The following is a 56,536-nucleotide window of genomic DNA, read 5'->3' on the forward strand; positions in this document are numbered from 1 at the left end:
GAAACAGGGCGAAACCGCGCGGAACAGCCTGTACCCGACGCATCGCCTGTTCTGGGAACAGCGACACCAGGGGCGCCGGGGCCCGCGGGCGGGGGGCGACGCCACGAGAACAGGCGATGCACCGGAAACAGCGCGAAACCGCGCGGAACAGCCTGTACCCGACGCATCGCCTGTTCTGGGAACAGCGACACCAGGGGCGCCGGGGCCCGCGGGCGGGCGCAGGCGCCACGAGAACAGGCGATGCACCGGAAACAGGGCGAAACCGCGCGGAACAGCCTGTACCCGACGCATCGCCTGTTCTGGGAACAGCGGGCCCGAGTTCAGTGCTGGGCGACGACCGCGAGGATGCCGTCGCCGTAGGCCTCGCGCTTCTTGGCTCCGATGCCGGTGATGCCATCGAGGTCGCCCATCGAGCCGGGCCGCTCGGCGGCGATCGCGCGCAGAGTGGCGTCGCCGAAGACGATGTACGCCGGCACGCCCTGCTCGCGCGCCTGCTCGGCGCGCCACGCGCGCAGCGCCTCGAACAGATCGCGGTCGCCGGCGGCGACGTCGTCGGCACTGGACTTGCGCGGGCGCGATCCGCCACCCCCGCCGGAGCGGCCGAGGGCATCGCGGCGCAGGGGTACCGGCGTCTCTCCGCGCAGCACGCCACCCGAGGCCTCGCTGAGCGCGAGGGTGCCATAGTCGCCCTGGGCGACGATGATGCCGCGCGCGAGGAGCTGACGGATGACACTGCGCCAGTCCTGATCGGACAGATCGGCGCCGAGTCCGTACGTGGAGAGTCGATCGTGGCCCTGCTGAGCGATGCGCTCGGTCTTGGCGCCGCGCAGGATGTCGATCAGGTGGCCGGCGCCGAAGGCCTGCCCGCGCTCGCGCTGCAACCGGACGATCGTGGACAGCAGCTTCTGCGCCGCCACCAGGCCGTCCCACGTGTCGGGCGGCGTCAGGCACGTGTCGCAGTTGCCGCACGGCTCGGACGGTTCACCGAAGTACGACAACAGGTTCTGGCGGCGGCATCCGACCGTCTCGCACAGGGCGAGCATGGCGTCGAGGTGCTGCCCGAGACGCATCTTGTAGGAACGGTCGCCGGGAGACTGGTCGATCATGCGGCGCTGCTGCACGACGTCGCCGAGGCCGTACGCCATCCACACCACCGAGGGGTCGCCGTCACGGCCCGCGCGACCCGTCTCCTGGTAGTAGCCCTCGACCGACTTGGGCAAGTCGATGTGAGCGACGAAGCGGACGTCGGGCTTGTCGATGCCCATGCCGAAGGCGATCGTGGCAACCATGATCACCCCGTCGTCGCGGAGGAAGCGCGACTGGTTCGCCGCGCGCACCGAGGCGTCGAGGCCCGCGTGGTACGGCAGGGCGTCGAGTCCCTGCGCGGCGAGGTACGCCGCGGTCTGCTCGACGCTCTTGCGGCTCAGGGCATACACGATGCCCGCCGACCCCTCGGGCTGCGAGCGGATGAACGACACGAGCTGGCGGCGGGGGTCGACCTTCGCGTCGACGCGGTACTGGATGTTGGGCCGGTCGAAGCTCGCGACGAACGTGCGGGCGTCGCGGAGGCGCAGGCGCTCGACGATCTCGCGGGCGGTCTCGGGGGTGGCGGTCGCCGTGAGAGCCATGCGCGGGACACCGGGGAACCGCTCGGCGAGGTCACCCAGGGCGAGGTAGTCCGGCCGGAAGTCGTGGCCCCACTGCGACACGCAGTGGGCTTCGTCGATCGCGATGACGCTGAGCTGTCCGCGCGACAGGAGCGCCAGGGTCTGCGCTCCATTGAGCCGCTCGGGAGCGACGTACAGCAGGTCGAGGTCGCCGGCGAGGTACGCCTGCTCGACGGCCTGGCGTTCCGCGGGCGCCTGGGTCGAGTTGAGGTAGGCCGCTCGCACGCCGTTGGCCACGAGTGCGTCGACCTGGTCGTGCATGAGGGCGATGAGGGGGCTCACCACCAGACCGGTGCCCGGGCGCACGAGCGCCGGCACCTGGTAGGTGACGCTCTTGCCACCACCGGTGGGCATGAGCACGACGGCGTCGCCACCGCCGACCACGTGCTGCACGATCTCGGCCTGGTCGCCGCGGAAGGCGTCGTAGCCGTAGACCTCGTGCAGCACCTCGCGCGGATCGCGCCCGGTGAAATCGCGCACGTCGGGCAGTTCGCGCGCGGTTCCGGTCACCACCGCGGCTCGCGCGAACGGGGAGGTCGTGGCATCCATCGGCGGGGGCGGAGCGTCGGGGTCGTCGGGCGGGGCGAACAGATCGGGATCCCAGTCCGCCCCCGCGTACGGATCGTCGTATCCGTCGAACGCCTCGGGAGGCGCATCCGCGTACGGCTCGGGGGCGGCGCCGGGGAAAGTCACCCCACCACGGTAACCCGGGGCACGGACACGCATCCGGCGAGCGGCTCTGTTCGGGGGAGGAATCGTCAGGAATCGGGGGTGTGGAGGATCAGTGCAACGCGCGGGTCAGCGGCGTCGGCGGGAGGTCGGATGCCTCGAGCTCGACACGTCGCGCGGTGCAGCCGACGCAGCGGACGTACCGCACCCGCCCTTCGCTCGTCGCGTGCACCGAGTCGGTGATCCACGCGTGTTCGTGGACGGGGGCGACGGGCAGGGCGAGGGTGTCGGCGGCGGTCATGAGGCCAGCGTGCTGTAATGCCGTTATGCACCTCAACCCTTACGGGGAGTACGCCGTGCTGCTGGCGGCGTCGCTCGCGAACGACTGGCCCGCCGACCGCGCGGGCATCGAGGAGCGCACGCGCGAGCTCGGCATGACGATGGCGTTCCCGGTGGGATCCGACGACCACGCGCGCACGCGCGACGTGATCGACCGGTGGCTGCGGGTCGTCGATGAGCCCGACCCCGCGGCGCGCGCGGCGCTGCTGAACCTCGAGATGGCCGGGGCGGCGGCGTATCCGCGACTCACCGACCACGACGGCGAGGGCTGGCACCTCCACTACCGCGACACCGATGACGCACTCCCCCGAGTGCTGGCGGCGGTGATCTCGGTGGGCACCGCGCTGCACCTCGTCACCCGCGGCACCCACCGCCTGGGCCGGTGCGGCGCCGCCCCCTGCGACCGCGTCGTCGTCGACGTCACCCGCAACGGCCGCCAGCGCTACTGCTCGGTGCGCTGCGCGAACCGCGCCGCCGTGCGCCGGCACCGCGCGCGCGGCTGAACCACCGACCCCGAACCACCAACGCCCACCGGCGCTGGCACAGCGTGCCGCGCGGCACCGGGGATGGCGGAACACGGCGGTCCCTGCGAACGTTGACCCGATCGACCGAAACCGGAGGCGACATGACCGACGCAGTAACCGTGACCCGCAACGACGACGACCGCCGCTACGAAGTGCACATCGACGGTGCGCTCGGCGGATTCCTGGAGTTCCGCCCCGCAGGGGAGGGACGGGTCGTCCTGCCCCACACGGAGGTGGACCCCGCGTTCAAAGGCAAGGGTCTGGGCTCGACCCTCGCGAGCGAGGCGCTGTCCGACCTCGCCCGCCGCGGCGACGCCGTGATCCCCTCGTGCCCGTTCGTCGCGCACTACCTGCAGGACCACGACGTCCCCGGCCTCGTCATCGACTGGCCGAACCGCGACGACGCGGCCGACTCGGCCGATCCGAGCGAACCGGCATGACCCGGTTGGACGTCGCCCCGCCGGCATCCGAGGGTCCCGTCGAGTGCGACGGGCCGCGCGCTCTCGTGGTCGAGGCCCGCGAGGTGCCCCTCGGCGGCGTCCGAGGCATGGAGGTGCACCGCACCCTCCCGCACCGTGCGCTGCCGATGGTGGGGGCGTGGTGCTTCCTCGACCGCTTCGGCCCGCAGGAGACGCTCATGCGCGTCGAGCCGCACCCGCACATCGGACTCCAGACGGTGACCTGGCCGATCGTCGGCGAAGTGCGCCATCGGGATGCCGTGGGCAGCGACGTCGTGGTCCGGCCCGGGGCACTCAACCTGATGACGAGTGGCGAAGGCATCGCGCACTCGGAGTACTCGGTCGGCGACGACCCGATCCCCCTCGATGCGCTCCAGCTCTGGGTCGCGCTGCCGGAAGACCGCCGCCACGGCGCGCCGGCGTTCGAGCGGCATGAGAACCTGCCCGTGCTCGACCTCGGCGACGGTGCGGACGCCGTCGTCGTCATGGGCTCGCTCGGCGCGGTGGATTCACCGGCGACCGTGCACACCCCGATCGTGGGCGCCGAGGTGCGCCTCCCGCCCGGGGTCACCGTCCGCGTCCCTCTGCGCCGCGACTGGGAATATGCCCTCTACGGCATGATCGGCTCCGCGGAGGTCGAGACGGGGGTGGATGCCGTCGACGCCGACGCCGCGCGACGCACCTCGCCCCTGCCGAGCATGGGAGGAACGGCATCCGTCGACGGCTCCCGACTGCTGTACCTCGGGACCGGGCGCGATCATGTGGAGATCAGCTCCGCGGAGGGGGCGCGGGTGTTCCTGCTCGGCGGGGAGCCGTTCGAAGCGGACATCGTGATGTGGTGGAACTTCGTGGGCCGCTCGCACGACGAGATCGTCGAGGCGCGCGAGGCGTGGGAGGCCCAGGCCCCGCGCTTCGGCGCAGTCATCGACCACGGCCCCGAGCGCATCCCCGCGCCGCCCCTCCCCGCGGTCCGCCTGACGCCGCGACGGCGCCGCGTCTAGTCCGGGCCGCGTGTCCCGGGCCGCTCCTCCCCGGTCCGTGCATCCCGCGAGACTGCATCCGCCTGACATCTCCCCTGCAGCGTGCAGTGGGTTTGTCACGCAGTTGCAGTCTCGGCGTCGACCACCCCGAACCCCGCCCGCGCGCACGCCACGCGCCCCCGCGCCCGCACACCCCCGCACCCCCGCACACGCCCACCCCGCACACGCAACCGCGGCGCCCGAGCCGGAGCCCGGACGCCGCGGTCGGCAGGAGGATCAGCGCAGCACGATGAACGCGCTGTACGCCTTCGAGTCGTCGACGGTGTCACTGCCGGCGTACTCGGCCTCGATGATCCGCAGGCCCCGCGTCTGCGGGTCGAGCGTGATCGTGGCGCGGCCGTCCTCGAGGGTCGCCGTGTACGGCTTCCCGGCGACGGTCACCGTCGCCTCACCCGTGGCCGCGGGGCCGCCCGAGGGGCGCACCTTCACGGTCAGGGTGTAGGTGTCGGACGTCCGACCGACCCACGGGCTGACCGTCACGGTCGTCCGCGAGGATGCCACGACGGGCACGCCCGCACTGTCGGCGGTGCCGGTGAGCCCGGTGCTCGCGGCCGTCGCGGTGACCCGCACCGACAGCACCGTGCCGACGTCGGCGCGCTGCACCTTATACGTCGACGAGGTCGCGCCCTCGATCGGCTCACCCCCGCGCAGCCACTGGAACGCCGTGGTGACCTCGGCGGGGTTCCATGTGCCCGCTGTCGCGGTGAGGGTGCGGCCGACCTTCGCCGTGCCGGTCACGGTCGGCGCATCCACGACGACCGGCGCGGCCTGGCCCGAGTCGACCGTGAGCACCGTCTGCACCGCGGACTCGCCGTACTGCACGACGCCGAGGTAGCGCGTCTCGGGCGCGAGGCCCTGCCACGACAGCTCGTACGTCGTCGCCACGCCCTGCTCTGCGGGGATCGGGTTCGGCGTCGCCGTGAGCTGTCCCTCGCCGCCGGGCTGCACGTTCACGTAGGTCATGTCCCACGTGAACGGTGCCGTGAACGAGTAGATGTTCGCCTCGACGAGGTACGTGCCCGGGGTCGGGTTCGACAGCGACACCCGTTCGTCGGCCGAGGCCGTCGCCGAGGTGAACCGCTCGTAGTACCGCAGGTCGTCGGCGCTCACGACGCGCGAGACGAACAGGTCGAGGTCACTGCCGGTGTCGTCCGAGGAGTCGAGGTCGAAGCGCGAGAGGGTCGTCCCCTCGGGCACGTCCACGATCCACCGGACGTAGCCGTCCGCGTCACCCGAGTCCTGGTTGCCCGAGTGACCCTCGACGGGGTTGTCGGTGTCGACCAGCAGGGTCTCGGCCGCCAGCCCCGACACCGTCAGCGGCAGCTCACCGCTGACGCCCGGCAGAATCTCCACGCCCGTGGAGCCCGACAGGCCGGTGCCCGCGACCTCGGCCGGAGCCTCGGCGGTCGTCGGGCGCACGGCGATCGGCGAGCGCACCTGCGTGTCGCCGCTCGTCCACGTGAGGAAGCCGGTCGTCCACTCCTCGGCCGGGGCCGTGGTGCGGGCGAACGTCACCGTGAACTCCTGCGACTCTCCGGCGGCGCCGAAGGTCAGCGTCGACGGTTCGACCGTGGCATCCAGCCCCGGCACGTCGATGGATGCCACGAAGGCCCCTGCCTGCGTAGAGGTCACCGTGCGCGTGACCGTCTGCGGCTTGGCGAGCGACCCGATCGAGATCGACGCGAGGTTGAGGTCGCTGCCGTCGATCGGCTCGACACCGAAGTCCTCGAGGCCCTTGCCCTGCAGGAAGGCCGCCCAGTCGGCGGGGCCGTTGAGGTACAGCAGACCCGGGTCGAAGTACTTCGTCGGGTCCACGTGACCGGCACCCTGCGCGAACGGATCCTGCGCGGGAGCGCCGTCGACGTCGACCGTGTCGTATGCCGTGGTCATCATGGCCGACTTCACCTCGGCGGGCGTGGCGAGCGGCCGCTCCCCCAGGTAGAGCGCGGCGAGACCGGCGACGTGCGGCGACGACATCGAGGTCCCCGAGAGGAACTCGAACGTCGGAGCTGCGCCCTCGGCGTTCGCGGCGGCGGCGAGGATCGCCACACCGGGAGCCGAGACGTCGGGCTTCAGCACGTCGCTGCCGTCGGCGAGCATCGGTCCGCGGCTCGAGAATCCGGCCACCTGCGGCGTCGGGGTCTCTTCGCCCGTGATGTTCTCGCCCACAAGGGTGGCCGTGGCATCCGGGGTCTCCTGCACGTAGGCGAGCAGGTCGTCGCGGTAGCGCGCGTCGATGTGGACGGTGGGCACCGAGTGGAAGTCGTTGTCGACCGACGCCGGTGTGACGTTGACGAGGATCATGCCCACGCCGCCCGCGTCCTTCACGGCTTGCGACTTCTCGATGCGGGCGTTCTGCCCGCGGTCGCACACGACGATCTTGCCGTCGGCCTGCGCGGCGTCGAGCGAGCCGAGCAGACACAGTGCCGCGTTCGCCGGGTCGGTCCCGGACGCGGCGATGTCGCCGGCGTAGACGACGGGGGCGGTGACCTCTTCGCCGGCGGGGACCGAGACCGAGGCCCCGGCCGCCTGGAACCCGTTCGGCAGCGTCACGGTGCCCTCGTACGTGGGAATCGTGGATGCCGCGACGGTGGTGTACCAGGGCGAGGCGTGGTCGGCGGTCGAGGCGTCCGGGCCGGAGTTTCCGGCCGAGGCGGCGACGAAGATGCCCGCCGCGGCGGCGTTGAAGAACGCCGCGTCCTCGAGGGCGAGGGTGGTCGTGGCCGAGCCGCCGCCGATGGAGTAGTTGATGACGTCGACGCCGTCGGCCACGGCGGCGTTGATCGCGCCGAGCAGGTCGCTCAGCGCGCAGACGTCGTCGGTGGTGACGAGCGGGTCGGGGCCGGAGTAGCACGCCTTGTAGGCGGCGACCTTCGCCGCCGGGGCGACACCCGAGATCGCGCCGAAGTCGATGCCCTCGACGCTGGCCTCGACGCCGTTGTTGCCGGCTGCGGTGCTGGCGGTGTGCGAGCCGTGCGCGTCTCCGTCGCGGGGCGACCGGTAGTCGGCCTCGAAGGTGAAGCCGGTGGCCGCGGCGCCCTGGTCGAAGTAGCGCGCACCGACGAGCTTGGTGGAATAGTCGTCCACCGACCACCCGTTGCCTGTCGCCACTCGCGGCGAGCGGAAGTCGGTGCCGTCGGCCTTGCGGTACACGACGTCATTGCCGTCGAGGTAGGGCTCGTCGCCCGGCGTCGTGCCGAGCGGGTCACCGGCGAACGACGGGTTCTCCGGGGCGATGCCGGTGTCGATCACACCGACCACGACGCCCGCACCGGCGGACTCGATGCCGCCGACCTTCTGCCAGACACCGCCGTCGCCCTCGAGCCCGAGGAACTCGGTCGACGGGACGGCCGCGGGGTGGCGGATCTCGTCCGGAACGACCTTCTGCACACCCTTGGTGGCGGCGAGCTTGGCGGCCTGGTTGGGATCCATCGCGGCGCTGAAGCCGTTGACGGCGAGCGTGTACGAGTAGTCGGCGTCGACTCCGGCCTCGGCGGCGACGTCCTGCTGACGCTGCTCGAGGAAAGCGGAGTATTCACGGACCGCGTCGGAGTCGGTGTCCAACCGCGCGTCGTCGGACTTCGTGGCATCCAGGCCCGCCTCACCGCCGCCATAGGTGGCGACGGGGGCTTCGTCGAGCACGACGATGTAGCGGCCCGTGGAGGATTCGATGGGTGTGGGGGATGTCACCCCCTCGCCCACTTCGGCGGCCTGCACGGAAGTTACTCCGGCAGCGGTGAAAAGCCCGGCCAACGCGATGACCGCGGCCGAACGCAGGGTACGACCCATAGTGCGCTCCAAACGGGGGGATGAATTGAGCGATCTGCGCGGCATCTGTGGCGCGCGTTGCCCAAACATAACTCACGGCCAATTCATCACCAACGGTTTCTTTTGGACGGCGTCCGTCAATCGGATGCCGCGACGCCGATACGCTGATCCCGTGTCGACCTCGCGTCTTTCCACCCGGGTCCTTCTCGTGTGCGCCGCGATCGGCGTGGGAACCGGCATCCTGGGCGGGGCGGCCGGCTGGCTGACCCTCGTGGTGTTGGCGACCGCGCCGTGGGCGTACGGCCTCGTGCTCGGGTCGCACGTGCTGCCCGGGATCATCGCGCAGCAGGTGGTGCGTCGACCCTGGGTCGCGCTGCTGACCCACGTTCTCGCGGCTCTCGTGGCCAGTGCGATGGCGCCGCAGTGGACCTTCCGGTTCCTCGGCACGGCGATCCTGTTCGGCGGCATCCAGGAGGGCGTCGCCGCTCTCACCCGCTACCGCGTGTGGGCGACGGCGCGCTTCTTCGTCTCCGCGGTGATCATCGGGCTGATCGTCGCGGTCGCGGTGTGGTTTGCCGCCGACATCGGCGCCCTCGCGCCGTGGGCGCGGATCACGTACCTCATCGTCGGCGTGCTGGGCCCGGTCGTGTGGACCGCCGTGGGCCTCGTGATCGGATCGGGCCTGCGCGGCGCCGGCGTCGCGCGCGGGTTGTCGCGGCGCTAGGCGACCCGCACGCGCCGGGGGTGCACCGCGAGCCGCGCCCAGGCCCGGGCGAGCACGGCGGCCACCGCACCGACGACCGCCCACGTCGCGAACGACCCGAGCCACCCGGTCACGAAGAAGCCGAGCAACAGCGCGGCCACGACGAGCACCCCGATCGCCAGCGCGGTCACCACGGCGAGCAGCACGGCCCGAACCGGATGCCACGCCAACGCCCGCAGGCCGCTCCACGCCGTGGCATCCGGGTTTCCCGCCGGTGAGACGATCACGACCGCGACGATCAGCGAGGGCACCAGGGTCGCCGACGACGCGACCGCGAGCGCGCCCACGACGACGAGCCCGACCACCACGGCCGCGAGCGCCCGGAGCACTCGCGGGCGGCGCGGGCCCGCAGCGCCGACCAGGACGACGAGCGCCGTGGCGGCTGCGACGAGGGCCGCGACCGAAACGGCCAGCAGACCGAGGAAGACGAGGGATGCCGCGGGCGTCAGCCCCGGGATCACGCACAGCGCCTGCACGACGGCGTTCCCGAGCACGACGGCCGTGATGAGGAGCGCGCGCCTCACGGGGCGACCCCCGCGGCCTGGTCGATCACGGCGCTGACGCTGCCGGTGAAGATCGCCTCGGAGCCGACGACGACGGTGAAGCTGTCGGGGTCGTCGGCCGGCGAGGTGGCCGTGATGTCGTCACCGCTGGCCGTGGTTCCCGCGCACGAGACCGCCCCCTCGTCGGCGGTGCACGTCGGCACCGCCTCGAGCGCGATGCCCTTCTGCTGCAGCACGTCGATGGTGGCAAAACGCACCTCGGTGAGGTGGTTGCCGCCCACGGGGGCGATCGCAGCGACCTGGGAGCAGCCGGTCAGCGCGATGACCGCCACCAGCGGCAGCGCGAACAGAGACCGCCTCACAGCCCCCGCTCCTTCTCGTACGCGAGGATCCGCGCGCGCTCGGTGACGTGCTGCGCCTCGAGCTGCGCGTCGGTGATCACCGAGAGGTCGAACGGCGCCGGCAGCAGCAGCTCGGTGTTGCGGTCCAGCGGCGAGCCGCGGCGCATGAGCGGCGTCTCGGCCCAGTCGTTGGCGGCGAGCTCGCGGCTCCGGGAGGCCAGGTCGGCGACGGAGCCCGAATGTCCCGGCACCGCGGGCGAGGCGTGGTCGAGGACCGTCGTGAAGAGCGAGAGCGTGCCGTCGCGGTTGTCGACGATCTCCACGACCTGCTGCTGCTGGGGGAAGTCGATGCACGACGCCGTCGTGATCTCCCAGAAGCCGCTCTTCTCGTTCGTATGCGCGAGGATCTGGTTCAAGTGCGTGTGGCCGTTGAGCCACCCGACGACGACGGGGAACTCCAGCAGCATCGCCACGAACTCGTCGGCCCCGTAGAGCTTCTCGTCCACCCCCGGTCGGGTCGCGCGGTTCTCGAGCGTGAGGCTGTTGTGGTGGCTGAAGATCAGCGCCAGCACCTGGTCGCGCTGCGCGATCTCGAGCTGCGCGCGCAGCCACCGTATCTGCGACTCGGGCACCGCACCGTCGGGTCCGGCGACGGCGTTGCACGTGTCGAGTCCGAACGCCCGGATGCGCGGGCTCAGGTCGGCCTGCCACCACGTCTCGCCCGAGGCGAGGTTGTGCGCGGTGAAGCCGTGGCCGACGGGTCCGGGCGTGGGCTCCGTCCGGAAGTGCTCGGCCATGAAGTCCCGCTGCTCGAACAGGTAGCGCTCGGGGTTGGCCGTGACCTCCTTGAACCCCGGACCCCCGGATGCCAGCCCCAACGCGGCCAGCGTCTGCGCGAGCACGCTCGTACCCGCGGCCCAGCCTTCGAGGGCCGTGGATGCCGTGGCATCCAGGGTGTACGACTTCCGGGCACCCACGGCGAGCGCGCGCAGCTGCGGGCTGATGTCGAACGTTCCGAGCAGGAGCGTGTCGTGGTTGCCGTACACGGCGTACCAGGGCGCGGGGAGGCCCACGGATGTCACAGGCTGTGCGATCGCCTGTGCGAGGAGGTCGGGCAGGCGCGGGAAGCCGTAGTCGCCGAAGTCGCCGCCGCTCGGGTCGCCGGGGCGGTACGCCCACGTCGCCTCGCTCCAGGCCTGGACGCCCTGCCACGTCGGCCCGCTCGTGGCGGGGTCGACGGCGAGGCCGTCCATGAGGTCGATGTACCAGCGGAGCTCGAGGTGCGAGTGCATGTCGGCGCTGTCGCCGGTGACGATCGCCGCGCTCATCGGCGCGCCCGTGAGAGGGCTGTACCGCGCGTCCGAGAAGGCCTGCACCATCGCTGCCGTCGCATGGGGGCTCAGCGGATCCTGCGGGTGGAAGGCCGAGCCCCACGCCGAGTGGTCCTGCACGATCATCGGCTCGATGCGTCCCGGCGACTGCGCCTCGATGACGTGCAGATCGGACAGGTGGCCGAGGTACAGCAGCGAGCGGCGAGCCGTGGTGCGCGCGGGCGACGGGGAGCGTCGCAGCACGTCGATGCGCGGGACGTACGGCTCCCCCGGCCCGGTGGTGAGCGTGCGGTACTTGCCCGACAGAATCGCGCCTTGCCGGATGGTCTGGAGCAGCGTCGACGGGATGTCGGTCGACGTCGTCGCGGCGCGCGCGAGCTGCGGCGCGAGGAAGTCGAACCCGAGCCCCGTCGCGGCGGCAGCGGCGGCGGTGGCGTGCAGGAACTGACGGCGGGAGAGACCGGTCACGAGATCGTCCGTTCGGGCGGAGGAACCTCGAATGTACCGTTTACGCAATCGGGGCGTCCAGAGCGCGGCCGCCCGTGAGGGGCGGAGGGCGAGGGAGGGGCGGAGGAGCCGCGGCGGCGACCCCGGTCCTCCAATCTGCCCAGGCCCTCCCTCTCGCACATGCGCGGGTCGGGATGCCGTCACCTCGACGTCGAGACGCCGCCCGGCGGCCCTCGTGATGCCCCAGAAAGATCCTTGTTTTAGAAACACCGCATGGCGGTCATGAGCCCCACAGCAACAAAGCTCGGAGGGAAATACTGGATGGACTGCGTTCTCCGCACAACTCTCTTGGCCGTCCTTTTCAACAACTCGAGGCGCTCTGAATGTAGTAGATCGGCGTTTGACTTGCCACCGAACTGGAGTTCCACGCTCTCGCGATCTGATTCACGCCGGCTGACACATTCACGTCGAGCGTGCCCCATCCTGCGTAGTATCTGAATGCTTGGCCGTCGCTGCGAGCAGCGACAAGCGCTCTCCCATTGTCGTAGAGCCGCACAATGTCGTGGTTTTGAGCAGAGCCGAGACCGCCTGTGCCCGCCTCGTTCATAATCACGCCCGACTTCAGCCACCACCCCCCACCAACAGTGCCTAGGGGTCCAGAACCGGGAAGAAATCCGCCCTTTCCAGGGCCGAGATCTGCTCCGGTGCCCATCAACCACCAGACGCCCCCCTTTCGCTCCCACGCATCGCCGTTGGCTTTGATCGCGGCGAGACCGCTGTCGTTGACATTCTCTCCCCTCCCGGTGAATACGTATCGGAAGTTCACATTTTCGGACGTATTCAAATCGAACGGCACAGAATCGCCGTATAGCACGCCAGCCTTTATCCACACGACAACTTCCGCGCTCGCAGTGAGGCATGCGATCTGCCCTTGACCAGAGAATCCCCCGCTGCCGAGGAATGACCACCCGTCAGTCTTCGCCCACTTCCACACATCGCCATTTGCTTTTACCGCTGCCGCTGTGCCCGCGCCCGCTGCAACCCGCACGAACCCGCTGTTGACGCCTAAAGGGAGCGTGGCCGCGGATGCCCCGAGGTAGAGCACTCCGCCCGATGTCCAGATTGCCTTCTGGACATCGCTGTCAACGATGTACGCGGCCTGATTGGCGCCCGTATCAACTCCCGACGCCACCTGCGTCCATGCGCCGCTGTTGTAGCAGACCCAGAGTTCTCCGGACGCCTTCACACCCAACACACTGTTCCAGTTCGCGTACACGCGAACGAAGTCAGAGTTGATCGCCGCAGGAACCGACAGATCCGGCGCAGCGAACCCGAAGTATTGCATCGAGCCCCTGCTGACCACCGCAAGGTCGGTCGCGGTTGTGACGGTCGATGACCCGGACCCGTAGGTCGCGGCGATCGTGCCTAGCTTCGGCCCCGCGATGATCTGGCCAGCCGGTACGGTCACGTCGCCGTTCGAATCGGTGAGGAAGCTGCCACTTCCACTTGCCCAAGACCAGCCGGCCGGAAGCGACAACTGGACCAATGCCCCGACATTGGAGGCACCGCTCAGACGGAGAACGAGGGCGCTGTCGGTGGGGCTGCACGCGGGCGTGTCGAACGGCACCTGCGTGAATGCGAGTTGGTTGCCCGATGCCGCGTACGCAGGACTTGCGGTTGCGAGAGCTACGGCCGGAATCGTCCAGGCCGCGCCCTGAATGATCGTTCGACGCGGAATCAGTCCCGCGTCATGTCCAGCGCGGGGGGGGGGGGGGGGGACGCTAGTTGGTCGAATCCCGTCACGTTCTCGGAGTCGTTGCTGGCGATCACGGCATGTCCTTGTCGTTGGGTGCGGCTGACAGCGCCTCGTGCAAGGCGCCGACGTCGGTCGATAACGACGGGCTCGGGGTAGCCCGCGGTGCATGTTCCTTGCTAGTGACCGCCTTCACGGGGCCGCCACCGATATCGCCCCCATTCGCCCTAGTCGCGCTGCGTTTTCACGAAGGCCACGCCCCTCGGTTCGATATCGAGACGTCGAACGCTCGGGTAAGGCCCACCTAAATAGACTGGAGTCCTCGCCGACAGGACAGCCGTGACCGCCCACCCGCACCCGACCGCCGCGGCGCCCCGCACGGGCGTCGACGCCCTCCTGCGCCTGCGGAACGTCGCGATCACGCACCTCGACGCCGACCGCGCCACCCCCGCCGATGTGAGCCTCGACGTGCACCCCGGTGAGGTCGTCCTCGTGCTCGGTCCGAGCGGTTCCGGCAAATCCACGCTCGGCCTGGCGATGAACGGGCTCATCCCCCACGCGGTTCCCGCGGAGGTGTCGGGGACGGTGACCGTCGGCGGACGGGATGCCGCGACCTCACCGGTCGCCGAGCTCGCGCAGACGGTCGCGATGGTGTTCCAGGACCCCGACGCGCAGCTCATCACCGGCAGCGTGCTCGACGAGGTGTGCTTCGGGCCCGAGAACCTGCGGCTCCCCGTCGCCGACATGCTCGCCCGGGCCGAGGCGGCGCTGCGCCGCGTCGGGCTCTGGGAGCGGCGCGGCGACTCCCCCGACGTCCTCTCGGGCGGCGGGCGGCAGCGCCTGGCGATAGCGACCGCCCTGGCGATGGGCGCTCCGCTCCTCGTCCTCGACGAGCCGACCGCGACCCTCGATCCCACCGGGGTCGACGACGTCTACGCCGCGCTCCGCGACGTCGTCGCCGTGGGCGACCGTGCCATCGTGCTGATCGAGCACGACCTGGATGCCGCGATGGTACTGGTCGACCGGGTCGTCGCGCTCGACTCCGCGGGGCGAGTGGTCGCCGACGGCGACGTCGACGCGGTGCTGCGCGATCGTGCCGAGGACCTCCACGCGCTCGGCGTGTGGCTGCCGACCGCGACGCTCGCGGCCCTGCGTCTGCGCCGCGCGGGATACGCGATCCACCCGCTGCCGCTGACCCCGGGCGAGCTGCGCGCCGCCCTCGAGGCCACGGCGCGGTCCGCTGTGGCATCCGCCCCTCCGCACTCGTCGCCGCCCGTGAACCGCGAGACGCTCGTGCGGGTGCGCGACCTGCGCGTCGCGCGCGGACGCACGCCGGTGCTGCACGGGATCGATCTCGACATCGCGGCGGGCGAGTTCGTCGCCGTCGTCGGGGCCAACGGCTCGGGCAAGACGACCCTCGTGCAGGCTCTCGCGGGCGTGCGGCGCCCGCCGCGGGGCGCGGTGCGCATCGACGGGATCGATGTGCGGAGGGCGTCGCCGCGCGACCTCGCCCGCCGCGTGGGCTTCGTCTTCCAGAACCCCGAGCACCAGTTCGTCGCGACCACGGTGTTCGACGAGATCGCGCACGGACTGCGGCGTCAGGGTCTCCGCGACGACGAGGTGCGACGGAAGACCGACGAGGTCCTGACGCGCTTCGCCCTCGCGGACAAGGCTGAAGTTCACCCGTTCCTGCTCTCGGGCGGGCAGAAGCGGCGCCTGTCGGTCGGCACCGCGCTCGTCGGCGGCGCCCGCGTGCTGGTGCTCGACGAGCCGACGTTCGGTCAGGACCGCGCCCGCGCCGACGAACTCCTTTCGCTCCTCGATGATCTGCGCGCGGAGGGCACGACGATCATCGTCGTCACCCACGACATGCAGCTCGTCGCGGAGCACGCCGATCGCATGCTCGTGATGGATGCCGGACGCCTCGCCGCCGACGGCCCCGCCGACGAGGTGTTCGCCGACGTCGCCCTTCTCGCCCGCACGGGCTTGCACGCACCGCCCCTGCGTGCCGCGCTCGCCGGGCTCGAACGGCATCCGGAACTCGCCGGCATCCGGCGGATGCGCGACCTGCCCGGGAGCGACCGGTGACCGTCCTGGCGGCGGCCCCCGTCGCACGCGGGGCGTTCCTCGGGGGGCTGAACCCGCTCGCGAAGATCGTGGCGGCGCTGCCGGCGATACTCGCCCTCGTCTTCGTCCGCGACCTCGTCACACCGGTGGCGTTCCTCGTGCTCGCCTACGCGGTGCTGCTCGTCGGTGCGCGTCTGACACCGCGTGTACTCGTGCTCCTCGGGGTTGTCGTGCCGGCGTCGGTGGTCGTGGTGGGGATCGGCTTCGCGCTGTGGATCGACCCGGAACGGACGGATGCCACGACCGCGGTGCTGCGCATCGGCGACTGGGCCCTCACCGACGAGGCGCTCACCATCGGCCTCGCGACCGGTCTGCGGCTGGCCGCGATCATGACGCTGGCGTTCATCGGCGGCCTCACCACCGCGGGCACCGACCTCGTGCGCGCGCTCGTGCAGCACCTGCGGGTGCCGTACCGCGTCGGCTACGCCGCGCTCGCGGCGATCCGGTTCGTGCCCCGCTTCGGACACGAACTCGACGTCATCCGCCAGGCGCACCGCGTGCGCGGAGCCCGCGACGGCTGGTTCTCGGCCCCCGCGCGCTGGCTCGGCTACGTCGTGCCGCTACTGGCCGGGGCCATCCGCCACGCGGAGCGCGTCGCCCTCGCCATGGATGCCCGCGCCTTCGGCGCCCACCCAGACCGCACCGAGCGGCACCTCGTGCCGTGGCGCCGCCGCGACACCGTGTTCGTGCTGACGTTCTGGGTCGTGTCGGCGGCGGTGTTCGTGGGGGTGTGACAGGCGGACGCTCAGAACCGCGCCGAGAAACCGCCGTCGGTGTGGAGGAGCTGGCCGCTGATCCAGCGGCCCTCCTCGGACAGCAGGAACGACGTGATCGCGGCGATGTCCTTCGGCGTACCGGAGCGGCCGAGCGGGTGCATCGCGGTCAGTTCCGTCCGCGTGCGATCGTCCATCCAACCGGTGTCGATCGGCCCCGGGTTCACGACGTTCGCCGAGATCCCCCGCGGGCCGAGCTCACGCGCCGCAGAGATGACGATGCGGTCCAGCGCGCCCTTCGATGCTCCGTACGGGAGGTTCCCGGTGGTGTGATCGCTCGTGAACGCCACGATCGCCCCGCCCACGGCGTCGGCCTGACGGGCGAACGCCGCGATCATCAGCAGCATCGCGCGCGCGTTCACGGCGACGTGGGCGTCGAAGCTCTCGGCGGTCGTGTCCAGGATGCCGGACTCCACGTCGTGCGCGTGGCTCAGGACGAGCGCCGACAGCGTGCCGCGCTCGCGAGCGACCCGCTCGATGAGCTGAGTCGGCGCGACCGGATCGGACAGGTCGCACGGGAAATCGCCGGCGTCCAGGTCGCTCACGACGACGTCCCAGCCGTCGGCGATGAGCCGCGGAACGATGCCGGCGGCGATGCTGTCGGCGCGCGCGGCACCGGTGACGAGGGCGAGGGGCATGCGCTCGATCGTAACGGCCCGCCGGATTCCGGCATCCCTCCAAGCCTCAATACGTCGGCGCCGCGGGGAGCCCGAAGAACTCCTCGAGCGTCGTGTATCCGCCGTCGTGGTAGGCCTTGGCGAGCTCGGGGCCGATGTAGCGCAGGTGCCAGGGCTCGGGCTCGTAACCGGTGACGTCGATACGGCCGTCGACGTAGCGGGTGATGAAGCCGTACTCCCACGCGTGGTCGCGGACCCACGCCCCCTGGGTCGACCCGCCGACGTCGTCGAGCGTGCCGCACGACCGACTGCAGGGAACGATGTCGACCGCGAGCCCGGACTGATGCTCGCTGAACCCGGCGCGCGCGCTCTCCTTGTCCGCCTCCGCGACGCCGCCGACGGCGACCCGCGCCGCGTACGTCTTCTGCTGCGTCTCGTACGAGCGGAACGCGCTGAGATAGCCGATCTCGCCGGCACCGGCATCCTCGGCCGCCTGCACCAGCTTCGACAGGGCGTCCGCGGCCCGTTGCCGCAGCGCCGAATCCTCGAGCGCCCGCACACCGTTCGGCATCACGAGGTCGTTCGGGCGGTAGTCCACCGGGTCGTAGGGGCGTTGCTTGTTGACGACGACCCACTGGCGATCAGCATCCGAGAGCGAGATGCACGGAGCGATCCCGGATGCCACGGCGGCACGGAACGCCTCCCCACCGCCGATCGCGGCGATCGTCGCGCCGTCATCGCCCGACGCGAGTGCGGCGGTGACGGCGGGGTCGTCGCACGGCGACTTCGGCGCCGGGGACTCGACGAGGATCGGGACGGGAAGCCCCTCGGCCGGCACCGCGGGGGGACCGGCCATCGCCGCCGCCACCGCGGGATCGGGGGCGTCGACTCCCTGTCGCGAACCGGCGATCGCCATCCCGATCGCGACCGCACAGGCGACCACGACGATGACACCCAGGGCGAGGGCCGCCAGCCGACGGCGCACGAGGATCGGGCGCTTCTGCCACCAAGCGAGGAACGACAGCGGCGGCGAGTCCGCCTGTGCGCGCTGCTGCCGACGCTCACGGCGCAGGGTCGGGGCGGTGTCTCCCTCAGAGGCCGGGGCCGCGGGCTGCGGCGGAAGAGTGAGCGCCGCCGTCGCCCGTCGCTCGGCCTCCGCGCGCGCGGCGCGGCGGGGAGAGAGCTCGGGATCGGGCGACATCACTCGACCCATTCTCACCCGCGTACCTGTGCGGTGCGAATGGGGCGAGGTTTCGCCGATCCTCCATTTCGAATGTCATCGGTATCCGCTTGCTCTTTGTTCGTATCTCTGTTCCCATAGAGCGATGAGGTGGCAGGGACAGAAGCTCGGCGTCGACGACACGGCCGCGCTGCCCGGCATGGAGCGCATGGACGGGCTCGTGCGCTCGGTCACCACCCCGGAGTTCGCGGGCATGACGTTCCACGAGGTGGTGGCGAAGACCGCGCTCAACCGCGTTCCGGGTGCCTCGGCGATGCCGTTCGACTGGACCGTGAACCCGTACCGGGGATGCAGTCATTCGTGTGCCTACTGCTTCGCTCGCAAGACGCACGAGTACCTCGACCTCGACTCGGGTGCCGACTTCGACTCGCAGATCGTAGTCAAGGTCAACGTCGCCGACGTGCTGCGCGGCGAGCTGCGCCGCGGGTCGTGGGCGCGGGAGCCTGTGATGCTCGGGACGAATACCGACCCGTACCAGCGCGCCGAGGGGCGCTACCGACTGATGCCGGACATCATCGGCGCGCTCACCGAGAGCCGCACGCCGTTCTCGATCCTGACCAAGGGCACGCTGCTGCGGCGCGACCTCCCGCTGCTCGCGGACGCCGCGAAAGAGGTCCGTGTGACACTCGCGATGTCGATCGCGGTGTTCGACGACACGTTGCAGCGGTCGCTTGAGCCCGGGACGCCCACCGCGGAAGCGCGCCTCGACACCGTCCGTGCCGCCACCGACGCGGGGTTCCGCGTGACCGTCTTCCTCATGCCGATCCTTCCGCACCTGACCGACTCGGTCGCCGCGCTCGATCACGCCCTCGGGCGTATCCGCGCCGCCGGCGCCGCGCGGGTCGTCTACGGCGCGCTGCACCTGCGGCCCGGCGCCAAGGAGTGGTTCCTGCAGTGGCTCGAACGCGAGCATCCGGAACTCGTGTCGTCCTACCGCGGCCTGTACCCCGGGGTGTCGGTCCAGGCGCCGCAGGCGTACCGGCGGTGGCTGGGCAAGCGCGTGCAGCCGCTGCTGCGGATGCACCGCCTCGACGGGTGGGACGAGGACGACCACCCGCGCGGCCGCCCTCAGCCCGGACTCGCCAGCCGCACCGCGACCGCGCCGCGGCTCGGCCCCGTGCGGACCACCGGGTCCACGGCATCCGCTCGCCCCTCCGTCGCCCCCGCGAGTGAACCCACCCTGTTCTGAGAACGCGAACGCCCCGCCCGCACGCGGCGGACGGGGCGTTCAACGGGACGTCAGGACGTGACGTTCGAGACCTGACGACCCGCCAGCTCCTCGAGGACGTCGTCGCCGAGCTGCGTCTCCTCGAACGGCGCCGCGATTTCGGCACGCTCGAGCATCTCGGTCATGCGACGACGACGCTGACGCGTGATCAGCGTGACGACCGTCCCCCGGCGACCGGCGCGGCCCGTGCGACCGGAGCGGTGCAGGTACGTCTTGTACTCGTCGGGGGCGTCGGCCTGGATGACCAGGTCGATGTCGTCGACGTGGATGCCGCGCGCGGCGACGTCCGTGGCGACGAGCACGTTGACGCGGCCCGAGGTGAGCTTCTCGAGGTTGCGGGTGCGCTTCTGCTGGTTGAGGTCACCGTGGAGGGCGACGGCGGCGATACCGGCCTCGTCGAACTGCTCGGCGAGCATCTCGGCGTACGCGCGGGTGCGGGCGAACACGAGGGTCTTGCCCTCGCGGTCGACGAGCGAGCCGAGGATGTCGGCCTTGTCGCGGTGCTCGATCACGAGCACGCGGTGCTCGATGGTGCCCGAGTCCTGGTCTTCACCGGCGACCTCGTAGACGGCCGGCTCGACGAGGAACTCGTCGACGAGGGCCGCGACCTCGCGGTCGAGGGTGGCCGAGAAGAGGAGCTTCTGGCTGCCCTCGGCGGTCGCGCGGAGGATCCGCTGCACGGGCTCGAGGAAGCCGAGCTCGCACATGTGGTCGGCCTCGTCGAGAACCGCGATGCTGACGTCGGACAGGTCGAGCTTGCCCTGGTTGAGCAGATCCTCGATGCGACCCGGGGTGCCGATGACGATGTCGACGCCCTTCTTCAGCGCACCGACCTGACGCGCCTGCGGCACACCGCCGTAGACCTGCGTCGTGAACAGACCGACGCTGCGCGCGATGGTCTGCACGGTGCGGTCGATCTGCAGCGCGAGCTCGCGCGTGGGGGCGAGGATCAGGGCCTTCGGCGAGCGGCCGAACTCCCGACGCTGTCCGGCCTGAGCACGCAGAATGCTCTCGACCAGCGGGGCGCCGAACGCGATGGTCTTGCCGGAGCCGGTACGGCCGCGGGCGAGGACGTCGCGGCCCTCGAGGATCGGGGCGACCGTCGCCGCCTGGATCGGGAAGGGGGTCGCAGCCCCGAGACCGGCGAGCGCGCGGACGATGTTGTCGCCCAGGCCCAGCTCGGCGAAGCCGGCACCGGTCACGGTCCCGGCATCCACGGCCTCCGCCTGAAGACGCTCGTGCACGACGTCGACGCGCTGCTCGTGCTCGGCCGAGCGCTTCGGGGTGGCGTTCCAGTCGGCGCGGTTCGGACCGTCGGTGCGACGGGGACGGTCGTCCCGGCGCGGCCGGTCGTCGAAGGAGCGGGCCGGACGGTCGCTACGGTCGAACGAACGCGCGGGACGGTCGTCGAAGGAGCGGGCGGGGCGCTCGTTGCGGTCGAAGGAGCGGGCCGGACGGTCGTCACGCACGGGGCGGTCGCTCCGGTCGAACGAACGCGCGGGCCGGTCGTTCCGGTCGAACGAACGCGCGGGGCGATCGTTGCGGTCGAAGGAGCGGGCGGGACGATCGTCGCGCGCCGGACGATCGAACGAACGAGCGGGACGATCGTTCCGATCGAACGAACGCGCCTGGCGGTCGTTGCGATCGAACGACCGAGCCGGGCGGTCGTTGCGATCGAACGAACGCGCCGGACGGTCGTTCCGATCGAACGAACGAGCGGGGCGGTCGTCACGTGCCGGACGATCGCTCCGGTCGAAGGACCGAGCAGGGCGGTCGTTCCGGTCGAAGGAACGAGCGGGACGCTCGTCACGGTCGAAGGACCGCGCGGGACGCTCGTTCCGGTCGAACGAACGTGCCGGACGGTCATCGCGCGCGGGGCGGTCGTTCCGGTCGAACGAACGCGCGGGGCGCTCGTCGCGGCCGCGGGGCGCGGCATCCCGCTCGGGACGGGAGTAACGGTCGTCGCCACGCGCCTGGCTGCGGATGCCGTGAGCCTCGTCGCGGCCGACGCGGTCATTCGCGGTCCAGCGGCGCTTCACGGGAGCGGCGTCGGCCTCGGGGGCGCGGTAACCGCGGTGGCTGGGGCTCTTGCTGCCGGGCTTGGCGGCATCGGCACCGTCGGGGCGGCGCTTGCGGTCCTGGAACGAGGTCTTCGCGCCGTAGCGCGGCTCGAAGTTCTTCGCGGCGCGACCGCCGGCGGGCTTCTTGTTCTTGGGCATGGGGTGTCCTTCTGGGTTCTGTTTGCGCGAAACAGCGGCACCGCGCACGGCGGTGCGAACCCGGACATCCGTCGGCCGGGGGCCATTCACTAGTGATGGTCGAGACGCGATCGCGTTCTCTCCATCGGCCCCTTGGACTCACAAACCCATCCGCACACGGTGCGGTGTCCAGAGCCGACCTGTCAACGTTACAGGTCGCCCCTGTGAATGGCATCCATGTCTCCATCGTCGAGGCTCGTCCCACTTGTTGCCGCCTCGGCGGCGCTCAGACGGCAAGAAGTGGGACACGCTCCGTCATAAGTGAGACGAGGCTCTCCGGGAGCGACGGAACCGAGGCGACCGCTCGTCGCAGCCCGCGCGCGACACACCTCCCTGCGCGACACCCCTCCCTCCACGAAGATGGACGCATGGCAGACACCGACGCCCACCCCATCACGGTGGCGATCGAGCGGCGCATCGACCCGACGCGCACCGCCGAAGCGACCTCCTGGATGCAGGCCGGCACCGACCTCGCGACCGCTTTCCCGGGCTTCCTCGGCTCGGGGTGGGTGCGCGCGGGCGAAGACAGCGATCTCTGGTACATGCTGTACCGCTTCCGCGACATCACCACCCTCGAGGAGTGGGAGACGTCATCGCAGCGGCAGTGGTGGCTCGATTCGGGCCGCCCCTTCGCCCGCGAGGAGCGGGTCGAGCGTCGCACGGGCATCGAGGGATGGTTCGACGCCGCGTTCGGTTCCGTCCTCACCCCCACGGATGCCACGACCTCGCCGGTCCAGCAACCGGTGCCGCCCGCGCCGCCGCGGTGGAAGCAGGCCGTGACGATCTGGGTGGGTTTCTTCCCCACCAATCTCCTGGCCAGTTGGCTGCTCGGGTTCGTGCCGGGGTTCGCCGAGATCCCGCTGCCGCTGCGCGTGCTGGCCACCACACTGCTGCTCACCCCGGTGATGACCTACGCGGTGCTTCCCTGGGTGACGCGTGTCCTGCGACCCTGGTTGCAAGCCCCGCCCCGCTCTCGAAAGGCCACGTCATGACCGCCGACCCCACCGGCCACCGCTTCCGCCTTCGCGGCCCGCACTCCACCGCCGAGATCGCCCAGGTGGGCGCGGCGCTGCGCGCCCTGACGGTCGACGGCGTCGACCTCGTGCCGCGCTACGCGGACGACGTGCCCACGCCCGCGGCATCCGGGGTCGTTCTCGTGCCGTGGCCGAATCGCATCCGTGACGGCAAGTACTCCTTCGGCGGAGTGGAGCGGCAGCTCTCGATCAGCGAGCCCGCACTCGGCAACGCCAGTCACGGGCTGCTGCGCTTCGGGGCGTACACCGCCCTCGAGACCTCCGACGAGCGCGTCGTGCTCGGGGCCGACGTCGTGCCGCAGACGGGGTATCTCTTCCACTTGCGCACGCGCGTGACCTTCACGCTCCTCGCTGACGGCCTGCACGTGGTCCACGACATCGAGAACGTCGGCGCCGAGACCGCGCCGGTGGCGCTCGGCGTCCACCCCTACCTGCAGATCGGCGGGGTCCCCACGGTCGATCTGGTCATCCGCTCGAGCGGGACGTCGACCCTCGTGCTCGATGAGCGCAAGCTTCCGATCGACGAGGTGCCCGTCGACGACGCCACCGACCTGCGGACGGGTCGACGCCTCGGCGACGTGGCCCTCGACAACGCCTATCGCGGTTTGGAGCGGGATGCCGAGGGTCGGGCGCGCCACACGCTCACCGCTCCCGACGGTCGGCGTGTCGAACTGTGGCAGGACGCCGGATTCGAGTGGGCGCAGGTCTTCACGACCGACCGCTATCCCGGGAATCCGCTGGCCGTGGCCATCGAACCCATGACCGCCCCGGCGAACGCGTTCGCGACCGGAGTCGGTCTCCTCTCGCTCGAACCGGGCGAAGAAATTCGTCGCGAATGGGGCATCACATACCGCGGATGAGCATTTTGTCCCCCAAATGGGGGACAAGGAATTCCGCTTACGATCTGGGGAATTCGCAGGCAAGACCTTTCCTATGAGGGCGCCCGGAAAGTTATCCTTCCCTTGACGGATTCCGTCGCCGCCGGGGAGACCGAGGACCATCGTTCCCTCGGCTCAAACCCGAATGAGCCGACGGGGGCTGGGTGTTCCGCGGTGTGGGGGGACGCCCGATCCGTCCATGACGAAAGTGCCCGAGATGAGCATCGCGGTCCGTCCCGCCGTCCCTTCTGCCTTCTTCCCCGCCCTCGGGCGACGCGTCCTGCGTCGTGTCGACGACATCCCCACCATGCACCTCGCCGGGCTCGTGCTCGTCGTGCTGGTGGGCGGCATCCTCGCCTCGATCCTCACGACGAGCGACCCGCTGTGGTGGCAGCTGCACTTCAGCCAGCTGGGCACGTTCGGCGACCTCTCGGCGGCGTTCTTCAACACCACGCTCAAGGTCGGCGGGTCACTCGTCGTCGTCTTCGCCGTGCGGGTGCGCCGTGATCTGCGCCGCCTCGGACGCCGGGCCGGTCGCCGCGGTGCCGCGACGGCGTCGGCGCTGTTCCTGACGGTGATCGGCGTGAATCTCGCGCTGGTCGGGTGCGTCCCCCTCAACACCGACAAGGATCTGCACGACAAGGTCGCCGGGATGATGGTGCTCGGCTTCGCCGCGCTGCTGCTCACCTCGCCGTTCCTGCTGCACCGGCTGCCGAAGCGCCTGGTCCTGACGACCTCGCTCGTCTTCGTCTTCCTCTTCGCCGGCGCGTGGCTCTTCGTCACCGCGACGATCAACCTCGCGCTGTTCGAGGTCATCGCCTTCAGCGCGATGTTCGCGTGGTCGGGCGTCTTCACGCAGTGCCTCGCCGGCTCCGCGGCACGTCGGGAGCCCGCCGTCGAGACCACGCAGCAGGAGCGGGTGCCCTCCCGGGTCCGCACCGCCGTCGCGGCGGCCTTCGCCTCGCGCCCGGCCGCGCCCCTCACCGCCCTCACCCGCCGCACCGTCATGTCTGGCACGGCGGCCCTCGACACCCGTCCGGCGCGCCGCTCGCGTGTCTGCGTCGTGCGGCGCCGGCCGGTCCTCGTCAGTGGCGCTCGCGCAGCTCTCGTCGGCTCAGCGGGTGCTCGTCCGTCGTCGGCTCCTGCTCGCCCCTCGTCGACTCCGCCTCGCCTGCGTCGGCCGTCGACCGCGCCGCGCGTCGGGCGATCCGCCGCTCCCGCGCTCCCTCGACGAGGTTGTACAGCGTCGGCAGCACGAGGAGTGTCAGGAACGTCGACGACACGAGCCCGCCGATCACCACGACGGCCAGCGGCTGCGAGATGAACCCACCGTGTCCGGTGATGCCCAGCGCCATCGGCACGAGCGCGAAGATCGCGGCGAGCGCGGTCATGAGGATCGGGCGGAGTCGCCGTGAACCGCCGACGATCGTGGCCTCGAACACACTGAGCCCCCGCGCGCGGTACTGATTCACCAGGTCGATCAGGACGATGGCGTTCGTGACGACGATGCCCACGAGCATCAGGGCGCCGATCATGCCGGCGACACCGAGCGGCACCCCGGTCACCAGCAGCATGAGGATGGCTCCGGTGGCCGCGAACGGCACCGAGACGAGCAGCTCGAGGGGCTGCCGCAGCGACTTGAAGGTCGCCACCATCACCACGTACACGATGAGGATCGCCGCCAGGAGCGCCAGACCGAGCTGACTGAAGGCGTCCTGCTGATCGGTCACGACCCCGCCGAGTTCTGCGGTCGCCCCGTCGGGCAGCGACACGTCGGCGAGAGCCTCGCGCACACTCGTCGAGGAGCTGCCGAGGTCGTCCGTGGTCGGTGTGACGGTGACCGTGGCGGTGCGCAGGCCCCGCGCGGTCGTGATGCTCGGGGGCGTCTGGCTCGTCTCGACCGTCGCGATCTCGTCGAGGCGCACGGTGCCGCGCGCCGTCGGGATCTCCAGCGCCCGCAGCGTGTCGATCGTCGTGGGCGGGTTGTCCGAGGCGATGTACACGCTGAGACCGCGCCCGTCGATCTCGACCGTGCCCGCCTGACGCGGCTGCATCGCACCCGACACCAGCGCGCCCACCGTGCGCTCCGACAGGCCGCGCTCGGCGGCGGCATCCCGATCGACCCGCACCGAGACGAACGGCAGCGAGGCCGACAGGCTGCTGGAGACCTGGCCGATGCCGTCGCGGCCCTGGAGTCCCGAGACCACCGCGTCGGCGGCCTGTTGCAGCGCCTGCCCGTCGGCCGCGGTGACGTCGACGGTGATGTCGGTGGACCCGAAGCCGCTGCCCTGGGCGCTCACCTCGATCTCGCCGGCATCGGTGATGTCGGACACGGCGGTGCGCACTCGCTCGCGCAGGTCGACCTGGTCGACACCGGCCTCGGAGGTGATGGAGTACGTGATGCCCGAACCACCGCCGGAGAACGCGTCACGCAGGGCTGAGCCGCTGGAGCCGATCGAGGTCTGCACCGTCTCGACGCCCGGCACGTCGCGCAACACGGTCTCCACGCGCTGCGCGGCGGCGTCCTCGGCGGTGAGGCTCGGAGCGGAACCGATCTTCTGGGTCACGGTGAAGGTGTTCTGGCCCGAGTCGCCGAGGAAGTCGGTCTTGAGCAGGGGAACGGATGCCACTGTCCCGGCCAGGACGAGCACGGCCAGGCCGAGGGTGACCCACGAGTGCCGCAGCGTCCAGCTCAGCACGGGCACGTACGCCTTCTGCAGGCGCGAGGGCGGGGCGCTCGGCGACTCCGGATCGACGGGGTTGCCCTCGGCATCCCGGATCACCTTGCCGGGTTTGAGGAACCACGACGCCAGCACGGGCACGATCGTGAGCGAGACCAGCAGCGAGGCGGCCATCGCGATCGTGACGGTGAGCGAGAACGGCCGGAAGAGCTCTCCGGTGACATCGCCGACGAAAGCGATGGGGAGGAACACCGCGACCGAGGTGATCGTGGATGCCGTGATGGCGGCGGCCACTTCGCGCACGGCGCGGATGATCGTGGGGATCTTGTCCGCGTCGCCGACGTAGTGCCTCTTGATGTTCTCGATCACGACGATCGAGTCGTCCACGACGCGACCGATGGCGATCGTGAGCGCCCCGAGGGTCAGGACGTTGAGGGAGTACCCGAAGGCCTGCAGCCCGATGAAGGTGGCGAGCACGCTCGTGGGGATCGAGATCGCGGTGACGAGGGTTGAGCGCACCGACATCAGGAAGATGAGGATGATCACGACCGCGAACGCGAGGCCGAGAAGACCCTCTTGCGCGAGAGCCTCGATCGACTGCTCGACGAAGGGCGCCTGGTCGAAGACGACCGTGAAGGTGGCTCCGCCGAGCGAGGCTTCGAGGTCGGGAATCGCGGCCAGGACGCCGCGCGAGACGTCGACGGTGTTGGCGGCGGGCAGCTTGGTGACCGCGATCGTGAGCGCCGGTTCGCCGTTCACGCGCGACAGGGTCGTCACGGGGTCGGTCTGCTGCGCGACGGCCGCGACGTCGCCGATCGTGGTGGTGCCGGCCGCGATCTGCGCGGCGTCGGTGGGGACGAGCGGCAGCGCCGCGATCTCGTCGACGCTGGTCAGCTTCGCGCCGGTCTGCACCGTCAGCGTCTGATCCCCCTCGGTGACCGAGCCACCGGGGAAGAGGATGCCGTTGGCGTCGAGGGCGTCCGTGATCGCCTGCTGGCTGTAGCCGCGGTCGCCGAGTCGGCCGGGGTCGGGGGTGATCGTGACGCGCTGACCGGTGCCGCCGACCACCTGGGCGGCATTGACGCCGTCGACGTCCTCGAGGGCGGGGACGACGGTCGACTCCAGCGTCGCCTGGATCGTCTGGGCGTCCGAGTAGCCGGTGACGGCCAACTGGATCACGGGGAAGTCGTCGATGCTGGCCGAGGCCACGGTCGTGTCGGCCGACTCGGGCAGTTGATCCTTGATGCGGGCGATCGCGGCGAGGATCTTCTGCTGCGCGGCGGCCAGATCGGTGCCGTACGTGAACGATGCCGACACGATCGAGGAGTTCGTAGTGCTCGTGGCGGTGGTGGACTCCAGCCCGTCGACACCGCGGATCGCGCCCTCGATCCGCGTCGACACGTCGGCTTCGACGACCTCGGGCGAGGCGCCCGGGTAGGTCGTGACGACCGCGAGCTGCGGGAACTCGATCGAGGGGATGAGCTCCTGCTTGAGGTTCGTCAGGGCGAGACCGCCGAACACCGCGGCGACGATCGTGACGAGGGCGATGAGCGCGCGATTGCGCAGGCTGAGGACGGCCAGATACGACACGCGGGGCCCTTCGGGTCGACCGACGACGGATGCCGAGGGCAGCCGTTCGATACAGGACTGTATCCAGACCAAGTATTCCATGCGCGCTCAGCGCAGGAGGCCGCTCAGAGGGCGTGACCGAGGGTGAGACCGAGGGCTGCCGCGAGCACGGATCCGACGAACGAGACCACCGCATACGAGAGCGCGGCACGCGTGCGGCCCTCTTCGGCCAGGAGAGCGGTGGTCACCGCGACGGCGCTGAAGGTCGTGTAGCCGCCGAGGAGACCGGTGCCGATGATCCAGCGCCACGCCTCGTCGACCGCAAGCGGGGTCGCAAACCCGAGGATCAGGGCACCGGTGAGGTTCACCACCAGGATGCCCCAGGGGAAGCGCTCTCCGGTCCGCGCGCGGATGGCCGTGTCGAGGGCGAAGCGGAGGGCCGCGCCGATCCCGCCGGCGACGACCACCGCGAGGAAGACCAGGGGCGTCATCGCACCTTCCCGCCGCGACCGATCAGAACGCCGATCCATGCCGCGAAGGTCCCCACCACCACCGTCGCCGCACCCCACCACAGCAAAGCGAGGTCGGCGGATTCGACCGCGAGCGCACTGTAGGTGGTGAACCCACCCAGCACGCCGGTCCCGAAGAACAGCTGCGCCCGCTGGGCACGGGTCGAGCGCGGCATCCGTGCGCGGATTCCGAACAGGATGCCGATCGCGAACGCTCCGACGACGTTGATGATCGGCACGAGGGCCGGCCCGAGGGCACCCACGAACGCGAGGGTCAGCCCGGCACGCGCCGCCGTGCCGAGCGCACCGCCGACGGCGACCGAGACGAGATCGCGCCACGACACCACGCACGACACCCTACGCGCCGGGGGTTCGTCCCGCGCTCGCACAACCCCGTGGACAAACGGGGACCGCGCACAGATGATCGGGGGTCCTCCGACGGGAAGGACCCCATGATCGGTCGAAGAATCGCCGCGCTCCTGTTCGCGATCTCTCTCGCCGTGGCCGCCTCGGGGTGCGGCATCCGGATCCCGGCCGACCCCGACGGCACGCTCGCTGCGGTCGAGGGCGGGGTGCTGCGCGCGGGCGTCTCCCCCAACGGCGAGTGGGTGCGCGTCGAACCCGAGGGCGTCGCCGGAACCGACGTCGATCGACTGCGCGCCTTCGCTCGCTCGCTCGATGCCGACGTGGAGTTCACCGTCGGCTCCGAGGAAGCGCTCGTGCGGGGGCTGAAGGACGGCGACCTCGACGTCGTCGCGGCCGGCCTCACCGACGCCACCCCGTGGACGGCGGATGCCGGCGTCAGCCGCCCGTACGCCGAGGCGACCCTGGGAGACGGGTCGCGCGCGCCGATCGTCATGCTCGTGCCGCTCGGGGAGAACGCCTTCCTGTCACGGCTGGAGACGTTCCTCGTCGAGGAGGGTGCGCGATGAGCGCGAGGGCGGTGACGTTCGGCCGGACGGAACTCCCCGCGGCTCAAGCGGAGGCCCTCCGCCGGGCGAAGCGGCTGGAGTGGGTCTCCATCGGAGTACTGGTCGTCACGGCGACTCTCGTCCTTCTCGTCCTCGGCAACTCTCAGGCGATGCGGGCGGCGTGGTTCGAGGATCTGCTGTCGTTCATTCCGCCGATCGCCTTCCTCGTGGCCGTGCGCACCGTTCGGCGCCGCCCGACCCCGCGGCATCCGTACGGGCACCACCGGTCGGTCGCGGTCGGGCACGTCGTCGCCGCGGTCGCCCTCGCCGGAATGGGCACATTCCTCGTGGTCGAGTCGGGGCTGAGCCTGCTGAAAGCAGAGCACCCCACGATCGGGACGGTCGCGCTGTTCGGGCACAGCGTGTGGCTGGGCTGGCTGATGATCGCCGTCATGGCGATCACGGGCGTGCCGCCGGTGATCCTCGGGCGGATGAAGATGCGGCTGGCGCGCGAGCTGCACGACAAGGTGCTCTACGCCGACGCCGACATGAACAAGGCCGACTGGATGACGTCGCTCGGCACGATCGTCGGTGTAGGCGGGATCGGTCTGGGGGTGTGGTGGCTGGATGCCGCGGCGGCACTGTTCATCGCCGGGAGCATCGTGCACGACGGCGTGCGCAACCTCGTCGCCGCGATCACCGACCTGATGGATGCCAGGGCCACGACATTCGACGACCGGATGCCGCACCCGCTCGCCGACCGTGTCGACAGTGTCCTCGCCGATTTCGACTGGGTGCGCGAGGCCGGTAGCCGGGCCCGCGACGAGGGACACGTCTTCCACATCGAGGCGTTCGTCGTCCCCCGCGGCAGCACCGTCTCGCTCGCGCAGCTGGACGAGGCACGTGAGGCGTGCGTCGCCCTGGACTGGAAGGTCGAGGACATCGTGATCGTTCCGGTGACGGATCTCCCCGACGTCGTGACGGCGCACCGGGGGAGATAGCCCCCGTAATACCCCCGGGGGTATTGCTATACTGGCGGCACGACAGCGTAAGGAGATCGACATGTGTCGAGCCGTCACTTGCCGCACCTGCGGCAAGACCACCTGGGCCGGGTGCGGCCAGCACGTGGACAGCGTCATGGCCGGAGTGCCGCGCGCGGACCGCTGCCCGGGGCACGAGCGCACCGAGACAGGCGGACTGTGGTCGCGCCTCTTCGGTCGATGACCGTGCCGCGCACGATCATCGTCGGCGGCGTGGCCGGCGGCATGTCGGCCGCGACGCGGCTGCGCCGACTCGACGACGCGCACGAGATCATCGTCATCGAGCGCGGACCGCACGTGAGCTTCGCGTCCTGCGGACTGCCGTACTACGTCGGCGGCGAGATCGAGGAACGCTCTTCGCTGCTCGTGCAGACCCCCGAGAGCCTCCGGTCGCGCTTCGCCCTCGACGTCCGGGTCCGCCACGACGTGGTGGCCGTCGATCGCGCCGCCCGCGCGGTCCGGGTCCGCGATCTGGCCACCGGCGCCGAGGAGTCCCTGGACTACGACACGCTCATCCTCTCGCCCGGGTCGCTGCCGGCGGCCCCACTGACCGGCGCGGACGACGGCGTTCCGGTCGTCACCCTGCGCACGATCGAGGACGTGGACCGCATCGCCGGGAGCCTCTCGTCCGGCGCGACGCGCGCGGTCGTCGCCGGCGGCGGATTCATCGGCCTCGAGGCCGTGGAGAACCTCGCCCGCCGCGGCATCCAGGTCTCGCTCGTCCACCGCGGAGCGCTTCCCTTCCGGCCGCTGGATACCGAGATGGCCGGACCGCTCGTCAGCGAGCTCCGGGGGCGCGGTGTGGGGCTGCACCTTTCCGACGAGATCGCCCGGGTCACCGAGACCGGCGTCGCGCTGACGTCCGGCGCGGCGATCGAGGCCGATCTCGTCATCGACGCGCGGGGAACCCGGCCCGACACCGCCCTCGCCGCCACCGCCGGGGTGGCACTCGGGCCGTCCGGGGGCATCGCCGTCGACGCGTGGCACCGCACCTCCGATCCGCACATCTTCGCCGTCGGCGACGCGGCCGAGAAGACCGACGCCGTGTCGGGCGCCCCGACGCTGGTCACGATGGCAGGCCTGGCCAACCGCCACGGGCGCTCGGCTGCCGACGCGATCGTCCTCGGCACCGACGCCGTCGAACCGGCCGAACCGGCGACCGGTGTGGCCATCCTGCGGGTCTTCGAGCTCGTGATCGCGGCCGTCGGCGCGAGCGAAGCGCGGCTGCGCACCGAGGGCAGGCCGCATCGGGTTCTGCACACGCACCCGACCGACCACGCCGGGTACTTCCCCGGGGCCGAACGCATGGCGGTGAAACTGCTCGTGGACCCGGTCGACGACCGCATCCTCGGCGCACAGATCGTCGGCGGCCGCGGTGTCGATCGCCGCATCGACATCCTCGCGCTGGCGATGCAGACGGGGGTGCGCGCCTCGGCGCTGTCGCGCCTCGAACTCGCTTACGCCCCTCCCTTCGGGTCGGCGAAGGATGCCATCAACCAACTCGGCTACGTCGCCGACAACGTTCGCGCCGGGCTGACGCGCACGCTGCAATGGCACGAGCTCGACGCCGCCCGGGAAGCGGGGGTGACACTGATCGACGTCCGTTCTCCCGCCGAGGTCGCCGAGGGAGCGATCCCCGGCAGCGTCGCGATCCCGCTCGACGAGCTGCGGCGCGGGGAGGTCGCCCTCCCCGACGGGCCACTCGTCGTACACTGCCAGGTCGGACAGCGCGGACACACCGCGGCACGCCTGCTCACCGCGGCAGGCCACGACGTCCGCAACCTCGACGGCGGCTACCTCACCTGGCTCGCCGGCCGCACCGCCACCGAAGGGACCCGCTCGTGAGCGACACCGATGCCGAGACCATCCGCAAGACGGCGAATCGCCTCAAGCGCGCGCGAGGTCAACTGACAGCGGTCATCGACGCGGTCGAGGCCGGCGGCGACTGCCGCGCGGTCGTGACCCAGCTCGCCGCCGTGAGCAAAGCCCTCGACCGGGCCGGGTTCGCCATCGTCAGCACCGCGATGCGCACGTGCCTCGCGGACGACGACGACGCCGGGTCGACGGAAGACCGCCTCTCCCTCGACGACCTCGAGAAGCTGTTCCTCACCCTGGCTTGAGTTCGCTCCCGCGGAGCCGGGCGGTCAGTAGAGACATCGCCGCCGTCAGTGCGTGCGGAGCATCTCGATCAGCTCGGCCTTCTTCTTGCCGGAATAGCCGGTGAGGCCGAGTTCCTTCGCGCGCTTCTTCAGCTCGTCGACCGTGCGGTCCTCGTAGTCCTCGGCATGACCGCCACGGGCTCCGACCTTGCCGCGCCCCTGGGCGGCGGCGGCATTGGAGATGCGCGCGGCCTTCTCCTTCGAATCGCCCTGCGCGCGCAGCTCCTCGTACATCTCGGGATCTTTCAGGCTGTTGGATCCTCGCCCCTGGGGCATGTGCATCTCCTTTCGTCGGGCCATCACGGTATGTCCCGACCGCTCGTGACGTCTGCGGGGTTGACAGGACCGCGTGCGCCCACGCCGGACAGCGCGGGTTATCAGCCAATTCCCAGAAACGTCAACCCCCTGCCACGATGCGGAGGGAGTGAGAACGTGGAAGGCAACCACTCGCCGGTTTACCGCGCTCTGCGGTCACAGCAAGGAGTCCCCCATGAACATCTTCCTGATCATCATCATCGTCGCCGCGATCGTCATCGCCATCTTCAGCGGACTCGGCCAGGCTGCCAGCTTCCTGCTCTGGATCGCCATCATCGTCGGCCTCATCGCGCTCATCGTGCTGCTGTTCCGCCTGATCAGCGGCCGCAAGCCGGTTTAACCCCCGGAGGGCCGAGCGCGTTTCGGGTGCGCGCCGCCCTCATCCCTGCGGGTTCGCCCCGCCCCGGATGCCACGTGTTCTTCGAGCACGTGGCATCCGTGTTTCTCCGGGGCGGGGTCCTTCGGGCAGCACTGCGGCACGCGCCCGCCGCGCGACGTGCCTGCCGCGGCTCGTGCCTGCCGCGCGGGCCGTGTCGCGAGAACAGGGGGTGCGCCCGGACGGGCCTGTTTCCGTCGCATCCCCTGTTTTCCGCAGCTCCCTCTTGACGAACTCGCGATATATCTCGATACTGTCCTTAACGCGATATATCGTGAGTAAGGAGATCGTCATGGAGAAATGGATCGTCCACCCGGGCGAGACGCGCGTCATCGACGTGGACGCATTGAGCGAACTGAAGATCGGGCTCGTCGGTGGCCAGATCGACGTCATCGCGCACGACGAGCCGAACGCCCGCATCGAGGTGCACGGCGTCACCGTCAAAGACCTGCGCATCGAGATGACCGACGGCCGTCTCGAGATCGACCACCCGCAACTGCGGTGGGACAACTTCCTCGAGGTCTTCCGCAACTTCGGCGCCGGCGGCCCGAAGGCCGAAGTCAGCGTCGCCGTGCCGCGCACCGTCGCCCTGACGCTCGGCGTCGTCAGCGCCAGCGCGCTGGTGTCGGGACTGCGGACGGATGCCAAGCTCAACACCGTCTCGGGCGACATCATGGTCGACGGACTCATCGGCGACGTCAGCCTCAACGCCGTCTCGGGCGACGTGCAGGTGCGCGAGCTGCAGGGTGCACTGACAGCGAACAGCGTCTCGGGCGACATCACCGCCACCGGAGCCGTCACGAAGGCCTCGATCGACACGGTGTCCGGCGCCATGCTCGTCGACTCCACCGGAACCGTGCAGTCGATCGGCCTCAACTCCGTCAGCGGCTCCGCCACGATCCGCCTCGACCGCGAGCTGCCCGCGAACTACGTCGCTCGCTCGGTCAGCGGACGCGTGCAGATCGACGGTCACGTGCGCTCGGGATCGGGCCCGACCAACTACACCGGATCGACCGGCACCCTCGCGGGGTCGTTCGTCGACGTCCGCGCCAACACCGTCTCGGGAGAGATCACCGTGCTGCGCCGCGGGGTCTCCGGGCTCCGCCCCGACGAGCTCGCCGGAGAGGAGGAGTGGTGATGACCCCCGTCTTCTCGCACGGCGACCTGCGGCTGTACATCCTCAGCCTGCTCGCCGAATCGCCCCGCCACGGGTACGACCTCATGCAGGCCCTCACCGAGCGCACCGGCGGCACCTACTCGCCGTCGGCCGGCACGATCTACCCGCGCTTGGCGAAGCTCGAGGAAGAGGGCCTCGTCACCAAGACCGTCGACGGGCGCAAGACCGTCTACGAGATCACCGACGCGGGCCGCGCCGAGGTCGACGCCCGCGAGGGCGACCTCGAGGGCATCCAGGCCGGTCTCGCCGACAGCGTGCGACTGATCGCCGACGAGGTGCGCGGGAGCGTGCGGGATGCCATGCGCAGCCTTCGCGCCGACCTGGCCGCCGCGTCACGCGACGAGCGGGAGCAGGCCAAGAGCACTCCGCAGGACGACCCGCGCGTCCGCAGCCGCGAGCAACTGCACCGCGCGGACGCCGCGATCACGGAGTTCCGTGGACGTACGCGCTCCGAACTGCGCGCGTACGTCGCTCGGGGCGGCGAGCTCGCGGCATCCGGTGTGGACGAGATCGAATCGGCGCTTCGACAGGCCTCGGAGGCCGTCACTCGCGCGATGCGCGCCTGAGACTCACTCCCAGACGAGCTCCTCGTCGGGGGCCAACGGCTCACCCAGCGGAACCACCAGCACCGGTCGGTGCTGCCGATGGGTGAGTCGCGCGGCCACTGAGCCGGTGAGGAACTCGCGCAGCGACTCCCCCAACCCTCTCTTGCGCGTGCCCACCACCAGCAGCGACGCGTCGATCTCATCGGCGAGGTGGATGAGGGCCAGAGCCGGATCGCCGATCACCTGCCGTACCGACCACGGCACCGGGTCGCCGTCCAGGGCGGACGCGGCATCGCTCTGCACCTCTGCCAGGGCGGCACGCGCCGCCGCGCCGACGACGTCCAACGTCGAGGGATTGACGTATCCGTCGGGGTCCTCGAAGGCGACGAACCGCGTCGTGTCGACGTGGACGACCACGAGCTCGGTGCCCGCCAGCGCGGCCTGCCGCGCGGCGGCGCGGATGACGCGGGGGGACTGACCCGGCACGACACCCGCGATCACGGCTCCGACGCGCGTACGGTCCGGGGTGCTCTCTGCCATTTCGGGGTTCCTCTCCTCACGCGGTGATGCCCCTGCGTCGACCGGCGACAGGCAGGGGCGGAAAGCACCGTGATATCCTGGCTGTTACTCTTACCGGCTCGGTCCGGAACCGCAATACGCAGGGCCCGCAGCGCGGCCCTCGACGTCGATCGTGAGGGGGTCTCGCATGGGGCGTGGCCGTCAGAAGGCGAAGAACACCAAGATCGCCCGTGAGCTGAAGTACGACACCTATTCGGTGAACTACTCGGCTCTCGAGCGTGAGCTTGGCGCACCCGAAGCGGGTGAAGACGCGTACGTCGACAAGTGGGCCGACCAGTACACCGACGAGTACGAGGACGAGAAGGCTTAGCCTCTCGTCACCACGCTCGACCGTGGCGGCGTTCCCACGCCTCCTCGATCGTCTCTGATCGCGCGACGACGACACCCGCGGGCACGACGAACGCGATGACACCGGCGAGCACGAGCAGACCGGCGGTCCATCCTCCCGTCAGTTCGTGCGTCACGCCGATGGCGAGCGGCACGAGGGCGGCGAGCGCGTAGCCGACGCTCTGGACGAAGCCGCTCACGGCGACCGCCGTCTCGTGCGAGCGCGTGCGCAGCCCGAACAGGACCAGCACCATCGGGAACATCAGCGGCGGCAGGCCGATGAGCACGACCCAGAGGACGGTCGCCGCGCCCGGAGCGATCAACAGCCCCGCGATACCGGCGAGCCCGCCCGCCACCGCAAGGACGTAGAACGGGCCCGTCCGCCGCCAGCGCGCGATGAGCAGGGGGATGACGAGAGAGACCGGCAGGCCCATGAACGAGAACAGGGCGAGCAGGCCGCCGGCCGTCGCCGCGTCCACACCGGCGGTGTCGATGAGGATCGTCGGCAGCCACGCGAACATCCCATACGCGACGGACGAGTTCACCGCGAACGTGGTCACCAGCGCCCACGCCTGCGGCACGCGCATCACGCGCGACAACACCGACGCGCGCGGCTCCTCGAGAACGTCGTCCCGACCCGCGCGGGCCCGCACGCTCATCGCGATCCAGGGCACGACAGCGGCGACGGCGACGACGGCCCACACGGCGAACGACCCCCGCCAGCCGACCGCGTCGGCCAGCGGCACCGCCACGAGCGGCGGCGTGAACGTCGCCACGGCCATCGTGGTCGTGTAGACCGTGGTCATCAGCCCCACGCGCTCCGGGAAGTACTTCTTCACCACCGCCGGAACCAGCACGTTCGCCACCCCGACGGCGGCGAACACCCCCGCCGTGGCGGCCAGCAGCGTCCAGGCGTCCACAGCGAGGGCTCGCACCCCCAGGGCCACAGCGGCCGCGACGGCCGCGATCAGCACGAGCCGCTCCAGCCCCAGGCGACGCTCGATCGCCGGAGTCACCACCGCCGACAGCGCGAACGCCACCGGCGGGGCCATGCCGATGAGACCCACCACCGCGGCCGGTAGCGGGAAGTCGCGCGCGATCACCGTCAGCAAGGGCGACAGCGACGCCACGGCGATCCGCAGCGTCAGCGCGAGCAGCACGATCGCGGCCGCAGCCAGCGCGACCGTCCCCGCGCGACGCGGGGTCAAGACTCCTGGCTGCCCTCGACCCAGGCGAGGTACTCGTCCGACACCGTGCCGGTGACGTACCGGCCGTCGAAGCAGCTCATGTCGAGGTCGACCAGGTCGGTGCCCTCCATGATCGCGGCCTTGAGGTCGTCGACCTCCTGATACACCAGGTAGTCGCAACCGAGCTCTTCGGCGATCTCCGGGATCGTACGGCCGTGCGCGACCAGTTCCTGCCGCGAGGGCATGTTGATGCCGTACACGTGCGGATACCGGACCGGCGGCGCCGCCGAAGCGAACGTGACGCTCTTCGCACCGGCATCCCGTGCCATCTGGATGATCTCGCGGCTCGTGGTGCCGCGCACGATGGAGTCGTCGATCAGCAGGACGTTCTTGCCCTGGAACTCGGTCGACATCGCGTTGAGCTTCTGGCGCACGCTCTTCTTGCGCACCGCCTGCCCCGGCATGATGAACGTCCGGCCGACGTAGCGGTTCTTGTAGAAGCCCTCGCGGTACTCGATGCCGAGCTTGCGGGCCACCTGCATCGCCGCGGGACGCGAGGAGTCCGGGATCGGCATGACGACGTCGATCGACCCGAGCGGGGTGTACTTCGCGATCGTGTCGGCCAGGCGCTCGCCCATGCGCAGCCGCGCCTCGTACACCGAGATGCCGTTCATCACGGAGTCCGGGCGAGCGAGGTAGACGTACTCGAACGAGCACGGGGCGAGCGTGGGGTTCTTCGCGCACTGCTGGGAGTGCAGCGTGCCGTCGAGCGTGACGAAGACCGCCTCGCCGGGCTCGATGTCGCGCACGACCTCGAAGCCGGCGTTCTCGAGCACGAGCGATTCGGATGCCACGATCCACTCGTCGCGCTCGCCATCGCCGGGCACCTCGGGGGCGGGGCGCTTGCCGAGGATGAGGGGACGGATGCCGAACGGGTCACGGAACGCCAGCAGACCGTAGCCGGCGATGAGGGCGATCGAGGCGTACGACCCCTCCACGCGCTCGTGCACGCGGGTGACGGCCCGGAACACCTGGTCGGGGTCGAGGTCAGGGCCGGAGATCTCGGACTGCAGCTCGGAACCGAGGATGTTCACCAGGAGCTCGGTGTCGGAGCTGGTGTTCAGGTGTCGGCGGTCGTTGTGGAACAACTCGCTCGTGAGCTCGCGCGTGTTCGTGAGGTTCCCGTTGTGCACCAGGACGATGCCGTACGGGGCATTGACGTAGAAGGGCTGCGCCTCTTCCTCGCTCGAGGCAGTGCCCTTCGTGGCGTAGCGCACGTGTCCGAGGCCGATGTCGCCGAGCAGCGCGCGCATGTCGCGAGTGCGGAACGCCTCGCGCACCTGCCCGCGCGCCTTGTGGATGTGGAAGACGCCGCTGGACTCGGCGGTGGCCATGCCCGTGGAGTCCTGGCCGCGGTGCTGGAGGAGCAGGAGCGCGTCGTAGATCTCCTGGTTGACCGGGCCCTGCCCGGCCATGCCGACGATGCCGCACATGGGGTGTTACTTTGCTCCGTTCGCCGGGTGACCGGCATCCGCGTAGGAACCGACCAGGCGCACGGCGCCTCCGTCGACGCCCTTCGCGCCCTGTTCGAACTCTCCGTCGGGGCGCGCGTCGTCGCGCACCACACCGACCTGCCACGTCGCGATGCCATCGGCCTGCAGCGCCGCGGTCGCGGCATCCGCGATCTCGGGCGCGACGACGGCGAGGAAGCCGATACCGAGGTTCCACGTGCCCTCGGTCGCGGTGAGGTCGAGGCCGCCCAGGTCGGCGAGCACCCGGAACACCGGCGAGGGGCTCCACGTCGAACGGTCCACGTCGACCCACGTGTGTTGCGGCAGGACGCGCGCGAGGTTGGCCGCGATGCCGCCCCCGGTGACGTGGCTGAGCGAATGGATGCCGGGGCCCACCGCCACGTCGTCGAGAAGACTCAGCAGGGGCGAGGTGTACAAGCGCGTGGGCTCGAGCAGGGCTTCGCCCCACGTGCCGCCGAGCTCGGCCGACACCGAGCCGTAGGTGATGCCGCGACCTGTCACGATGTGCCGGACGAGCGAGTAGCCGTTGGAGTGCAGCCCGCTCGAGGCGAGAGCCAGCACCACGTCGCCGCCGCGCACCCGCTCGGCGCCGAGCACGCGATCGGCCTCGACGACGCCCGTCGCCGCGCCCGCGACGTCGTAGTCATCGACGCCCAGCAGGCCCGGGTGCTCGGCGGTCTCGCCGCCGACGAGGGCCGTACCGGTCATCGCGCACCCGCGGGCGATCCCCGCGACGATGTCGGCGATGCGCTCGGGGACGACCTTGCCGCACGCGATGTAGTCCGTCATGAACAGGGGCCGCGCGCCCACCACGACGATGTCGTCGACGACCATGCCGACGAGGTCTTCGCCGATCGTGTCGTGCTTGTCGATCGCCTGGGCGATCGCGACCTTGGTGCCGACGCCGTCGGTGCTGGTCGCCAGCAGCGGGCGGACGTAATCGCGCAGAGCGGAGGCGTCGAACAGGCCGGCGAAGCCGCCCACACCGCCCAGCACCTCAGGACCGTGAGTGCGCCGCACGGCCGACTTCATCAACTCGACGGCGAGGTCACCCGCGGCAGTATCGACGCCGGCAGCGGAATAGGGGTTTTCGTGGGGAGCAGAGGCCACCGCAACAGACTACCCGCATGACCCGGGCCCCCTCCCCGCCGGGGGCTGTGGGGTGCGGCCGAGGGGAGGAGATTCGGCGAGCGGAGGACAGCACCGGGGTCCGCGGGGCGCGGCGGGGACCGCGTGCCGGCGAGCGGAGGAGATTCGGCGAGGGGAGGACGGCACCGGGGTTTGGCATCCTCCCCTCCCCGGATCCCCTCCCCGGATCCCCTCCCCGCCGGGGGGCGTGCGGGGCGAGGGGAGGAGATTCGGCGAGCGGAGGAGATTCGGCGACGGGAGGACGGCACCGGGGCCCGGCATCCTCCCCTCCGCGGATCCCCTCCCCGCCGGGGGGGGCGTGCGGGGCGAGGGGAGGAGATTCGGCGACCGGAGGACGGTGCCGGGGTCCGGCATCCTCCCCTCCCCGGATCTCCTCCGCTCCGGGGCTGCGGGGCGCGGCGAGGGGAGGAGATTCGGCGACCGGAGGACGGTGCCGGGGTCCGGCATCCTCCCCTCCGCGGATCTCCTCCGCTCCGGCGAGCGTGCGGGGCGCGGCGGGGACCGCGTGCCGGCGGCGGGAGGAGATTCGGCAACCGGAGGACGGTGCCGGGGTCTGGCATCCTCCCCTCCGCGGATCTCCTCCGCTCCGGGCTCACCGGGCTCGATGCAGCCCCTGCGCGATGGCGGAGACGATGCTGTGCTGAACCGAGGGCCAGTCGTCGACGAGTTGGTGGTAGCTGACGCGGATGACGTGGTAGCCGTTGAGTGCCAGAAGGGCGTCGTGCCGGATATCCGCCTCGCGCTGAGCCCCGACATGGTGACCGCCGTCCGCCTGGACGACGAGCTTCTCGCCGATCAGCAGGTCGACACGGTGGCCCAGGATCCACATCTGCGGGCTGAGTCGCACTCCGAGCCACGCCAGGCGCACGACGAGGAAGGTCTCCAGACCCGAATCGGCGAGCGGCGTGGCCCGTGCCGCGAGTTCGAGACCGCGGCTCGTCAACGGGTACCGACGCATCTCGTCGAGAGTGACCAGCTTCTTGTTCAAGGCCGAGTTCCATATCGCGAGCGCCTGCTCGTCGGGCAGGCAGCGGCTCACGACACCGAGGACATTGACCACGCCGTCGACCAGATTCTCCGGATGCCGAGGGACCAACGGCCGGCAACGGTGGACGCGCGTGCCCGCCGCGACGCTGATGCGACCGGCGTGAGGCGGGGCGGCCACGTGGACCTCGCCCGTGGCCAAGACCCACAGACCGTGTCGGACCGCTGCGGTGGAGCATGCCAACGTCACCCCTGTGCGCGCCGCGGCGACGAGGAACGGATCGGCATCGGGGACGGCGACCCACCGACGGCGAAGACGGAGGAGGGCACCGTGCTTCACCGCGGAGGAGAGCGTGTCGACGGACACTCCCTCTCGCTGGAGGGCCGCGGTGGCGACGACACCGCCGAGGGTACGCACGCGGGCGACGAGCCGATCGATCCGGTCGGAGAGGCGGGGATTCACGGCGCCAGCGTGCCCGATCGCTCGAGCGCGCGGTCACGCGGCGGCCGCAACCTGTGGATGACGGGGCTGGGGAGGAGGGGCGCTCTGCGCCGGGGTTCCTTCGGCGGGAGGAGATTCAGCGAGCGGAGGACAGCATCGGGGCCTGGCATCCTCCCCTTCCGCGGATCCCCTCCCCTCCGGCGGGGCTGCGGTGCGCGGTGGGGGCCGCGCACCGGTGGAGGGAGGAGATTCGGCGACGGGAGGACGGCACCGGGGCCTGGCATCCTCCCCTCCCCAGATCCCCTCCCCTCCGGCGGGGCTACGGTGCTCGGTGGGGGCCGCGCACCGGTGGAGGGAGGAGATTCGGCGACCGGAGGACAGCACCGGGGCCTGGCATCCTCCCCTCCCCGGATCCCCTCCCCTCCGGCGGGGCTGCGGTGCGCGGTGGGGACCGCGCGCCGGCGAGGGGAGGAGATTCGGCGACGGGAGGACGGCATCGGGGTCTGGCATCCTCCCTTCCGCGGATCCCCTCCCCTCCGGCGGGGGCTGCGAGGCGCGGCGGGGACCGCGGGCGGGTGGAGGGAGGAGATCCAGCGACCGGAGGACAGCACCGGGGTCCGGCATCCTCCCCTACCCGGATCTCCTCCGCTCCGGGCCGCGCCGCGCCCCGCCGCCTCCTCTCCCCGGATCTCCTCCGCTCCGCGCCGCGCCCGGCCCCGCTCCCCGGACCCTCCGCGGATCTCCTCCCCCCGGGGGGAGGCAGGCCGCGCGCGCGGCCCTCGGGAGCAGTGGCGCTCTCTACAATGGCGCCATGACGGGCGGCCAGCCGGAATGGGTGATCCGCGAGGACGCGGCGATCCCCGTACTCGTCGCGCTCTACCTGCGTCAGGTGTGCGGCATCCGCGCTCCCGACGAGGTGCCGCCGCTGCGGCGCGTGCCCGCGTACGACGGCATCCCTCGACCGGAGGACGACCAATCGCTGCTCGAGCGCGAGTGGCGCGAGTTCTGGGCGATGACGGTCGAGCCGTTGGCCCACCCGTCGCCGGTTCCGCTCGAGCTCGTCGACGGCTTCGACGACCTGGTCGCGCTGCCGACGGGCCGTGCGGACGCTCTGCGCGAGGCCATCGCTCCGCACGCATCCGCGGCGGTCGAGTTCGCCCGCCTCGCCCACGCGCGCTACTCGGGCGAGCAGACCGCCCGACCCGGAGTGTCCTACCGCGCGTATGCGAGCGCGATCGCCGAACACGAACGACGCGTCGGCCGTCGGGCCCACTCGTTCGAACTCAACGTCCAGGTGCTGCCGCTCGCGCAGCGCGGGGTCTGGTGGATCGGCTCACTGACGGTCGCGGTGACCGACGGCCTGCGCAGCGACGTCGTCGCATTCGACACCGCGATCCACCCGATCATCGCCGAGCTGGCTTGAGCCGGCGGGCGCGGCACAGTCGCATCAAAAGCGGTGGCGCTCCGGAGCCTGCGATCGCGGCGGCGTCGCGTCAGGGGCGGTAGCGCTCGTGGTCGACGGCGACGTCGCGTCAGGAGCGGTAGCGCTCGTGGTCGACGGCGACGTCGCGGACGCGACGGCCCACCACGCGGTCGAAGATGAGCGCCGAGATCGCGCCCAGGGTGGTGCCGATGACGACGCAGACGAGGGCGGTGAAACCGAAGACCTGCAGCTGCGAATAGACGACCTGCGTATAGGGGCTGATGTCGGCGCCGTCGATCGCGACCGTGAGGATCAGAGCGGCGAGGATGCCGAGAAACGCCCCCGCGGCCAAGAACACGCCGTACTTGGGGGCACGACGAACACGCAACGTGACGATCTCTTCGTGCACGAGGGGCGTGCGGTCGGGGGCGGGCTGCTCAGCCATGCGACCATTCTCCCACCGACGACGCCGGAACGGGCCACCGGTACCACGCCGTCGAGATCACGGCCGCAGCGGCAGCAGCGCGCTGAGGTCGGCGCGGACGCCGGACGCGACGATGCGGCCCGCAGCCGCGGCATCCGCCCACCTCTCGGTCCCGGTGGCGACGGAGATCCAGGTCGCCGCGTCGGTCTCGACGACATTGGGCGGGGTGCCGCGGGTGTGCCGCGGCCCCTCGACCACCTGCACCGCGCCGAAGGGCGGCACGCGCATCTCGACGGAGTTGCCCGGCGCCTTCTCGACCAGCAACTGCAGCAAGTAGCGCACGGCGGTGGCCGTGGCCGTGCGGGGCGCGTCGCCGGCGGCCACGGCGGCGAGCGCGGCACGACCGTCTCCGGTCTCGATACGGCGGGGAGGCATGGCATCCACGGTACGCCCCCGCGCGGCTCGGGCGACGGGTGCCCGGCGGCCGCTCGGTAGGCTGGCCGCGTGAGAATCCTGGTCCTCGGTTCGGGCGCGCGCGAGCACGCCATCATCCTCGCCCTGCGCTCCGAAGAGGACTCGCACGCGATCTTCGCCGCCCCGGGCAACGCCGGCATCGCGCGCGACGCCCACGTGGTCGATCTCGACGCGAACGACCCGGCCGCCGTCTCGGAGTTCGCGCTGACCGAGTCGATCGCCCTCGTCGTGATCGGTCCCGAGGCTCCGCTCGTCGCCGGAGTGGCCGACGCGCTGCGCGAGCGCGGCATCCCGGTGTTCGGTCCGGGCAAGGCCGCCGCACAGCTCGAGGGCTCGAAGACGTACGCCAAGCGCATCATGGATGCCGCGGGCGTGCCGACCGGCCGAGCGGTACGCGCGCACGATCTCGCCGGTGTCGAGGCGGCACTCGACGAGCTCGGCGCCCCGCACGTCGTGAAGGCCGACGGGCTCGCCGCGGGGAAGGGCGTGATCGTCACGTCCGATCGCGCCGCCGCCCTCGCCCACGCCGAGACGTACCTGCCGACCGGTCCGGTGCTCATCGAGGAGTTCCTCGCCGGCCCCGAGGTGTCGCTGTTCTTCCTCAGCGACGGCGACCGCGTGCTGCCCCTCAGCCCCGCGCAGGACTTCAAGCGCCTGCGCGACGGCGACGAGGGCCCCAACACCGGCGGCATGGGCGCGTATTCGCCGCTGCCGTGGCTGCTCGAGCGCTTCGGCGGCGAAGAGGAGTTCGTCGATCACGTCACCCGTGAGGTCGCCGAGCCCGTGATCCGGCAGATGGATGCCGAGGGCACCCCGTTCATCGGACTGCTGTACGCCGGGCTCATCCTCACCGAGCAGGGTGTGAAGGTCATCGAGTTCAACGCGCGCTTCGGCGACCCCGAGACCCAGGTCGTGCTGCCCCGCCTGCTCGATCCGCTCTCGACGCTGCTGATGGCCGCGGCCTCCGGAACGCTCGAAGACCAGCCGCGGCCCGCGTTCGCCGAGGCGACTGCCGTCACGGTGGTGCTCGCCAGCGAGGGCTACCCCGAGGCGCCGATCACCGGCCGTCCGCTCACGGGGCTCGACGAGGCCGAAGAGGTCGAGGGCGTGCACGTCGCCCACGCCGCGACGATGCTCCGCGACGGCGATCTGCACGCCACCGGCGGCCGCGTCCTCAATGTCGTGGCCCTGGGCACGACGTTCCGCGAGGCGCGGTCGGCGGCGTACGACGCCCTGAGCCGGATCGGCCTCGAGGGTGGGCAGTACCGCACCGACATCGCGGCCCGCGTCGTCGAGGACTGACGCGCGCCCGGCTGCGGCCGTCCCCCGGGCCGAACCGGGGTGTCCGACGGCGTCGGCGCTCCGACGATCATGCGGGGCCGCCCCCTGCGGGAGTGGGTCGAGGTCTCACCGGATGCCGCGGGGACCTGGCCCGCGCTGGTCGACGAGGCGCGTGCCTACGTCGACGAGATCACGCCTGAGCCTCGAACGATGCGGATGCGTTGCCTGGTCGAGCGTGCGGGCCGACTCCCCGACGGCGCCGCCTTCGCCGGCGATGAGGTCTTCGACGGCTGAGTCCGCACATCGCGTCGAAGGCATCTCGTCAGCCCGGCAGCCTCATTCCCTCGTGGCACGCATCCGCTCGATGTCGTCGACGAGACCGGCGGCCCCGGGTGCGGCGGCGATCGACCTTCCGATGCGCCGCGCGTTCGCCGCGTACTTCGGATCGGCAAGGATGCGCTGGACCGCGGAGCGGACGGCATCCGGGCTCGGCCGACCCGTGCGGAGATTCACCCCGACCCCGGCGTGCTGCACGCGAGCGGACGTCTCGACCTTGTCCTCCGAGTCGCCGGCGATCACGATCGGCACACCGTGACGCATCGCGTGGTGCAGACCGCCATAGCCACCGTTGGTCACGAGCACGCTCGTGCGCGCGAGGAGTTCGTCGTAGGGCAAGTATCGCGCGGCGAACGCGTTCGCCGGCAGCTCGGGCAGCGTCGACAGCTCACGACCGCCCGTGGTGACCGCCACCTGTACGGGAAGGTCGGCCAGCGCCGCGACGGTGGGGAGGATGACTTCGCTGTAGTCGGTGTTGGCGACGGTCCCTTGCGTCACGTGCACGAGCGGGAGCTGCGCGTCCAGATCGGCGAACCACGACGGTACCGGGGTCGGCTCCGTCGCGGCCGTGTCCATGGGGCCGAAGAAGCGGAGATTCTCGGGGGCGTCGCTGCGGGGATACTCGAACTCCGCCACGGTGAACTGAGCGAGCAGGTCGCTGCGGGAGAGCACGTCCATGAAGAACGCTCCCGCCAGAGGCGGCGCACCGACACCGGAGAGGAAGACGTCGAGTGAACGGTGGACCGGACGCAGAACCGCTTTCGCCGTCACCCCCAGCACCCGATTGCGGGCACGATTGAGCACGGACCGGCGCAGCGGCGTGATGCCCAGCCCGTACGGGGCGGTGTCGCGACTGGAGAATCCCGCCGGACCGATACCGCACATGACGGTCAGCGGCCGAGCGGCCCGCGGTCGACTGAACAGCGTCTGCACGCCGAGGAACGTCATGTCGTGCAGGACGACGTCGGCGGGCTCGTCGCGCAGGATCTGCTCGAGGGCCGCGGCGGCCGGGGCGGCCGGGTCGACGAAGGCGCGCTCGACACCTCGGTTGATGGTCGCGAGGCCACGGTCCCGTTCGTCTTCGCCCGCACCGATCCCGTCGAGCGTGTCGGCCTCGGCGGGAAGCGGGAGGAACGTGACGCCGGCGCCTTCGACCATCCCGCGATAGCGGGATCCGGTGAGCATGCGGACGCGCCACCCGCGTCGCCGCAGCTCTCGGGCCACGACGAGCAGGGGGCCGACATGGCCGACGGCGGGCATGCTGCACAGCAGCGCGGATGAGGTCATGACGGTCTTTCCGAGAGAAGACCCTCCGCGCCGGGGGCGGGGGCCTCGACGGTGACGCCGAGGTGATCGGCGAGATGGAGGAGTTGCGAGATGAGCCACGATCGATAGGCCGTGACCTCCCATCCGCGGGAGACCACGAAGTGCGTCCACGGATCGGGGCCGGTGAGCAGCCCGAGGATGTCGGCGCCGCGGCCGAGCTGGTCGTCGCGGATCCGGCCCCGCTGGACGAACCACCCCGCCGCGATGGTCATGTCGCGATGGCGCCGCATCTCGAGGTCGAGGTAGGCGGCGCGCACCTCGGCGTCACTGTCGGCGGCGGCGAGCATCGCCCGCACGATTCCGGCCGAGCGCTGGTTCGCCTCGATGAGGAAGTCGACGTAGCGGGCGATGGCCGTGCCGGTGTCGGGCTCGCCCATGATGGCGACGAGCGCGGGTCGCTCCGCGAGGGAGTGCCGCCCCTCGTCGCCCGCGAAAGTGCGCTCGAAGGCGGCGATGAGCAGGCCGTGCTTCGGCCCGTTGAGGTGCACCGTGGGAACGGAAACCCCTGCCTCGGCGGCGATCGCCTTGATCGAGGTCCCGACATACCCGTCTCGCACGAACAACCGGGCCGCCGCGTCGACGATGTTCGCGCGCGTGGCGGCGGCATCGGCTTGCCGTTGAGGGGAGTGGTAGCTGCGCGGCACGGGAGAACGCTACTCGGCCGCCGTGACGGTCGCTCGGGCGATCAGGATGCCGGCGACGATCTGGGCACCGGTGGAGAAGAAGTACATCGTGTCCGTCACCGCCTCGACAGAGCTGGCGTTCACGGTCACGCCGAGCGCGAATCCGACGAGCGCCAACGCGAGGATGGCACCCCGGGCCGCACCTCGCAGGACCCCGGCTCGAGCGATCACGATGCCGCCGATCAGGAGGAGCACGCCCTGGACCGCGCTCATCGCGACCAGGAACGGCGCGAGCCCTGCGACGGGTTCGACGTCGGGCCAGAGATAGGCGGTGATGAGGTAGATGCTCTGGTTGGCCAGGAAGAACGCACCGAACCCGAGCAGCGCGACCTTGCCGAGCGTGGACGACGCGACGGCCCCGCGTCCGTCGCCGCGCCCGAGGGCGAGAGGGAACATCGCCGCGACGTGCGCCAGTGTGCTAGTGAGGAACAGCGCCCAGAACGCCGCCGCCGCGACGGGCGAGGTGGCGACGTCGGTCCCGATCTCCAGCGCCGTGGCCGCGGTGAGCAGCACTCCCCCGGTGACGATCAGCGTGCCGGCGGTGCGGGGCCATGAGGCGCGACCGTCGGCCGTGACGGCCGACTCCATGGTCGTGGCGGAAGTGGTCATCGATGGCTCCTGAACGCGGGAGGTGGGCGGTGAGAATTTCACTATAGCGCCGTATAAATGAATATGGGAAGACTCTCTCGTCGCACACCTCCACCGGACCCGTCCCCACGCCCGGAGGAACGGAAAAGCCGCCGCACCCGAGGGTGCGGCGGCTTCCGCGTTGAGGCGGGTTACTCACCCGCGGCGGCAGCGGCGGCCGGCCGCGCAGCCGGCGCACCCTCCGCCGGGGCCGCGTCGCGCGGAGCGCCGTGGGGACGCAGCATCGCGGGGCGTCGCATGAACAGCACGGCGACGAGACCGAGCAGGATCACGCCGATCGGGAGCAGAAGCGACTGCCCCATCGCCGTCGAGAAGCCCTCGACGATCTGCGGAGGAAGGGTTCCGCCGCCGAAGCTCGCCCCGGCATCCCCAGCTCCGGGCAGGTTTGCCTCGAGCCGCGCCTGCATGAAGGCGGCGATGGATGCCGAACCGATCACCGACCCGACCGTGCGGGTGGTGTTGTAGATGCCCGCACCGGCGCCCGCCTGCCGCGGCGGCAGGTTGCGCGTGGCGGTGGTGGCGAGCGGCCCCCACATCCCGGCGTTGCCGACGCCCATGAGGGCCGACGGGATCAGGAACGCCCAGATCGGGGCGTCGCCGAAGATGAGCGCGGCGTACAGCGCGAGGGCGCCTCCGACAAGCAGCAGCCCGGGAACGAGCAGGAAGCGCGGGTCGGTGCGGTCCAGGAGCTTCCCCGCGAACGGCGCCAGGACGCCCGAGAGGATCGCGAGCGGAATGAGCAGGAGCGCCGACTCGGTCGGAGTGAGGCCCCGCGCGAGCTGCAGGTAGAACATCTGCGGCAGGGCCATGCTCGTCACGGTGAAGCCGACGGCGGCGATCGCGAGGTTGGCGATCGAGAAGTTCCGGTCACGGAAGAGATCGAGCGGCACCAGGGGCTCGGTCTTGCTGCGCGCCTGCGTCCAGACGAAGAGGGCCATGACGACGACGCCGGCGGCGACCATCGCCCAGATCCAGGCCGCCCAGTCGAAGTGCTCGCCCTCCTGCAGTCCGAAAACAATGAGGAAGAGCCCTAGGGCGCTCAGGGCCACGCCCACGAGGTCGAACTTGTGGGACGTCTTGGGCAGTTGCGGCACGAGCACGACGGCGGCGACGAAGCCGATGATCCCGATGGGGATGTTGATGAAGAAGATCCACTCCCACCCGAGGCCGTCCACGAGAAGGCCGCCCGCGAGCGGGCCCACGAGAGTCGCGACACCGGCGGTCGCACCCCACAGCCCCATCGCCGCACCGCGGCGCTGGGGCGGGAAGGTGCGGGTGATCACAGCCATGGTCTGCGGCGTCATCAGTGCGGCACCGAGCCCCTGCACGGCACGGGCGACGATCAGCACCTCGAGCGAGGAGGCCAGACCGCACGCGAGCGAAGCGAGGGTGAAGATCGCCAGACCCACGAGGTAGATGTTCTTGGGGCCGAAGCGGTCGCCCAGGCGTCCGGTGACCAGCAGTGGCACGGCGTAGGTCAGCAGGTAGGCGCTGGTCACCCACACGACGTTGTCGAGATTGTTGGTCAACGGGTCCAGGGCCGCCTTGATGGCCGGGTTGGCCACCGAGACGATCGTGGTGTCGACCAGGATCATGAAGAAGCCGATGACCAGAGCCCAGAGGGCCGGCCAGGGGCTGCGTTCGGGGGGAGCGGATGCCACGGAGGCGGCGCGGGAGTCGGTCATGCGAGGGTCTCCTTCGAGACACGGAGTCGTTCGAGGTGGTCGGTGGATTCGTCGACGACCCAGGGCAGGGTGCCGTCGACGAGGTCCGTGCGCAGGGAGTCCTGCCAGGCGAGTTCGGCGTCGAGGAGAACGGCCTGCCGCTCGACCTCGACCATGTACTGGTGCGGGACGGCACGGTCGCGGGCGCGAGAGAGCCCGTCGCGGTGCACGTCGCGTGAGGCGACGAGGAGGTCCCGCCGCCGGTCGAGGAGCGCGACGACCTCGTCGCGCTCGAGGTTGTGGGCTTCGGCGAGCGCGACGCGGAAATCGCCGGGCCGGTCGATCTGCGGAAGCTCGGCGCGCACCCAGACGTCCACGGCTTCGCGTCCGGCGTCGAGCAGCGTGTACGTCGTGCGCTCGGGGCGGTTTCCGTCGCGGTCGACGCCGACCTCGGCGATCAGCCCCTCGCGTTCGAGGCGACCGATCGTGTGGTAGATCGTGCCCTTTTGCAGCGGAACGAGACGGTCGTCGCGGCGGTCGCGCAGGAGCCGCATGATCTCGTAGGGGTGCATGTCGCCCTCGCGCAGGGTCGCGAGCAGCACGACCGCGAGCGGCGTGAGTCGTGTGGGTTGCGGCATCCACCCCTCCATGGTCCGTGTCGACTAGTCCACACGGACTATACAGCACGGCGGAGAGATGAGGGGCGTCGATCGGGTAAACGGCGAGTGTCCACGACGCGCGGGCCGCGGAGGGCGGCATCCGCGCGTCGTGGACACGAGGGAAAGGGGGAAACCCCGGTTACGACGCCGGCACGTCCTGCTCGGTGTCGTGGGAGGCCGCGCGGCGGCGCCTCCACCACGCGGGCAGGCCGAAGATGCCGCGCTGGTTCGCCTCCTCGACCTCGAGGCCGTAGTGCTCGCCGATCTGGTCGCGCAGCTGCGCCCGCTCGACCTTGTCGTACGCCTTGAGCTCTCGACGGAACGCCACGACCGTCGCCCAGCAGATCGCGAGCAGCACGAGGCTGAACGGCAACGCGATGCTGATGGCCGCGGTCTGCAGCGCCGAGAGACCGCCCGCCACGAGGAGCGCGAACGCGATCACGGCGGTGGCGAGGGTGAAGAACACGCGGACCCAGCGCTTCGGCTCCTCGTCGCCGCCCGTGGCGATCATGCTCATCACGAGCGCGCCGGAGTCGGCCGAAGTGACGAAGAAGATCCCGATGAGAATCAGGAACCCGACCGTGAGGAACACCGAGCCCGGCACCGTCTCGAGCATCTGGAACAGCGCCGTCGACACGTCGACCGTGCCGTCCGCACCGATGAAGGAGGCCGAACCGGTCAACTCCGCGTAGATCGCCGAGCCGCCGAGCACCGTGAACCACAGGATGCCGACGAGCGTGGGCACGAGGATCACGCCGGTGACGAACTCGCGCACCGTGCGACCGCGCGAGATGCGCGCGATGAAGATGCCCACGAAGGGCGCCCACGAGATCCACCAGCCCCAGTAGAACGCCGTCCACGCCCCCTGCCACGCGACGCCCGCGTCGCCGGTGTAGGCGCTCACGGTGAACGAGAGACCGACGAAGTTCTGGATGTAGTTGCCGATGGACTGCACGACGTCGCGGAGCAGGAACTCGGTGGGCCCGGCGAACAGCAGGTACAGCATGAGGACGCCCGCGAGGACGAGGTTGATGTTCGACAGCCACTTCATGCCCCGACCGACGCCCGAGAGCACCGAGAACAGCACGAAGCCCGTGATGATGCCGATGAGGATCGCCTGGCTGATGATCGACGGCTCGACGACGTTGAGGAAGTCGAGGCCGGCGCTGATCTGGATGACGCCGAGGCCGAGCGAAGTGGCGACGCCGAAGAGTGTGCCGACGAGCGCCGCGACGTCGATCGCGTTGCCCCACCCGCCCTGGACGAGGCGGGCACCGAGGATCGGCTCGAGCGCCCAGCGGATCGTGCGCGGGCGCTTGCGGCGGTGGAAGGCGTAGGCCAGGGCGAGTCCGATCACGACGTAGATCGACCACGCGTGCACGCCCCAGTGCAGGAACGTCTGCGACATCGCCTGCTGCGCGAGCTGCGTCGGGGTGCCCTCCACGCCGGGACGCGGCGACGCGAAGTGGCTGAGCGGTTCGCTGACGCCGTAGAAGACCAGGCCGATGCCCATGCCCGCGGCGAACAGGAGCGCGAACCACGACATCGTCGAGAACTCGGGCTCGTCGTCGTCGCTGCCGAGCTTGATCCGCCCGAAACGACTGAACCCCATGGTGAGCGCGAACACCACGAAGAAGGCGGCGATGAGCACGTAGTACCAGTTGAACGCCGACACGATCGCGGTCTGCAACGTGCCGAAGGCCGCCTCGGCGGCGGACGGGAAGATCAGGGCGAACGCGATGAACGCGAGCGCGATCGCGGCGGCGGGCCAAAACACCCAGCCGCGCAGAGTGCGGTGGGAGCTGCCTGCGTGGGGGTCTATGGATACCTCGGTGTCGGGTTTCGCCTCGGTCATCCTTCAACGGTAGCGAGACGCCCCCGCGGGGCACGGGGGCGGGCGCCGAGCGCGGCGATATGGGAAAATCTCCGCCGGCGCGACCGTCGGCGCCACGGACGACCCGCGATAATGAGCGGGTGAACCCCGCTCCCCCTCTCGCGCTCGACGGCTGGCGCCACGTCTACTCGGGCAAGGTCCGCGACCTCTACGTCCCCGCTGACATCGCCGACGGCGCCGCTCCCGCGCACCTGCTCGTGGTCGCGAGCGACCGGGTCAGCGCCTTCGACCACGTCCTCGAGCCCGGCATCCCCGACAAGGGCGTGCTGCTCACGACACTGAGCCTGTGGTGGTTCGACCGGCTCGCCGGTGCCGACGGGGGCCGTGGCATCCCGAATCACCTCGCCGCCGATCACGTGCTCCAGGGCGACGAAGCGAAAGAGCTGATCCCGGATGCCGTGCGCGGACGCGCGATGCTCGTGCGGTCGCTCGACATGCAGCCGATCGAGTGCGTCGTGCGCGGCTACCTCACCGGGTCGGGCTGGGCCGAATACCAGGCGACGCGCACGGTGTGCGGCATCCCGCTGCCCGAGGGGCTCGGCGACGGCGACCGCCTGCCCGAGCCGCTGTACACCCCGGCCTACAAGGCGCCGATGGGTGAGCACGACGAGAACATCACGTACGAGCGCTCCGTCGAGCTCGTCGGCGCAGAGACCGCCGCCGCGCTGCGCGATGCGTCGCTGGAGATCTACCGCCGCGCCGCGGCGACGGCCGAGGAGCGCGGGCTCATCCTCGCCGACACCAAGTTCGAATTCGGCTTCGACGCGGCGGGTGTCCTGACGCTCGCCGACGAGGTGCTGACCTCGGACTCGTCGCGGTACTGGGATGCCGAGGCCTGGCGCACCGGCACGACCCCCGCGGAGCGCATGGCGAGCTTCGACAAGCAGATCGTGCGCGACTGGCTCGCCGCGAACTGGGACAAGCAGGGCGAGCCCCCCGCCCTCCCCGAGGACATCGTGACGCGCACTCGCGCCCGCTACGCCGAGCTGCTCGCCCGCCTGACGTCCTGACCCGGGTGCGCCCGGGTGCACCGGGGTGCGCCAGGGTGCGCCAGATCACGTGATCTGGCCGAACGTACGCGTCACGACGCTCGATAAGCCGTACTCTCGCCGAGATCACGTGATCTGGGCGACATCACCCCCCTCGAGGAGACACATGTTCCGTTGGAAGTTGCACGGGAACGGGCGCACCGTCGCCCCGGGCGCGGTCGTCGGCCCCGGCGAACGCCTGAACTGGGGCGCGACGATCGCGATCGGGATGCAGCACGTCATCGCGATGTTCGGCGCGACGTTCCTCGTGCCCGTACTCACCGGGTTCCCGGTGTCGACGACGCTGCTGTTCTCGGGCGTCGGGACGCTGCTGTTCCTCCTCGTCACCCGCAACCGCCTCCCCAGCTACCTCGGGTCGTCGTTCGCGTTCATCGCGCCGGTGACCGCCGCCACCGCGACCGCGGGGATGGGCTCCGCCCTCGCGGGCATCGTGGCCGTCGGCATCCTGCTCATGGCCATCGGGTTCCTCGTGCAGTTCGTCGGGCTCGGCTGGGTCGACAAGGTCATGCCGCCCGTCGTCGCCGGCGCGATCGTCGCCCTCATCGGCTTCAACCTCGCGCCCGTCGCGTGGTCGAACTTCGAGAAACAGCCGCTCCCCGGCACGATCACGCTCGTCGCGGTGATCCTGTTCAGCGTGCTGTTCCGCGGGTTCCTCGGGCGTATCTCGATCTTCCTCGGCGTCATCGTCGGCTACGTCGCCACGGTGCTGATCCAAGCGGCCACGGGTGAGCAGCTCATCGACTTCGCCGCCGTGGAGGCCGCCCCATGGGTCGGGTGGCCCACGTTCGAGGTCGCCGACTTCGCCTCGCCGCAGACGTGGTCGGTGATCGCGATGTTCCTCCCCGTGGTGCTCGTGCTCGTGGCCGAGAACGTCGGTCACGTGCGGGGCGTGGCGGCGATGACGGATGCCACGGCCAACCGCTCCACCGGGCGTGCGTTGATCGCCGACGGCGCCGCCACGACCCTCGCCGGCACGTTCGGCGGCTCCGGCACCACGACGTACGGCGAGAACATCGGCGTCATGGCGGCGACGCGGGTGTACTCCACGGCGGTGTACTGGGTCGCGGGTCTCACCGCGATCGTGCTGAGCCTCTCGCCCAAGATCGGGGCGGTGTTCAACACGATCCCGGCCGGGGTGCTCGGCGGCGTCACAACCGCGCTGTACGGCCTCATCGGCATCATCGGCATCAAGATCTGGGTCGACAACCGCGTCGACTTCTCGCGGCCCGTCAATCAGTACACCGGCGCCGTGGCCCTCGTGCTCGCGATCGCCGGATTCACGATGCAGTGGGGCGACTTCCAGCTCGGTGCGATCGTGCTCGGCTCGGTCGCGGCCCTGGTCATCTACCACCTCGGCAACGCCATCGCCCGCGCCCGCAAGACCGGCGCCGACGACGGCGGCCCCATCCCCGCGGTGGGTCCGCTGGGCGGCGACCCGTCCTGACGCCCCGGGGCGCGGCATCCTGCGCCGAGCGCCCACGAAACGGCGTTCGGCGACTTCGCGAGCTTCCGGCGGCGGGGCGCAGCACACGCGGTGCGGAGCCGCAAGCCGGTTCGCGGGAGCGGTGGGCATCGGTAGCGTCGGCCATCCCGGCGACGGCGCTCGCACGCCCCGCCATCGATGACGAGAAGGGCATGCTCATGGCATCCGACACCGATCCCTCGCAGGCCGCCGCCGACGAGGACTCCTACGAAGGCGCCGACGTCGAGGTCTCGCCGACGGACGGCGAGCCCAAGCCCGGCGGCCTCGGCGCCGACGGCACCATCCCCGACGCCCCGAACGGCGTCGCGGCCGGCCACTCCGACCAAGCGTCGAACTTCAACCCCGAAGAGGACTGACGGCGCCGCCGCGACCCGCGCCGAGCGGTTCGCTCAGCCACGTCCCGGTAGAATGGTCGAGGCGTGTCGGGAAGTCTGGTCGACGATCGTGTCGATCGACCCCGAATGGATGCCATGACAGAGAACGACGTCCGCGCGCCGCGCTGGCCCGGATACGCCGAAGTCCACCGCGTCACCACGCTGCTCCGCCGCGAAGCGGTCGGCGGCATGCTGTTGGTCGTCGCGGCGATCGCCGCGATCGCGTGGGCCAACTCCCCCGCCTCCGACGCGTACTTCGCCCTGCGCGACTTCCGCTTCGGGTACGAGCCGTGGCACCTCGAGTTGAGCGTCGGAGCGTGGGCCGCCGACGGACTGCTCGCGATCTTCTTCTTCATGGTCGGTCTCGAGCTCAAGCGCGAGATCGTCGTGGGCAGCCTCCGCCGCTTCAGCACGGCGATCGTGCCGATCACCGCCGCCGCCGCCGGCGTCGCGGTGCCCGCGCTCATCTACGTCGCCGTGGTCTCGTCGCAGCCGAGCCTGCTGGCCGGCTGGGCGATCCCCGCCGCGACCGACATCGCGTTCGCCGTCGCGGTCCTGGCGATCGTCGGCTCGCACCTGCCGGGGCCGCTGCGCATCTTCCTGCTCACCCTCGCGGTGGTCGACGACCTCATCGCGATCGCGATCATCGCGCTGTTCTACACCAGCGACATCTCGCTCGTGCCCCTCGCGATCTTCGCGGTGCTCGTCGTGATCTACGGCGTCATCGCGCACCGCGGCCGCGCCTGGTTCGCGCGTACGCCGTGGGCCGCGTGGGTCGTGCTGCTTCCGATCGGTTTCGCCGCGTGGGCGTTCCTGCACGCGTCGGGCGTCCACGCCACGATCGCCGGTGTCGCGCTGGCCTTCACGATCCCGGTGGCGCCGTCGAAGCGGAAGCCCGAAATCCGCGGGATGGACCTCGCCGAGCAGTTCGAGCACCGCTTCCGCCCCCTTTCGGCGGGCATCGCCGTGCCGATCTTCGCGTTCTTCGCCGCGGGTGTCGCGGTCGGCGGCGGCGAGGGTCTGGCCCGCGCCATCATGGACCCCGTCACGATCGGTGTCGTCGCCGGTCTCGTGATCGGCAAGCCGCTCGGCATCCTGCTCGGCGTGCGCGTGCTCACGCTCGTCACCAAGGTCCGCCTCGACCCGGCGCTGAAGTGGATCGACCTCGCCGGCGTGGGCCTGCTTGCGGGCATCGGCTTCACCGTGTCGCTCCTGATCGCCGAGCTCAGCTTCCCCGCGGGTTCGGAGCACACCGACGACGCGAAGATCGCGATCATGGTCGCCTCGCTCCTGGCATCCCTTTTGGCGGCCAGTGTGCTGCTGGTGCGCAACCGTCGCTACAAGCAACTCGCCCTCGCGGAGGACGTGGATGCCGACGGCGACGACATTCCCGACGTGTACCAGCAGCCGATGCCCCCGAAGGGCCGCCCCTCGGCTTGACCCTCACGCGGCGTGAGGCCCGAGCCTGGAGGCATGAGCGAGTTCTCCGACGCCTTCGCGACCAGCCCCGTCCCGCCGCCTGGACCGGATGCCGTGGCTCCGCCGCTGTTCCGGGGCATCTACGGGATGCCGATGTTC

At 70.8% G+C, this 56,536-nt stretch carries 53 protein-coding genes and 1 pseudogene (1 of these 54 cut by a window edge); 27 read left to right on the forward strand and 27 right to left on the reverse strand.

Annotated features, from left to right (window positions below):
• Positions 1–320: 320 nt before the first annotated feature.
• Together recQ and AC3E6M_RS16305 are read right to left on the reverse strand one after the other, a co-directional pair.
• A complete protein-coding gene (gene recQ, locus AC3E6M_RS16300; RefSeq protein WP_490530523.1) occupies positions 321–2,393 on the reverse strand; it encodes a DNA helicase RecQ in 2,073 nt (690 codons plus the stop codon).
• Between the two features lie 55 nt (positions 2,394–2,448).
• The gene (locus AC3E6M_RS16305) at positions 2,449–2,637 is read right to left on the reverse strand and encodes a hypothetical protein (protein ID WP_490530524.1); all 189 of its coding nucleotides are present in this window, start codon (positions 2,635–2,637) and stop codon (positions 2,449–2,451) included.
• A gap of 25 nt (positions 2,638–2,662) precedes the next feature.
• Between AC3E6M_RS16305 and AC3E6M_RS16310 the strand changes: the two genes are divergently transcribed.
• The 3 genes from AC3E6M_RS16310 (at position 2,663) to AC3E6M_RS16320 (ending at position 4,658) form a co-directional block, all read left to right on the forward strand.
• Positions 2,663–3,178: a CGNR zinc finger domain-containing protein gene (locus AC3E6M_RS16310; RefSeq protein WP_138178287.1), complete on the forward strand. Its 516-nt coding sequence runs from the start codon at positions 2,663–2,665 to the stop codon at positions 3,176–3,178.
• Between the two features lie 122 nt (positions 3,179–3,300).
• Complete coding sequence (locus AC3E6M_RS16315; RefSeq protein ID WP_138178285.1) at positions 3,301–3,639, forward strand: GNAT family N-acetyltransferase; 339 nt, start codon at positions 3,301–3,303, stop codon at positions 3,637–3,639.
• Positions 3,636–4,658 (forward strand): pirin family protein, encoded by a 1,023-nt coding sequence (locus AC3E6M_RS16320; protein ID WP_490530525.1) that lies wholly within the window; start codon positions 3,636–3,638, stop codon positions 4,656–4,658. Before AC3E6M_RS16315 ends, AC3E6M_RS16320 begins: the two co-directional genes overlap by 4 nt.
• Positions 4,659–4,913: 255 nt before the next feature.
• On the opposite strand, the gene AC3E6M_RS16325 is transcribed toward AC3E6M_RS16320, so the two are convergent.
• Positions 4,914–8,486 carry a S8 family serine peptidase gene (locus AC3E6M_RS16325; RefSeq protein WP_490530526.1) on the reverse strand — a complete coding sequence of 1,191 codons (3,573 nt, stop codon included), beginning with the start codon at positions 8,484–8,486 and terminating at the stop codon, positions 4,914–4,916.
• A gap of 151 nt (positions 8,487–8,637) precedes the next feature.
• Between AC3E6M_RS16325 and AC3E6M_RS16330 the strand changes: the two genes are divergently transcribed.
• On the forward strand, positions 8,638–9,189 hold the full coding sequence (locus AC3E6M_RS16330; protein WP_252370959.1) for an ECF transporter S component: 552 nt from the start codon (positions 8,638–8,640) through the stop codon (positions 9,187–9,189).
• Here the strand turns inward: AC3E6M_RS16330 and AC3E6M_RS16335 are convergent.
• The 4 genes from AC3E6M_RS16335 to AC3E6M_RS16350 all read right to left on the reverse strand — a co-directional run bounded on the left by AC3E6M_RS16335 (position 9,186) and on the right by AC3E6M_RS16350 (position 13,477).
• Positions 9,186–9,752: a hypothetical protein gene (locus AC3E6M_RS16335; RefSeq protein WP_490530527.1), complete on the reverse strand. Its 567-nt coding sequence runs from the start codon at positions 9,750–9,752 to the stop codon at positions 9,186–9,188. The genes AC3E6M_RS16330 and AC3E6M_RS16335 overlap by 4 nt on opposite strands.
• Positions 9,749–10,093, reverse strand: coding sequence for a hypothetical protein (locus tag AC3E6M_RS16340; RefSeq protein WP_490530528.1), 345 nt, complete (start codon positions 10,091–10,093; stop codon positions 9,749–9,751). Before AC3E6M_RS16340 ends, AC3E6M_RS16335 begins: the two co-directional genes overlap by 4 nt.
• Positions 10,090–11,871, reverse strand: coding sequence for a TIGR03767 family metallophosphoesterase (locus tag AC3E6M_RS16345; protein ID WP_490530529.1), 1,782 nt, complete (start codon positions 11,869–11,871; stop codon positions 10,090–10,092). The genes AC3E6M_RS16340 and AC3E6M_RS16345 overlap by 4 nt, the downstream gene beginning before the upstream one ends.
• Positions 11,872–12,211: 340 nt before the next feature.
• On the reverse strand, positions 12,212–13,477 hold the full coding sequence (locus AC3E6M_RS16350; RefSeq protein WP_490530530.1) for a hypothetical protein: 1,266 nt from the start codon (positions 13,475–13,477) through the stop codon (positions 12,212–12,214).
• Between the two features lie 465 nt (positions 13,478–13,942).
• Between AC3E6M_RS16350 and AC3E6M_RS16355 the strand changes: the two genes are divergently transcribed.
• Together AC3E6M_RS16355 and AC3E6M_RS16360 are read left to right on the forward strand one after the other, a co-directional pair.
• Positions 13,943–15,691, forward strand: coding sequence for an ABC transporter ATP-binding protein (locus AC3E6M_RS16355; protein ID WP_490530531.1), 1,749 nt, complete (start codon positions 13,943–13,945; stop codon positions 15,689–15,691).
• Positions 15,688–16,464: an energy-coupling factor transporter transmembrane component T family protein gene (locus AC3E6M_RS16360; protein WP_490530532.1), complete on the forward strand. Its 777-nt coding sequence runs from the start codon at positions 15,688–15,690 to the stop codon at positions 16,462–16,464. Before AC3E6M_RS16355 ends, AC3E6M_RS16360 begins: the two co-directional genes overlap by 4 nt.
• An 11-nt stretch (positions 16,465–16,475) precedes the next feature.
• Here AC3E6M_RS16360 and AC3E6M_RS16365 read toward each other — a convergent pair whose 3' ends face one another.
• Both AC3E6M_RS16365 and AC3E6M_RS16370 read right to left on the reverse strand, forming a co-directional pair.
• Positions 16,476–17,141, reverse strand: a complete 666-nt coding sequence (locus tag AC3E6M_RS16365) for an SDR family oxidoreductase (RefSeq protein WP_490530533.1) — start codon at positions 17,139–17,141, stop codon at positions 16,476–16,478.
• A 46-nt stretch (positions 17,142–17,187) separates the two neighbouring features.
• Positions 17,188–18,321 carry a M15 family metallopeptidase gene (locus AC3E6M_RS16370; protein ID WP_490530534.1) on the reverse strand — a complete coding sequence of 378 codons (1,134 nt, stop codon included), beginning with the start codon at positions 18,319–18,321 and terminating at the stop codon, positions 17,188–17,190.
• A gap of 124 nt (positions 18,322–18,445) precedes the next feature.
• Here AC3E6M_RS16370 and AC3E6M_RS16375 point away from each other — a divergent pair, with 124 nt between their 5' ends.
• On the forward strand, positions 18,446–19,549 hold the full coding sequence (locus AC3E6M_RS16375) for an Rv2578c family radical SAM protein (RefSeq protein ID WP_490530535.1): 1,104 nt from the start codon (positions 18,446–18,448) through the stop codon (positions 19,547–19,549).
• A gap of 50 nt (positions 19,550–19,599) precedes the next feature.
• On the opposite strand, the gene AC3E6M_RS16380 is transcribed toward AC3E6M_RS16375, so the two are convergent.
• Positions 19,600–21,807, reverse strand: coding sequence for a DEAD/DEAH box helicase (locus AC3E6M_RS16380; protein WP_490530536.1), 2,208 nt, complete (start codon positions 21,805–21,807; stop codon positions 19,600–19,602).
• A 407-nt stretch (positions 21,808–22,214) separates the two neighbouring features.
• Here AC3E6M_RS16380 and AC3E6M_RS16385 point away from each other — a divergent pair, with 407 nt between their 5' ends.
• The 3 genes and pseudogenes from AC3E6M_RS16385 to AC3E6M_RS16395 form a co-directional block, all read left to right on the forward strand.
• Positions 22,215–22,838, forward strand: coding sequence for an antibiotic biosynthesis monooxygenase (locus AC3E6M_RS16385; protein WP_138174997.1), 624 nt, complete (start codon positions 22,215–22,217; stop codon positions 22,836–22,838).
• Positions 22,835–23,740 (forward strand): aldose 1-epimerase family protein, encoded by a 906-nt coding sequence (locus tag AC3E6M_RS16390; RefSeq protein ID WP_138174995.1) that lies wholly within the window; start codon positions 22,835–22,837, stop codon positions 23,738–23,740. The genes AC3E6M_RS16385 and AC3E6M_RS16390 overlap by 4 nt, the downstream gene beginning before the upstream one ends.
• A 325-nt stretch (positions 23,741–24,065) precedes the next feature.
• A pseudogene (locus AC3E6M_RS16395) lies at positions 24,066–24,551 on the forward strand (DUF998 domain-containing protein); the annotation flags it as partial.
• 292 nt (positions 24,552–24,843) lie between these two features.
• Here AC3E6M_RS16395 and AC3E6M_RS16400 read toward each other — a convergent pair.
• The 3 genes from AC3E6M_RS16400 to AC3E6M_RS16410 form a co-directional block, all read right to left on the reverse strand.
• Positions 24,844–28,029, reverse strand: a complete 3,186-nt coding sequence (locus AC3E6M_RS16400; RefSeq protein WP_490530537.1) for an efflux RND transporter permease subunit — start codon at positions 28,027–28,029, stop codon at positions 24,844–24,846.
• A 104-nt stretch (positions 28,030–28,133) separates the two neighbouring features.
• Positions 28,134–28,499 carry a fluoride efflux transporter CrcB gene (gene crcB, locus AC3E6M_RS16405; protein WP_138174989.1) on the reverse strand — a complete coding sequence of 122 codons (366 nt, stop codon included), beginning with the start codon at positions 28,497–28,499 and terminating at the stop codon, positions 28,134–28,136.
• Entirely contained in the window at positions 28,496–28,864 is a 369-nt protein-coding gene (locus AC3E6M_RS16410; RefSeq protein ID WP_171024278.1) for a fluoride efflux transporter FluC, read from the reverse strand. Before AC3E6M_RS16410 ends, crcB begins: the two co-directional genes overlap by 4 nt.
• A 105-nt stretch (positions 28,865–28,969) precedes the next feature.
• On the opposite strand from AC3E6M_RS16410, the gene AC3E6M_RS16415 reads away from it, so the two are divergent.
• From AC3E6M_RS16415 to AC3E6M_RS16435, 5 genes are all read left to right on the forward strand, one after another.
• Complete coding sequence (locus AC3E6M_RS16415; RefSeq protein ID WP_490530538.1) at positions 28,970–29,449, forward strand: transporter substrate-binding domain-containing protein; 480 nt, start codon at positions 28,970–28,972, stop codon at positions 29,447–29,449.
• A complete protein-coding gene (locus AC3E6M_RS16420; RefSeq protein WP_490530539.1) occupies positions 29,446–30,429 on the forward strand; it encodes a cation efflux transmembrane domain-containing protein in 984 nt (327 codons plus the stop codon). The genes AC3E6M_RS16415 and AC3E6M_RS16420 overlap by 4 nt, the downstream gene beginning before the upstream one ends.
• Positions 30,430–30,490: 61 nt before the next feature.
• Positions 30,491–30,652 carry a DUF8730 family Cys-rich protein gene (locus AC3E6M_RS16425; protein WP_490530540.1) on the forward strand — a complete coding sequence of 54 codons (162 nt, stop codon included), beginning with the start codon at positions 30,491–30,493 and terminating at the stop codon, positions 30,650–30,652.
• Positions 30,649–32,313, forward strand: a complete 1,665-nt coding sequence (locus tag AC3E6M_RS16430; protein WP_490530541.1) for an FAD-dependent oxidoreductase — start codon at positions 30,649–30,651, stop codon at positions 32,311–32,313. Before AC3E6M_RS16425 ends, AC3E6M_RS16430 begins: the two co-directional genes overlap by 4 nt.
• On the forward strand, positions 32,310–32,588 hold the full coding sequence (locus AC3E6M_RS16435; protein ID WP_138174979.1) for a metal-sensitive transcriptional regulator: 279 nt from the start codon (positions 32,310–32,312) through the stop codon (positions 32,586–32,588). Before AC3E6M_RS16430 ends, AC3E6M_RS16435 begins: the two co-directional genes overlap by 4 nt.
• Before the next feature lie 45 nt (positions 32,589–32,633).
• Here AC3E6M_RS16435 and AC3E6M_RS16440 read toward each other — a convergent pair whose 3' ends face one another.
• Positions 32,634–32,903 carry a DUF7218 family protein gene (locus AC3E6M_RS16440; protein WP_138174977.1) on the reverse strand — a complete coding sequence of 90 codons (270 nt, stop codon included), beginning with the start codon at positions 32,901–32,903 and terminating at the stop codon, positions 32,634–32,636.
• A 214-nt stretch (positions 32,904–33,117) separates the two neighbouring features.
• Between AC3E6M_RS16440 and AC3E6M_RS16445 the strand changes: the two genes are divergently transcribed.
• The 3 genes from AC3E6M_RS16445 to AC3E6M_RS16455 all read left to right on the forward strand — a co-directional run bounded on the left by AC3E6M_RS16445 (position 33,118) and on the right by AC3E6M_RS16455 (position 35,061).
• Positions 33,118–33,282 carry a hypothetical protein gene (locus AC3E6M_RS16445; RefSeq protein ID WP_171024277.1) on the forward strand — a complete coding sequence of 55 codons (165 nt, stop codon included), beginning with the start codon at positions 33,118–33,120 and terminating at the stop codon, positions 33,280–33,282.
• 322 nt (positions 33,283–33,604) lie between these two features.
• A complete protein-coding gene (locus AC3E6M_RS16450; protein WP_490530560.1) occupies positions 33,605–34,456 on the forward strand; it encodes a DUF4097 family beta strand repeat-containing protein in 852 nt (283 codons plus the stop codon).
• Positions 34,456–35,061 carry a PadR family transcriptional regulator gene (locus tag AC3E6M_RS16455; RefSeq protein ID WP_138174975.1) on the forward strand — a complete coding sequence of 202 codons (606 nt, stop codon included), beginning with the start codon at positions 34,456–34,458 and terminating at the stop codon, positions 35,059–35,061. The genes AC3E6M_RS16450 and AC3E6M_RS16455 overlap by 1 nt, the downstream gene beginning before the upstream one ends.
• 3 nt (positions 35,062–35,064) lie before the next feature.
• On the opposite strand, the gene AC3E6M_RS16460 is transcribed toward AC3E6M_RS16455, so the two are convergent.
• Positions 35,065–35,580 carry a universal stress protein gene (locus AC3E6M_RS16460; RefSeq protein WP_138174973.1) on the reverse strand — a complete coding sequence of 172 codons (516 nt, stop codon included), beginning with the start codon at positions 35,578–35,580 and terminating at the stop codon, positions 35,065–35,067.
• A 166-nt stretch (positions 35,581–35,746) separates the two neighbouring features.
• Here AC3E6M_RS16460 and AC3E6M_RS16465 point away from each other — a divergent pair, with 166 nt between their 5' ends.
• Positions 35,747–35,929 (forward strand): DUF3073 domain-containing protein, encoded by a 183-nt coding sequence (locus AC3E6M_RS16465; RefSeq protein ID WP_138174971.1) that lies wholly within the window; start codon positions 35,747–35,749, stop codon positions 35,927–35,929.
• A 7-nt stretch (positions 35,930–35,936) separates the two neighbouring features.
• Here the strand turns inward: AC3E6M_RS16465 and AC3E6M_RS16470 are convergent, their stop codons facing one another.
• The 4 genes from AC3E6M_RS16470 to AC3E6M_RS16485 form a co-directional block, all read right to left on the reverse strand.
• Positions 35,937–37,154 (reverse strand): MFS transporter, encoded by a 1,218-nt coding sequence (locus AC3E6M_RS16470; protein WP_490530542.1) that lies wholly within the window; start codon positions 37,152–37,154, stop codon positions 35,937–35,939.
• A complete protein-coding gene (gene purF, locus AC3E6M_RS16475) occupies positions 37,151–38,626 on the reverse strand; it encodes an amidophosphoribosyltransferase (RefSeq protein WP_490530543.1) in 1,476 nt (491 codons plus the stop codon). The genes AC3E6M_RS16470 and purF overlap by 4 nt, the downstream gene beginning before the upstream one ends.
• Before the next feature lie 6 nt (positions 38,627–38,632).
• Positions 38,633–39,775 (reverse strand): phosphoribosylformylglycinamidine cyclo-ligase, encoded by a 1,143-nt coding sequence (gene purM, locus AC3E6M_RS16480; protein ID WP_490530544.1) that lies wholly within the window; start codon positions 39,773–39,775, stop codon positions 38,633–38,635.
• Positions 39,776–40,406: 631 nt separating this feature from the next.
• A complete protein-coding gene (locus tag AC3E6M_RS16485) occupies positions 40,407–41,261 on the reverse strand; it encodes an endonuclease domain-containing protein (protein ID WP_171024415.1) in 855 nt (284 codons plus the stop codon).
• Positions 41,262–42,051: 790 nt separating this feature from the next.
• On the opposite strand from AC3E6M_RS16485, the gene AC3E6M_RS16490 reads away from it, so the two are divergent.
• A complete protein-coding gene (locus tag AC3E6M_RS16490) occupies positions 42,052–42,663 on the forward strand; it encodes a zinc-binding alcohol dehydrogenase (protein ID WP_490530545.1) in 612 nt (203 codons plus the stop codon).
• A gap of 109 nt (positions 42,664–42,772) precedes the next feature.
• Here the strand turns inward: AC3E6M_RS16490 and AC3E6M_RS16495 are convergent, their stop codons facing one another.
• Together AC3E6M_RS16495 and AC3E6M_RS16500 are read right to left on the reverse strand one after the other, a co-directional pair.
• Entirely contained in the window at positions 42,773–43,108 is a 336-nt protein-coding gene (locus AC3E6M_RS16495) for a potassium transporter Trk (RefSeq protein WP_490530546.1), read from the reverse strand.
• A 57-nt stretch (positions 43,109–43,165) separates the two neighbouring features.
• Positions 43,166–43,522 (reverse strand): sterol carrier family protein, encoded by a 357-nt coding sequence (locus AC3E6M_RS16500; protein WP_490530547.1) that lies wholly within the window; start codon positions 43,520–43,522, stop codon positions 43,166–43,168.
• Positions 43,523–43,591: 69 nt separating this feature from the next.
• Between AC3E6M_RS16500 and purD the strand changes: the two genes are divergently transcribed.
• A complete protein-coding gene (gene purD / locus AC3E6M_RS16505) occupies positions 43,592–44,863 on the forward strand; it encodes a phosphoribosylamine--glycine ligase (RefSeq protein ID WP_490530548.1) in 1,272 nt (423 codons plus the stop codon).
• Positions 44,864–44,902: 39 nt separating this feature from the next.
• Positions 44,903–45,136: a hypothetical protein gene (locus AC3E6M_RS16510; protein WP_490530549.1), complete on the forward strand. Its 234-nt coding sequence runs from the start codon at positions 44,903–44,905 to the stop codon at positions 45,134–45,136.
• A 42-nt stretch (positions 45,137–45,178) separates the two neighbouring features.
• On the opposite strand, the gene AC3E6M_RS16515 is transcribed toward AC3E6M_RS16510, so the two are convergent.
• The 6 genes from AC3E6M_RS16515 to AC3E6M_RS16540 all read right to left on the reverse strand — a co-directional run bounded on the left by AC3E6M_RS16515 (position 45,179) and on the right by AC3E6M_RS16540 (position 52,013).
• Positions 45,179–46,465: a glycosyltransferase gene (locus AC3E6M_RS16515; RefSeq protein WP_490530550.1), complete on the reverse strand. Its 1,287-nt coding sequence runs from the start codon at positions 46,463–46,465 to the stop codon at positions 45,179–45,181.
• A complete protein-coding gene (locus AC3E6M_RS16520; protein ID WP_138176606.1) occupies positions 46,462–47,148 on the reverse strand; it encodes a TetR/AcrR family transcriptional regulator in 687 nt (228 codons plus the stop codon). Before AC3E6M_RS16520 ends, AC3E6M_RS16515 begins: the two co-directional genes overlap by 4 nt.
• A gap of 9 nt (positions 47,149–47,157) precedes the next feature.
• Positions 47,158–47,796, reverse strand: a complete 639-nt coding sequence (locus AC3E6M_RS16525) for a hypothetical protein (protein ID WP_138176603.1) — start codon at positions 47,794–47,796, stop codon at positions 47,158–47,160.
• Positions 47,797–47,966: 170 nt separating this feature from the next.
• Entirely contained in the window at positions 47,967–49,520 is a 1,554-nt protein-coding gene (locus tag AC3E6M_RS16530) for a DHA2 family efflux MFS transporter permease subunit (protein ID WP_490530551.1), read from the reverse strand.
• Positions 49,517–50,137 (reverse strand): PadR family transcriptional regulator, encoded by a 621-nt coding sequence (locus tag AC3E6M_RS16535; RefSeq protein WP_490530552.1) that lies wholly within the window; start codon positions 50,135–50,137, stop codon positions 49,517–49,519. The genes AC3E6M_RS16530 and AC3E6M_RS16535 overlap by 4 nt, the downstream gene beginning before the upstream one ends.
• A gap of 160 nt (positions 50,138–50,297) precedes the next feature.
• Positions 50,298–52,013 carry a BCCT family transporter gene (locus AC3E6M_RS16540; RefSeq protein WP_490530553.1) on the reverse strand — a complete coding sequence of 572 codons (1,716 nt, stop codon included), beginning with the start codon at positions 52,011–52,013 and terminating at the stop codon, positions 50,298–50,300.
• Between the two features lie 59 nt (positions 52,014–52,072).
• On the opposite strand from AC3E6M_RS16540, the gene AC3E6M_RS16545 reads away from it, so the two are divergent.
• The 5 genes from AC3E6M_RS16545 to AC3E6M_RS16565 all read left to right on the forward strand — a co-directional run.
• Positions 52,073–53,062, forward strand: a complete 990-nt coding sequence (locus AC3E6M_RS16545; protein ID WP_490530554.1) for a phosphoribosylaminoimidazolesuccinocarboxamide synthase — start codon at positions 52,073–52,075, stop codon at positions 53,060–53,062.
• Between the two features lie 145 nt (positions 53,063–53,207).
• On the forward strand, positions 53,208–54,545 hold the full coding sequence (locus AC3E6M_RS16550; RefSeq protein WP_490530555.1) for a uracil-xanthine permease family protein: 1,338 nt from the start codon (positions 53,208–53,210) through the stop codon (positions 54,543–54,545).
• 197 nt (positions 54,546–54,742) lie between these two features.
• Positions 54,743–54,940 carry a hypothetical protein gene (locus tag AC3E6M_RS16555; RefSeq protein ID WP_490530556.1) on the forward strand — a complete coding sequence of 66 codons (198 nt, stop codon included), beginning with the start codon at positions 54,743–54,745 and terminating at the stop codon, positions 54,938–54,940.
• A 114-nt stretch (positions 54,941–55,054) separates the two neighbouring features.
• Positions 55,055–56,398 carry a Na+/H+ antiporter NhaA gene (gene nhaA / locus AC3E6M_RS16560; protein WP_490530561.1) on the forward strand — a complete coding sequence of 448 codons (1,344 nt, stop codon included), beginning with the start codon at positions 55,055–55,057 and terminating at the stop codon, positions 56,396–56,398.
• 33 nt (positions 56,399–56,431) lie between these two features.
• Positions 56,432–56,536, forward strand: the start of a protein-coding gene (locus AC3E6M_RS16565) for a VOC family protein (protein WP_490530557.1). 411 nt of this gene lie beyond the right edge of the window; 105 of the gene's 516 nt are visible here — the first part of the coding sequence; its start codon is at positions 56,432–56,434; its stop codon lies beyond the right edge, outside the window.

This window comes from Microbacterium sp. SCPM-O-B-15248 (M128) (assembly GCF_058214835.1).

Coding starts and splice junctions, on each gene's coding strand:
- recQ (WP_490530523.1), bottom strand. CDS start 2,393: ATGCGTGTCCGTGCCCCGGGTTACCGTGGTGGGGTGACTTTCCCCGGC.
- AC3E6M_RS16305 (WP_490530524.1), bottom strand. CDS start 2,637: ATGACCGCCGCCGACACCCTCGCCCTGCCCGTCGCCCCCGTCCACGAA.
- AC3E6M_RS16310 (WP_138178287.1), top strand. CDS start 2,663: ATGCACCTCAACCCTTACGGGGAGTACGCCGTGCTGCTGGCGGCGTCG.
- AC3E6M_RS16315 (WP_138178285.1), top strand. CDS start 3,301: ATGACCGACGCAGTAACCGTGACCCGCAACGACGACGACCGCCGCTAC.
- AC3E6M_RS16320 (WP_490530525.1), top strand. CDS start 3,636: ATGACCCGGTTGGACGTCGCCCCGCCGGCATCCGAGGGTCCCGTCGAG.
- AC3E6M_RS16325 (WP_490530526.1), bottom strand. CDS start 8,486: ATGGGTCGTACCCTGCGTTCGGCCGCGGTCATCGCGTTGGCCGGGCTT.
- AC3E6M_RS16365 (WP_490530533.1), bottom strand. CDS start 17,141: ATGCCCCTCGCCCTCGTCACCGGTGCCGCGCGCGCCGACAGCATCGCC.
- AC3E6M_RS16370 (WP_490530534.1), bottom strand. CDS start 18,321: ATGTCGCCCGATCCCGAGCTCTCTCCCCGCCGCGCCGCGCGCGCGGAG.
- AC3E6M_RS16375 (WP_490530535.1), top strand. CDS start 18,446: ATGAGGTGGCAGGGACAGAAGCTCGGCGTCGACGACACGGCCGCGCTG.
- AC3E6M_RS16380 (WP_490530536.1), bottom strand. CDS start 21,807: ATGCCCAAGAACAAGAAGCCCGCCGGCGGTCGCGCCGCGAAGAACTTC.
- AC3E6M_RS16385 (WP_138174997.1), top strand. CDS start 22,215: ATGGCAGACACCGACGCCCACCCCATCACGGTGGCGATCGAGCGGCGC.
- AC3E6M_RS16390 (WP_138174995.1), top strand. CDS start 22,835: ATGACCGCCGACCCCACCGGCCACCGCTTCCGCCTTCGCGGCCCGCAC.
- crcB (WP_138174989.1), bottom strand. CDS start 28,499: ATGACGCCCCTGGTCTTCCTCGCGGTGGTCGTCGCCGGCGGGATCGGC.
- AC3E6M_RS16415 (WP_490530538.1), top strand. CDS start 28,970: ATGATCGGTCGAAGAATCGCCGCGCTCCTGTTCGCGATCTCTCTCGCC.
- AC3E6M_RS16420 (WP_490530539.1), top strand. CDS start 29,446: ATGAGCGCGAGGGCGGTGACGTTCGGCCGGACGGAACTCCCCGCGGCT.
- AC3E6M_RS16425 (WP_490530540.1), top strand. CDS start 30,491: ATGTGTCGAGCCGTCACTTGCCGCACCTGCGGCAAGACCACCTGGGCC.
- AC3E6M_RS16430 (WP_490530541.1), top strand. CDS start 30,649: ATGACCGTGCCGCGCACGATCATCGTCGGCGGCGTGGCCGGCGGCATG.
- AC3E6M_RS16440 (WP_138174977.1), bottom strand. CDS start 32,903: ATGCCCCAGGGGCGAGGATCCAACAGCCTGAAAGATCCCGAGATGTAC.
- AC3E6M_RS16445 (WP_171024277.1), top strand. CDS start 33,118: ATGAACATCTTCCTGATCATCATCATCGTCGCCGCGATCGTCATCGCC.
- AC3E6M_RS16455 (WP_138174975.1), top strand. CDS start 34,456: ATGACCCCCGTCTTCTCGCACGGCGACCTGCGGCTGTACATCCTCAGC.
- AC3E6M_RS16460 (WP_138174973.1), bottom strand. CDS start 35,580: ATGGCAGAGAGCACCCCGGACCGTACGCGCGTCGGAGCCGTGATCGCG.
- AC3E6M_RS16465 (WP_138174971.1), top strand. CDS start 35,747: ATGGGGCGTGGCCGTCAGAAGGCGAAGAACACCAAGATCGCCCGTGAG.
- purF (WP_490530543.1), bottom strand. CDS start 38,626: ATGTGCGGCATCGTCGGCATGGCCGGGCAGGGCCCGGTCAACCAGGAG.
- AC3E6M_RS16490 (WP_490530545.1), top strand. CDS start 42,052: ATGACGGGCGGCCAGCCGGAATGGGTGATCCGCGAGGACGCGGCGATC.
- AC3E6M_RS16495 (WP_490530546.1), bottom strand. CDS start 43,108: ATGGCTGAGCAGCCCGCCCCCGACCGCACGCCCCTCGTGCACGAAGAG.
- AC3E6M_RS16500 (WP_490530547.1), bottom strand. CDS start 43,522: ATGCCTCCCCGCCGTATCGAGACCGGAGACGGTCGTGCCGCGCTCGCC.
- AC3E6M_RS16515 (WP_490530550.1), bottom strand. CDS start 46,465: ATGACCTCATCCGCGCTGCTGTGCAGCATGCCCGCCGTCGGCCATGTC.
- AC3E6M_RS16525 (WP_138176603.1), bottom strand. CDS start 47,796: ATGACCACTTCCGCCACGACCATGGAGTCGGCCGTCACGGCCGACGGT.
- AC3E6M_RS16530 (WP_490530551.1), bottom strand. CDS start 49,520: ATGACCGACTCCCGCGCCGCCTCCGTGGCATCCGCTCCCCCCGAACGC.
- AC3E6M_RS16535 (WP_490530552.1), bottom strand. CDS start 50,137: ATGCCGCAACCCACACGACTCACGCCGCTCGCGGTCGTGCTGCTCGCG.
- AC3E6M_RS16540 (WP_490530553.1), bottom strand. CDS start 52,013: ATGACCGAGGCGAAACCCGACACCGAGGTATCCATAGACCCCCACGCA.
- AC3E6M_RS16545 (WP_490530554.1), top strand. CDS start 52,073: ATGGGAAAATCTCCGCCGGCGCGACCGTCGGCGCCACGGACGACCCGC.
- AC3E6M_RS16550 (WP_490530555.1), top strand. CDS start 53,208: ATGTTCCGTTGGAAGTTGCACGGGAACGGGCGCACCGTCGCCCCGGGC.
- AC3E6M_RS16555 (WP_490530556.1), top strand. CDS start 54,743: ATGGCATCCGACACCGATCCCTCGCAGGCCGCCGCCGACGAGGACTCC.
- nhaA (WP_490530561.1), top strand. CDS start 55,055: ATGACAGAGAACGACGTCCGCGCGCCGCGCTGGCCCGGATACGCCGAA.